The organism is Tindallia californiensis, from assembly GCF_900107405.1.
GTDB classification, from domain to species: Bacteria; Bacillota; Clostridia; order Peptostreptococcales; family Tindalliaceae; genus Tindallia; species Tindallia californiensis.
The window spans coordinates 57672-115342 of sequence record NZ_FNPV01000005.1; the positions used below are offsets into that span (position 1 = coordinate 57672).

55 protein-coding genes and 1 other RNA gene (2 of these 56 cut by a window edge) are annotated in these 57671 nt (G+C 37.8%); 55 read left to right on the plus strand and 1 reads right to left on the minus strand.

Going from position 1 to position 57671, the window contains the following annotated elements; genetic code table 11:
• The 31 genes from ruvA to BLV55_RS07995 all read left to right on the plus strand — a co-directional run.
• Positions 1-23, plus strand: partial view of a Holliday junction branch migration protein RuvA gene (gene ruvA, locus BLV55_RS07845; RefSeq protein ID WP_093313087.1) — the 3' end only. The gene continues 568 nt to the left of window position 1, outside the view; the window shows 23 of its 591 coding nt (coding positions 569-591); its start codon lies off the left edge, out of view; it ends in the stop codon at positions 21-23.
• 33 nt (positions 24-56) lie between these two features.
• On the plus strand, positions 57-1058 hold the full coding sequence (ruvB, locus tag BLV55_RS07850; RefSeq protein WP_093313611.1) for a Holliday junction branch migration DNA helicase RuvB: 1002 nt from the start codon (positions 57-59) through the stop codon (positions 1056-1058).
• A gap of 20 nt (positions 1059-1078) precedes the next feature.
• The gene (locus BLV55_RS15005; protein ID WP_408645581.1) at positions 1079-1270 is read left to right on the plus strand and encodes a DUF2905 family protein; all 192 of its coding nucleotides are present in this window, start codon (positions 1079-1081) and stop codon (positions 1268-1270) included.
• A 45-nt stretch (positions 1271-1315) separates the two neighbouring features.
• Positions 1316-2347, plus strand: coding sequence for a tRNA preQ1(34) S-adenosylmethionine ribosyltransferase-isomerase QueA (gene queA, locus BLV55_RS07860; RefSeq protein ID WP_093313091.1), 1032 nt, complete (start codon positions 1316-1318; stop codon positions 2345-2347).
• Between the two features lie 24 nt (positions 2348-2371).
• On the plus strand, positions 2372-3511 hold the full coding sequence (gene tgt / locus BLV55_RS07865; protein WP_093313093.1) for a tRNA guanosine(34) transglycosylase Tgt: 1140 nt from the start codon (positions 2372-2374) through the stop codon (positions 3509-3511).
• Between the two features lie 66 nt (positions 3512-3577).
• Positions 3578-3868 carry a preprotein translocase subunit YajC gene (gene yajC / locus BLV55_RS07870; protein WP_093313095.1) on the plus strand — a complete coding sequence of 97 codons (291 nt, stop codon included), beginning with the start codon at positions 3578-3580 and terminating at the stop codon, positions 3866-3868.
• A 152-nt stretch (positions 3869-4020) separates the two neighbouring features.
• Positions 4021-4164, plus strand: a complete 144-nt coding sequence (scfA, locus tag BLV55_RS07875) for a six-cysteine ranthipeptide SCIFF (RefSeq protein WP_093313097.1) — start codon at positions 4021-4023, stop codon at positions 4162-4164.
• Between the two features lie 84 nt (positions 4165-4248).
• Entirely contained in the window at positions 4249-5598 is a 1350-nt protein-coding gene (gene scfB / locus BLV55_RS07880; protein WP_093313099.1) for a thioether cross-link-forming SCIFF peptide maturase, read from the plus strand.
• 2 nt (positions 5599-5600) lie between these two features.
• Positions 5601-6110: a gamma carbonic anhydrase family protein gene (locus BLV55_RS07885; protein ID WP_093313101.1), complete on the plus strand. Its 510-nt coding sequence runs from the start codon at positions 5601-5603 to the stop codon at positions 6108-6110.
• Between the two features lie 38 nt (positions 6111-6148).
• Positions 6149-7387: a protein translocase subunit SecD gene (gene secD, locus BLV55_RS07890; RefSeq protein WP_093313103.1), complete on the plus strand. Its 1239-nt coding sequence runs from the start codon at positions 6149-6151 to the stop codon at positions 7385-7387.
• Positions 7388-7399: 12 nt separating this feature from the next.
• Entirely contained in the window at positions 7400-8284 is an 885-nt protein-coding gene (gene secF / locus BLV55_RS07895; RefSeq protein ID WP_093313105.1) for a protein translocase subunit SecF, read from the plus strand.
• Positions 8285-8446: 162 nt separating this feature from the next.
• Positions 8447-8965 carry an adenine phosphoribosyltransferase gene (locus BLV55_RS07900; RefSeq protein ID WP_093313107.1) on the plus strand — a complete coding sequence of 173 codons (519 nt, stop codon included), beginning with the start codon at positions 8447-8449 and terminating at the stop codon, positions 8963-8965.
• A gap of 38 nt (positions 8966-9003) precedes the next feature.
• The gene (locus tag BLV55_RS07905) at positions 9004-11184 is read left to right on the plus strand and encodes a RelA/SpoT family protein (protein ID WP_093313109.1); all 2181 of its coding nucleotides are present in this window, start codon (positions 9004-9006) and stop codon (positions 11182-11184) included.
• A 19-nt stretch (positions 11185-11203) separates the two neighbouring features.
• Positions 11204-11653, plus strand: a complete 450-nt coding sequence (gene dtd / locus BLV55_RS07910; protein WP_093313110.1) for a D-aminoacyl-tRNA deacylase — start codon at positions 11204-11206, stop codon at positions 11651-11653.
• Positions 11654-11684: 31 nt separating this feature from the next.
• Positions 11685-12305: an MBL fold metallo-hydrolase gene (locus BLV55_RS07915; protein WP_093313112.1), complete on the plus strand. Its 621-nt coding sequence runs from the start codon at positions 11685-11687 to the stop codon at positions 12303-12305.
• A gap of 41 nt (positions 12306-12346) precedes the next feature.
• On the plus strand, positions 12347-13834 hold the full coding sequence (gene hemZ, locus BLV55_RS07920; RefSeq protein ID WP_093313114.1) for a coproporphyrinogen dehydrogenase HemZ: 1488 nt from the start codon (positions 12347-12349) through the stop codon (positions 13832-13834).
• A gap of 14 nt (positions 13835-13848) precedes the next feature.
• Positions 13849-15639 carry an aspartate--tRNA ligase gene (aspS, locus tag BLV55_RS07925; protein ID WP_093313116.1) on the plus strand — a complete coding sequence of 597 codons (1791 nt, stop codon included), beginning with the start codon at positions 13849-13851 and terminating at the stop codon, positions 15637-15639.
• Positions 15640-15710: 71 nt separating this feature from the next.
• A complete protein-coding gene (locus tag BLV55_RS07930) occupies positions 15711-16916 on the plus strand; it encodes a M20 family metallopeptidase (protein WP_093313118.1) in 1206 nt (401 codons plus the stop codon).
• 76 nt (positions 16917-16992) lie between these two features.
• Positions 16993-17168, plus strand: a non-coding RNA gene (gene ssrS / locus BLV55_RS07935) — 6S RNA.
• Positions 17169-17285: 117 nt separating this feature from the next.
• Positions 17286-17762, plus strand: a complete 477-nt coding sequence (locus BLV55_RS07940; protein ID WP_093313120.1) for a SoxR reducing system RseC family protein — start codon at positions 17286-17288, stop codon at positions 17760-17762.
• Between the two features lie 30 nt (positions 17763-17792).
• Complete coding sequence (gene glyA / locus BLV55_RS07945; protein ID WP_093313122.1) at positions 17793-19037, plus strand: serine hydroxymethyltransferase; 1245 nt, start codon at positions 17793-17795, stop codon at positions 19035-19037.
• 34 nt (positions 19038-19071) lie between these two features.
• Positions 19072-20487: a sigma-54 interaction domain-containing protein gene (locus tag BLV55_RS07950; RefSeq protein ID WP_093313124.1), complete on the plus strand. Its 1416-nt coding sequence runs from the start codon at positions 19072-19074 to the stop codon at positions 20485-20487.
• A 73-nt stretch (positions 20488-20560) separates the two neighbouring features.
• Positions 20561-21607 carry a 2,4-diaminopentanoate dehydrogenase gene (gene ord, locus BLV55_RS07955; RefSeq protein WP_093313126.1) on the plus strand — a complete coding sequence of 349 codons (1047 nt, stop codon included), beginning with the start codon at positions 20561-20563 and terminating at the stop codon, positions 21605-21607.
• Between the two features lie 10 nt (positions 21608-21617).
• On the plus strand, positions 21618-21923 hold the full coding sequence (ortA, locus tag BLV55_RS07960; RefSeq protein ID WP_093313128.1) for a 2-amino-4-oxopentanoate thiolase subunit OrtA: 306 nt from the start codon (positions 21618-21620) through the stop codon (positions 21921-21923).
• Entirely contained in the window at positions 21916-23331 is a 1416-nt protein-coding gene (ortB, locus tag BLV55_RS07965) for a 2-amino-4-oxopentanoate thiolase subunit OrtB (protein ID WP_093313130.1), read from the plus strand. The genes ortA and ortB overlap by 8 nt, the downstream gene beginning before the upstream one ends.
• A 70-nt stretch (positions 23332-23401) precedes the next feature.
• On the plus strand, positions 23402-23764 hold the full coding sequence (locus BLV55_RS07970) for an ornithine aminomutase subunit alpha (protein ID WP_093313132.1): 363 nt from the start codon (positions 23402-23404) through the stop codon (positions 23762-23764).
• Positions 23764-25974, plus strand: coding sequence for a D-ornithine 4,5-aminomutase subunit OraE (gene oraE / locus BLV55_RS07975; protein WP_093313134.1), 2211 nt, complete (start codon positions 23764-23766; stop codon positions 25972-25974). Before BLV55_RS07970 ends, oraE begins: the two co-directional genes overlap by 1 nt.
• On the plus strand, positions 25964-27349 hold the full coding sequence (locus BLV55_RS07980) for a GlmL-related ornithine degradation protein (protein ID WP_093313136.1): 1386 nt from the start codon (positions 25964-25966) through the stop codon (positions 27347-27349). Before oraE ends, BLV55_RS07980 begins: the two co-directional genes overlap by 11 nt.
• Positions 27333-28409 carry an ornithine racemase Orr gene (gene orr, locus BLV55_RS07985; RefSeq protein WP_242870073.1) on the plus strand — a complete coding sequence of 359 codons (1077 nt, stop codon included), beginning with the start codon at positions 27333-27335 and terminating at the stop codon, positions 28407-28409. The genes BLV55_RS07980 and orr overlap by 17 nt, the downstream gene beginning before the upstream one ends.
• A 14-nt stretch (positions 28410-28423) precedes the next feature.
• A complete protein-coding gene (gene ltaE / locus BLV55_RS07990; RefSeq protein ID WP_093313140.1) occupies positions 28424-29458 on the plus strand; it encodes a low-specificity L-threonine aldolase in 1035 nt (344 codons plus the stop codon).
• An 11-nt stretch (positions 29459-29469) separates the two neighbouring features.
• Positions 29470-30795, plus strand: a complete 1326-nt coding sequence (locus tag BLV55_RS07995) for a replication-associated recombination protein A (RefSeq protein ID WP_093313142.1) — start codon at positions 29470-29472, stop codon at positions 30793-30795.
• A 42-nt stretch (positions 30796-30837) separates the two neighbouring features.
• Here BLV55_RS07995 and BLV55_RS08000 read toward each other — a convergent pair whose 3' ends face one another.
• Positions 30838-32466 (minus strand): amidohydrolase, encoded by a 1629-nt coding sequence (locus BLV55_RS08000; RefSeq protein WP_093313144.1) that lies wholly within the window; start codon positions 32464-32466, stop codon positions 30838-30840.
• Between the two features lie 191 nt (positions 32467-32657).
• Here BLV55_RS08000 and BLV55_RS08005 point away from each other — a divergent pair, with 191 nt between their 5' ends.
• From BLV55_RS08005 to BLV55_RS08125, 24 genes are all read left to right on the plus strand, one after another.
• Positions 32658-34310 carry a M20/M25/M40 family metallo-hydrolase gene (locus BLV55_RS08005; protein ID WP_093313146.1) on the plus strand — a complete coding sequence of 551 codons (1653 nt, stop codon included), beginning with the start codon at positions 32658-32660 and terminating at the stop codon, positions 34308-34310.
• 343 nt (positions 34311-34653) lie between these two features.
• Positions 34654-36333, plus strand: a complete 1680-nt coding sequence (locus BLV55_RS08010; RefSeq protein WP_093313148.1) for a M20/M25/M40 family metallo-hydrolase — start codon at positions 34654-34656, stop codon at positions 36331-36333.
• Positions 36334-36352: 19 nt separating this feature from the next.
• Positions 36353-37507: an aminotransferase class I/II-fold pyridoxal phosphate-dependent enzyme gene (locus BLV55_RS08015; protein ID WP_093313150.1), complete on the plus strand. Its 1155-nt coding sequence runs from the start codon at positions 36353-36355 to the stop codon at positions 37505-37507.
• A gap of 229 nt (positions 37508-37736) precedes the next feature.
• Complete coding sequence (locus tag BLV55_RS08020; protein ID WP_093313152.1) at positions 37737-38210, plus strand: RrF2 family transcriptional regulator; 474 nt, start codon at positions 37737-37739, stop codon at positions 38208-38210.
• On the plus strand, positions 38207-39382 hold the full coding sequence (gene nifS / locus BLV55_RS08025; protein ID WP_093313154.1) for a cysteine desulfurase NifS: 1176 nt from the start codon (positions 38207-38209) through the stop codon (positions 39380-39382). The genes BLV55_RS08020 and nifS overlap by 4 nt, the downstream gene beginning before the upstream one ends.
• Before the next feature lies 1 nt (position 39383).
• Entirely contained in the window at positions 39384-39821 is a 438-nt protein-coding gene (gene nifU, locus BLV55_RS08030) for a Fe-S cluster assembly scaffold protein NifU (protein ID WP_093313156.1), read from the plus strand.
• A 12-nt stretch (positions 39822-39833) separates the two neighbouring features.
• On the plus strand, positions 39834-40922 hold the full coding sequence (gene mnmA, locus BLV55_RS08035) for a tRNA 2-thiouridine(34) synthase MnmA (protein WP_330386589.1): 1089 nt from the start codon (positions 39834-39836) through the stop codon (positions 40920-40922).
• Between the two features lie 110 nt (positions 40923-41032).
• A complete protein-coding gene (alaS, locus tag BLV55_RS08040; protein ID WP_093313160.1) occupies positions 41033-43690 on the plus strand; it encodes an alanine--tRNA ligase in 2658 nt (885 codons plus the stop codon).
• 78 nt (positions 43691-43768) lie between these two features.
• The gene (locus tag BLV55_RS08045) at positions 43769-44029 is read left to right on the plus strand and encodes an IreB family regulatory phosphoprotein (protein WP_093313162.1); all 261 of its coding nucleotides are present in this window, start codon (positions 43769-43771) and stop codon (positions 44027-44029) included.
• Positions 44030-44064: 35 nt separating this feature from the next.
• Positions 44065-44496, plus strand: a complete 432-nt coding sequence (ruvX, locus tag BLV55_RS08050; protein WP_093313164.1) for a Holliday junction resolvase RuvX — start codon at positions 44065-44067, stop codon at positions 44494-44496.
• A gap of 23 nt (positions 44497-44519) precedes the next feature.
• Positions 44520-44792: a DUF1292 domain-containing protein gene (locus BLV55_RS08055; protein WP_093313166.1), complete on the plus strand. Its 273-nt coding sequence runs from the start codon at positions 44520-44522 to the stop codon at positions 44790-44792.
• A 224-nt stretch (positions 44793-45016) separates the two neighbouring features.
• Positions 45017-45448, plus strand: a complete 432-nt coding sequence (locus tag BLV55_RS08060; protein WP_093313168.1) for a Fur family transcriptional regulator — start codon at positions 45017-45019, stop codon at positions 45446-45448.
• A 31-nt stretch (positions 45449-45479) separates the two neighbouring features.
• Positions 45480-47183 (plus strand): ribonuclease J, encoded by a 1704-nt coding sequence (locus BLV55_RS08065; RefSeq protein WP_093313170.1) that lies wholly within the window; start codon positions 45480-45482, stop codon positions 47181-47183.
• 32 nt (positions 47184-47215) lie between these two features.
• A complete protein-coding gene (locus BLV55_RS08070) occupies positions 47216-47911 on the plus strand; it encodes an O-methyltransferase (RefSeq protein WP_093313172.1) in 696 nt (231 codons plus the stop codon).
• A complete protein-coding gene (locus BLV55_RS08075; protein ID WP_093313174.1) occupies positions 47908-49140 on the plus strand; it encodes a peptidase U32 family protein in 1233 nt (410 codons plus the stop codon). The genes BLV55_RS08070 and BLV55_RS08075 overlap by 4 nt, the downstream gene beginning before the upstream one ends.
• A gap of 1 nt (position 49141) precedes the next feature.
• Positions 49142-49636 (plus strand): YqeG family HAD IIIA-type phosphatase, encoded by a 495-nt coding sequence (locus BLV55_RS08080; protein ID WP_093313176.1) that lies wholly within the window; start codon positions 49142-49144, stop codon positions 49634-49636.
• 184 nt (positions 49637-49820) lie between these two features.
• Positions 49821-51503 carry a GspE/PulE family protein gene (locus tag BLV55_RS08085; RefSeq protein ID WP_093313178.1) on the plus strand — a complete coding sequence of 561 codons (1683 nt, stop codon included), beginning with the start codon at positions 49821-49823 and terminating at the stop codon, positions 51501-51503.
• A gap of 10 nt (positions 51504-51513) precedes the next feature.
• Positions 51514-52575 (plus strand): type IV pilus twitching motility protein PilT, encoded by a 1062-nt coding sequence (locus tag BLV55_RS08090; protein ID WP_093313180.1) that lies wholly within the window; start codon positions 51514-51516, stop codon positions 52573-52575.
• Positions 52576-52592: 17 nt separating this feature from the next.
• The gene (locus BLV55_RS08095; RefSeq protein WP_093313182.1) at positions 52593-53795 is read left to right on the plus strand and encodes a type II secretion system F family protein; all 1203 of its coding nucleotides are present in this window, start codon (positions 52593-52595) and stop codon (positions 53793-53795) included.
• A gap of 94 nt (positions 53796-53889) precedes the next feature.
• Positions 53890-54252, plus strand: coding sequence for a type II secretion system protein (locus tag BLV55_RS08100; RefSeq protein ID WP_207646053.1), 363 nt, complete (start codon positions 53890-53892; stop codon positions 54250-54252).
• Positions 54253-54553: 301 nt separating this feature from the next.
• Positions 54554-55285 carry a transposase gene (locus BLV55_RS08105; RefSeq protein ID WP_093313183.1) on the plus strand — a complete coding sequence of 244 codons (732 nt, stop codon included), beginning with the start codon at positions 54554-54556 and terminating at the stop codon, positions 55283-55285.
• A gap of 168 nt (positions 55286-55453) precedes the next feature.
• On the plus strand, positions 55454-55768 hold the full coding sequence (locus BLV55_RS08110) for a nucleotidyltransferase domain-containing protein (protein WP_207646054.1): 315 nt from the start codon (positions 55454-55456) through the stop codon (positions 55766-55768).
• A gap of 119 nt (positions 55769-55887) precedes the next feature.
• Positions 55888-55986, plus strand: a complete 99-nt coding sequence (locus BLV55_RS15010) for a hypothetical protein (protein WP_242870074.1) — start codon at positions 55888-55890, stop codon at positions 55984-55986.
• Between the two features lie 1151 nt (positions 55987-57137).
• Positions 57138-57671, plus strand: partial view of a type II secretion system protein gene (locus tag BLV55_RS08125; protein WP_093313187.1) — the 5' portion only. 1068 nt of this gene lie beyond the right edge of the window; the window shows 534 of its 1602 coding nt (coding positions 1-534); the start codon lies at positions 57138-57140; its stop codon lies beyond the right edge, outside the window.

Here is a 57671-nt window from a genome sequence, read left to right on the forward strand (position 1 = left end):
CATTGGCCTGGTTACTTCGATAATGTGGAGGGAAATCTGTGAGTATTGAAGAAAGAATGATAACCACTGAGTTAAAAGAAGAAGATGTAGCGATCGAAACTGGTCTTCGCCCTAAAAGCCTTAATGATTATATAGGGCAGGATAAAACCAAAGAAAAGTTTCGAATTTTTATAGAAGCAGCAAAAAATCGAAAAGAATCTCTGGATCATGTTCTGCTATATGGACCTCCAGGATTAGGGAAAACGACACTATCCAGCATTATTGCTAATGAAATGAATGTAAACATAAGAATTACTAGTGGACCTGCCATCGAAAGACCTGGAGATCTAGCCGCCATTCTAACTAATTTATCTGAAAATGACGTGCTTTTTATTGACGAAATACATAGATTAAATCGTTCTGTTGAAGAAATTCTATACCCTGCAATGGAAGATTATGCCTTAGATATTATTATTGGAAAGGGACCGAGTGCCCGTTCCGTAAGACTTGATTTAAATAGATTCACTTTAATTGGTGCAACTACCAGAGCTGGTCTTTTAACCTCTCCCTTAAGAGATCGATTTGGTGTGATTAGTCGGCTGGAGCTTTATAATACTAATCAGTTAACAAAAATCATTAAACGGTCAGCTAAGATTCTTCAAATACCCATTGAAGAAACAGCTGCCGTTGAAATTGCATCACGGTCGCGAGGAACACCACGAATTGCTAACCGGCTATTAAAACGCATCAGAGATTATGCTCAGGTTAGAGCCGATGGTATTATAGATTCTAATACAGTGTCGGAAGCTTTGCATTTATTTGAAATAGATGCATTAGGTTTAGATAATGTAGATAAAAAAATGATCCTGTCAATGATAGAAAACTTTAATGGAGGGCCAGTTGGTTTAGATACTTTGTCAGCATCCACCGGTGAAGAAAGGAACACGATCGAAGATGTTTACGAACCATACTTGATGCAAATTGGCTTTATCAGTAGAACTCCTAGAGGCAGAGTAGTTATGAAAAAAGCATACGAACATTTTCATCTGCCTTATCAGGATCAAAGCGAGGAATCGTGATGGAGCAAATGGCTAAAACGATGATATCTTTAGGCACTCTTTTTTTATTGGTGGGTTTCTTCCTATTGCTTATGGACAGAATAGGACTAGATTCTTTGCCAGGTAATTTCTTGTTTCAAAAAGGAAGAGTGACATTCTTTTTTCCATTAACAGCCAGTATTATTATTAGTCTTTTATTAACTTTTGTTTTTAATATTTTATTAAGGAAGTAAGTATGAATAGAGAGAAAATAAACAAAATGTGAAAGAGAGAGGATTATGAAAACCAGTGATTTTTACTACAAACTTCCGGAAGAGCTAATTGCTCAAAAACCTTTAGAGATACGTGATCAGTCAAGGCTGATGATAGTGAATAAATCTGAGCAAAGCATACAACATAAAAAATTCTGTGATGTTGTTTCGAAATTAAATCCTGGCGATGGATTGGTTATCAATACATCCAGGGTAATACCTGCCAGATTGACCGGTAGAAAACGATTCACCAATGGAAAAACAGAACTGTTGTTACTGAAGCAAGAAGTCCCCAATACTTGGGAAGTGATGGTTAAACCAGCAAAAAGAATACGAAAAGATACTCAGATAATTTTCGGGAAGAATGAGTTGAAGGCAACGGTTCTTGAAGAACGCAACGATGGTCTTCGATTAGTTAAGTTCCAGAGTGAAAGTGATCAGTCCGTAGATCTTTTAATTCATAAGTTGGGAGAAATGCCACTTCCACCCTATATTCACGAGAAGCTGGAGGACAAAGAAAGATATCAGACAGTATACAGCGAAGCACCTGGTTCGGCGGCAGCTCCAACAGCTGGACTTCACTTTACAGAAGAAATTCTATCAACGATTAAAAGAAAAGGCATTCATATTATTCCGATCACCTTACATGTAGGATTAGGCACTTTTAGACCAGTACAGTCAGATAATCTGGATGAACATAAAATGCATGAGGAATTCTTTGAAATTTCTCAGGAAAGTGCTGCAACAATGAACAAAATTAAGGAAAAGGGTGGCCGCATCGTTGCTGTTGGAACCACTAGCTGTCGGGCATTAGAGTCATCGGTTGGTTTGGACGGACAGATCATAGCCGCTAAAAAGTGGACAAATATTTTTATTAAACCTGGATATGAATTTAGGTTTATAGATATACTGGTTACCAATTTTCACTTACCGGAATCAACACTCCTGATGTTAGTCAGTGCTTTGGCAGGGAAAGAATTTATGCTTAGAGCTTATGAAGAAGCCGTGAATGAGAAATATCGCTTCTTTAGCTTTGGTGATGCTATGTGGATTGAGTAAAGCAAATGAAGGAGTAGATTGATAATGAAAAAAATATTTACTAAAACCGGTTCTTCCAGCGAATCTCTTGCTCGAACCGGTATGGTAGAAACGTATCATGGTAAATTTGAAACACCGATATTTATGCCTGTTGGAACACAGGCAACTGTTAAAACAATGACGCCTGAAGAGTTGCGAGAGTGTGAAGCACAAATTATTTTAAGCAATACATATCACTTATACATGAGACCAGGTTCTGATTTAGTTGAAAAAGCAGGCGGACTCCATCGTTTTATGAACTGGAAGCATCCGATACTAACTGACAGTGGAGGATTTCAGGTATTTAGCTTAGGTCATCTAAATAAAATCACAGAAGAAGGTGTGACTTTTCAGTCTCATATTGACGGATCACGACATTTTATTTCTCCTGAAAAAGCAGTGGAAATTCAAAATCAGCTGGGTGCAGATATTATGATGGTGTTTGATGAATGTGTTCCTTACCCCTCTGACCATGAATATGTACGAAATTCCGTTGACCGGACAACAAGATGGGCAAAACGTTGTATGGATGCTCATCGCAATCAAGATAAGCAACACTTGTTTGGAATTGTGCAGGGAGGTATGTACCATGATTTACGAAAACGAAGTGCCGAGGCACTTATTGACTTGGATTTTCCTGGATATGGAATCGGTGGGCTGAGCGTAGGAGAACCTAAAAAAATAATGTACGATGTCTTAGATCACTTAATGCCCATAATGCCACCGGATAAACCTCGGTATTTAATGGGAGTAGGAAGTCCTGATGCATTGATTCATGGAGTGTTAAGAGGCGTAGACATGTTTGATTGTGTCCTGCCAACTCGTATAGCAAGAAATGGTACAGCAATGACTAGTGAAGGACCTGTTATTATTAAAAATGCAAAACATTTTGAATCTTGGGCACCGCTGGACTCTGATTGTCAATGCTATTGTTGTCGAAACTATTCGAGGGCTTATTTACGCCACTTATTCAAATCGAATGAAATTTTAGGGCTAAGACTACTATCAATACACAATATTTCATTTTTGTTAGAGTTAATGAAAGGAATCAGAAAGGCTATAAAAAATGATTGTCTTATAGATTATTGCCAAGCATTTTACCGTCGTTATTATCAGGAAGAACTTGTATTTAATTTCATTCCATAAATTGACAAGACGCGATGAATATAGTTTAATAGGTAACGAGACATAAAATCTGGGAGGAGATAAGACATGCAATTTTCAGGATTGATCATTCCTTTGGGTTTTTTAGCCATCTTTTATTTTTTGATTATTAAACCCCAAAAGGCCAAGGAAAAAAAGATTAAACTTATGCGGGAAAACTTGAAAGTTGGAGATGAAGTCGTTACTATAGGCGGAATCTTTGGGAAAGTTGCAAAAGTAAAAGAAGACATGATAACCATTGAAGTTGGAGCTGATAAAACTAAGTTGACAATGGCAAAGTGGTCTGTTGGTAACTTGGTGAATGAAAATGATGAAGAAAGCTCGGGAAAATCGGAATAAATTGTAAAGATTAGAATAAAAAAACAGCGGAAATGCGCCGCTGTTTTTTTACTGACTATATAAACAAATGATATTTGTAATGCTACATTGTTTTTTGAGCATTGCTTATGATATAATGCTATGGACATTAAATATCCGAAAGGAGTAATATGATGACAAAGAAACGTATTAAAACATTAAATGCAAATAACTTACCTTCTAAAGGTGCAGACACTGGTTGTGGAGAATGTCAGACATCCTGTCAATCTGCTTGTAAGACTTCTTGTACCGTAGGCAATCAAATTTGTGAAAAATAGAGACGATAGCGATTGCATAGGCAGGAGTGCAAACTCTCTGCTTTTTCTTTTGTCAAATATTATTTGGAAAGTAGGTATTATCAAATGGTTCACACGTTTAAAAGAAATGGCGTCGTAATGGCAGTTGATGTGAATTCTGGCGCTGTTCATGTGATAGATGAACTGGTATATCAATTACTGGGGAGCGAAAAGGTAGTTGATGATAAGCAGCATATCCACCACTTAAATAACATTTATGGCTTCGATACCGTTCAGGAAGCCATAAAAGAAATAGAAGAGCTTCGTCAGGCAGGACTACTTTATTCCGAGACTGATACAGATGCTAATGCCATGAAACATCAGCCATCAGTTATTAAGGCGATGTGCTTACACGTAGCTCATGATTGTAATTTATCCTGCGAATATTGCTTTGCAGCCGAAGGGACTTTTCATGGCAACAGAGGAATGATGTCTTTAGAAACTGGTAAAAAGGCACTTGTTTTCTTAGCTGAAAACTCAGGGAACCGAAAGCACTTAGAAGTGGATTTTTTTGGTGGAGAACCATTATTGAATTTTTCACTGATCCGGGAATTAATTGATTTTGGAAGGGGTTTAGAGAAAAAAACAGGAAAGGTTTTTCGATTTACATTAACTACGAATGCGCTTGCCCTTACGGAAGATAAAATGGATTATATTAATGAGCATATGGACAATATTGTTTTAAGTATCGATGGACGAAAAGAAGTTAACGATAACCTTAGAAAAACATTATCAGGTAGCGGGTCCTATGATTTGATTAAACCTAACATAAGTAAAATGGTTCAAAAAAGAGGGGATAAAGCCTATTTTGTTCGTGGCACCTTTACAGCAAAACACCTTGATTTTTCTTCGGATGTGGTGCATCTGGCAGATTTAGGTTATGATCAAATATCTGTGGAACCGGTAGTTGGACCTGCAGAAATGGAAACAACACTGAAGGAAGCGCACCTTCCTATCATAGAAAAAGAGTATGAAAAATTATCAGAAGAATACTTGAAACGAAAAAACACTAAAAATAAATTTCGATTCTTTCACTTTATATTAGACTTGCAGCAAGGGCCATGTATGAAAAAAAGATCTTCTGGATGTGGTGCTGGCACAGAGTATGTGGCGGTAACTCCTGAAGGTGAACTGTATCCCTGTCATCAATTTGTTGGTCAACATGAATTTTCTCTAGGAAATCTTGATACTGGTATCACAAACAAATGCCAACAACGTAAGTTTGTTAATGCAACTGTTTATGATAAGTTGGACTGTGTTCAATGCTGGGCAAAATATTATTGCAGTGGTGGATGTCATGCAAATGCTTACTTTATGAACAATGATTTGAATAAACCCTATCAGATGGGATGTCAGATGGAGAAGATAAGGCTGGAGACTGCATTAACTATCATTGCAAGAGAAAGCGAGGAATAAGAATGGTTAAGGACTGTAATGGAAGGAATCCGGAATTTCACAATTCATGTTTTGTAGCTGAGACAGCTAGTGTCATTGGCAAGGTGGTCATGAAAGAAAATGCCAGTCTTTGGTATGGTGTCATTGCCAGAGGAGATTATAATGATATTTATATTGGAAAAGGTACAAACATACAAGATGGCTCCGTCATACATATTGCCTTTAATCATCCTACGGTGATAGGAGATTATGTTACTGTTGGTCATAATGCAGTTATTCATGGTTGTCATATTGAGGATGAAGCTTTGATAGGTATGGGCGCCATTATCTTAAATGGTGCAACTATTGGAAGTAAAAGCATCATTGCTGCTGGAAGCCTGGTGCCGGAAGGAAAAGAAATTCCGCCGGGAGTATTGGCAATGGGATCTCCTGCTAAAGTAGTAAGAAACTTGACGGAAGATGAAAAGAAAAATATTCGTCTCTCCGCTGAAGATTATATAGGGTTTGCAAAAGAGCATAAGAAAGAAATATAGATTTTTTTCTAAGAGAGTAAATTAAGGAGGTTTTTTACATGAAAGCAAAATATATCCTGATTTTTCTCATGATCATGTTTATTGCCATTGCTGGAGTTTTTACAGCTATTAATGGATTAAGCATAGGAGAACGACAAATCAGTCCCGTGTCTGAAAGCATTAACCAAGGATTAGACTTAAGAGGTGGCGTGTTTGTTATATATGAAGCAGATACAGATGCTTCTGGTGAAGAATTGGATAAAATAATAGAACAAACGATCAGTGTATTTAGAATGCGTGTTGATGGAATGGGTCTTACAGAACCAGTTATTGTACGAGAAGGTGAAAACAGAATAAGGGTTGAACTTCCTGGAGTGGAAGAAGTGCAAGAAGCTTTAGATATGATTGGAAGAACAGCTCAACTAGAATTTTTGACGCCAAATGAGCAAATTGTTCTTACTGGTGGCAATGTGACCGGTGCCAATGCAACTTATGTTGACGGAGAGGCAAATCCTGTTGTTAGGTTAGAATTAGACAATGAAGGAGCAAAAAGTTTTGCAGATGCAACGGGGACCTATATAGGCGAACCAATCTATATTATTTTAGATGATGAGATTATTTCGGCGCCTGTTGTTCGTTCAAGAATTCCAGACGGTGTAGCGACTATTAGTGGCAACTTTACCATTGAAGAAGCTTCTAATCTGGCCGCTTTAATTAGAGCGGGTTCACTGCCTGTCAATTTAAATGAGGTTCAAACTTCAACCATTACAGCTACATTAGGAGTCGATGCACTGAACAGAAGTATCGATGCGGCTAAAATAGGTATAGCCCTTGTACTGCTTTTTATGCTGGTTGTATATCGTTTACCTGGCTTTGTTGCCAATATTGCTTTGACTATCTATATATTATTAGTACTGGGTATTTTCATATCATTGAATGCAACCTTGACCTTACCTGGGATTGCGGCATTGATACTGTCCATCGGTATGGCTGTGGATGCAAATGTTATTATCTTTGAGAGAGTAAAAGAAGAAATAGCGAATGGTAAAACCATTCGTGTATCAATTGACTCCGGGTTTAAGCGTGCATTTACAACCATACTAGATGCTAATATAACAACGCTAATTGCCGGAATCACTTTATATCAGTTTGGGACCGGACCAATTCGAGGATTTGCTGTCATGCTCATGATTGGACTGGCGGTTAGCATGTTTACGGCAATGGTTGTTACAAGAGTCCTACTCAAATCTCTTGTAGCTACGAATCTGTTTAAAAATCCAAAATATTTTGGGGCGTAAGGAGGGAAAGCAATGGAAATAATTCATAGAAAAAAAATCTGGTTTTCTATATCAGCCATGATCATGCTGGTAGCTATTTTATTTATCTCTTTTACTGGAGTCAACACAGGGATAGATTTTACCGGTGGAACGATTATGGAGTTTGATTTTAAGCAGCAGGTAGAAGTCAATGATATTCGTCAGATAACAGATACTTTTGATACGGATGCAAGTATTAATTTTATAGGATCAGGACAGGAACAAGTCCAGATACGAACCATCATCGATATGAACCATCAGGAAAGAATGAAGGTTTTTAGTATGTTGCAAGAAACCTATGATATTATCGAAGACGATTTTATAAGGGCAGAACAATTTGGTCCATCAATTGGCAAAGAAATTCAGAATAGAGCATACTTATCAATACTAATTGCCTCTATTGGAATGCTAATTTATATAACTCTTCGGTTTGAGTTGAGTTTTGGACTGGCAGCCATTGCAGCACTGCTACATGACATATTAATAGTGGTTGCCATATTTATCATTTTTCAAATACCCATTAACAGCCCTTTTGTAGCGGCGATGTTGACGGTACTAGGATATTCTATCAACGACACAATTGTTGTTTTTGACCGTATACGTGAAAACCGAAAGATAATGAAGAAATATGATTATGTAAGCTTGACGACAGACAGTATTCGACAGACCGTTCGACGTTCCTTATACACTTCTGCAACTACGCTTATAACTATTATAGCGCTATACATTCTGGGAGTACCTATGATCAAAGACTTTGCTTTGCCTTTAATAGCAGGCATTATCAGCGGTACCTATTCCTCCATTTTTATAGCAAGTCCTATTTGGGTTATGTTGAAGGAACGATCAAAAGACCCTAGTAAAAGTTTTTCTAAAGCTTAAGATAGAAACAGCGATCCTTTAAGGATGGCTGTTTCTATTATCAATGAAATTTACTTTTAAAGAAATAGTTTCGATAAAACAACTATTCAATATTGAATAAATTGTCTCAAATCGATATAATTATAGTATTATCCAATTTAACAAAAATAAGGGAGGTACACTATGCAACTCCAAAATAAGATTCGCGAGATTCAGGATTTTCCTCAAAAAGGCATTAACTTTAAGGATATTACGACTTTGTTAAAAGATTCAAATGCATTAAAACAAATGATCGACGATTTATGTGAACCATTAAAAGATCAAAAAATTGATTTAGTCGTAGGTCCTGAGTCAAGAGGATTTATTGTCGGAGTACCGATAGCATACCTCTTAAACGCAGGTTTTGTTCCGGTGCGCAAACCAGGAAAACTTCCGGCACCTATAAGAAAATACGAATATGAATTAGAGTATGGGACAGATTCTTTAGAAATTCATGAAGATGCTATTACGCCGGGTCAACGAGTTGTCATTGTTGACGATTTACTGGCCACAGGGGGGACTATGAAAGCAACAGCAAAGCTAATTGAAGAACTTGGTGGAGAAGTGGTATCGATGCAATTTTTGATGGAGTTAACATTTCTAAATGGACGTGACAATCTAAAAGGATATCATATAAAAAGTCTTATTTCCTATGATGAGTAAGCGTCAACATTTTTCTTGAAAGGTAGGTGAAGTACATCATGCTCGAAAATTTAATTACGATGATTGAAGAACATAACCCTAACTGTGATGTTGAATTGATTATACGTGCCTATCAATTTGCTGAAAGTGCCCATGAAGGGCAGTACAGAAAATCTGGTGATCGCTACTTTTCTCACCCTGTAGAAGTAGCAAAAATATTAATCCAGCTGCAGATGGACAGTAGTACCATTGCAGCAGGACTATTGCATGATGTACTGGAAGATACGCCGAACAGTTATGAAGCAATGAAGCTAGAGTTTGGTGAAGAAATCGCAGAGTTAGTTGAAGGTGTAACAAAATTAACAAAAATGAATTTTGAGTCAAAAGAAGAAAAACAAGCTGAAAATTTACGTAAAATGTTCGTAGCAATGGCAAAAGATATTCGCGTTGTATTAATAAAGCTTGCTGATAGACTTCATAACATGAGAACACTTAAGTTTCAAAGTGATGATAAAAAGAAAGAAAAAGCAAGAGAAACTCTGGAAATTTTTGCACCGATAGCACACCGGCTAGGAATGTCTAAAATCAAATGGGAGCTAGAAGACCTAAGCCTCCTTTATATTGATCCACAAGGATATTATGATCTGGTAGATAAAGTGGCTAAAAAAAGAGAAGAAAGAGAAGCTTTTATTAATTCTATTATTAAAGACTTACACATAAAACTAACTGACTTCAGTATTGATAGCGAAATATTTGGAAGACCAAAACATTTTTATAGTATATACAAGAAAATGGTTAATCAAGGGAAAGCTTTTGAAGAAATATTTGACTTTCTGGCCATTAGAATATTAGTAGATAATATAAAGGATTGTTATGGTGTGTTAGGCGTTGTTCATACAATCTGGAAGCCAATTCCAGGACGATTTAAGGATTATATAGCCATGCCTAAACCCAACATGTACCAATCTTTACACACTACGGTTATTGGCCCTAAAGGAGAGCCTTTTGAAATTCAAATAAGAACTTATGAAATGAATAATATTGCCGAGTTTGGAATAGCTGCACATTGGAAATATAAAGAAGGACAAAGTGGAGAAGATGAAGGAACCAATATAGATGAAAAACTTACCTGGTTAAGTCAAATGATGGAATGGGAAAAAGAGACAAAAGATCCGGCGGAATTCATGGAATCTTTGCGGATTGATTTATTTACCAATGAAGTATTTGTATTTACACCCAAAGGTAAAGTAATTGATTTGCCGGCAGGTTCAACACCGATTGATTTTGCCTATAAAATTCATAGCGACATAGGAAACAAATGCGTAGGAGCGAAAGTTGACGGTAGGATTGTACCTCTTAATTACAAATTAAAGAATGGTAACATTATTGAAGTATTGACTTCTACAAATAGTAATGGCCCTAGTCGAGACTGGCTTAAAATTGTTCAAAGTTCTCAAGCAAAGACAAAAATAAAACAATGGTTTAAAAAAGAACGGCGTGATGAAAATATATCTAAAGGAAAAGATATGTTGGAGCGAGAAGTGAAAAGAATGAATGTTCCCGTAGCCTTAGCCTTAAAAGAAAAACCACTTACCGCCATTGCTAATCGAATGAGTTTGCATGGTGCGGAAGATCTTTACGCTGCCATTGGTTATGGTGGCATCACATTGGCTCAGGTGACACCCAAAATCAGAGAGTATATAAAAAACCAGGTTCCAGCAGAAGAGTTAGAAAAATACATTCCGATTTCTCCTAAAAAAGAAGTTGAAAAGAAAAAAACTGGAACAAAAAGTTCCGGTGTGAGTATTAGAGGGGTAGATAATTTAATGATACGTTTTTCTAAATGCTGTAATCCAGTTCCTGGCGATGATATCGTTGGTTATATAACTAGAGGAAGAGGCGTATCAGTTCATCGAAAAGATTGTCCAAGTTTAATGGAGAGTCCTGAAAAAGACCAAAGAACCATAGAAGTTGATTGGGACTCGGACACTGAAATAGAGTTTCAGGCAGAGATTCAGGTAAATGCAACTGACCGTAAAGGTTTATTAAGAGAAATAACACAAATTTTAACCGATGATAAGATTGCTGTGAACTCTCTGAATGCAAGAACAAATAATAAGGAACATACAGCAACTATGAATTTGGTGGTAGAAATTAACAGTACAGAAGAATTAGAAAAACTCCGCAAGACACTAAAAAGCTTGGAAGGTGTTAAAGACGTTTTTCGGGTTAAAACATAGATAATAGGGAGGAGCACTAATGAGAGCAGTTGTACAACGAGTAAAATCAAGTTGTGTATCCGTTGATGATAAAGTAGTAGGTGCTATTTCGCATGGCCTTTTAGTATATGTAGGGGTCGGAAAAGAAGATTCAGAGAAAGATATTGACTACATGGCTGAGAAAATAGTAAATCTTCGAATTTTCGAGGACGAAGAAGGAAAAATGAATCAGTCTCTTATAGATATTCAAGGTGAAATTTTATGTATATCACAGTTTACATTATGGGGAGATTGTCGTAAGGGTAGAAGGCCAAGTTTTACAGATGCTCAAGAGCCTAAAGAAGCAGATCGATTTTATAAAAAGTTTGTTGAAACTTGTCGTGAAAAAGGCGTGAAGGTTGAAACGGGAGTATTTCAGGCTCACATGGAAGTTTCGTCGGTTAATGATGGTCCCGTAACCATGCTAATTGACAGTGCGAAAAACTTTTAACAAAAAAATTTGAAAAGGAGGAAAGAACTACATGTTCTCTTATGAAAAGATAATTACAGGCCCTTTACAAGTAAATACCTATCTCATTGTGGATAATAAAACTGGTGAATGTATGGTTATTGATCCGGGGGGAGAGGCTACAGAAATCATGGCAGTAGCAAATAAAAATGGTTGGAAGATAAGCAAAATAGTTTTGACTCATGGACATGGCGATCATATTGGAGGACTTAATCAATTAAAAAAAGAATTAAAAGTTCCTATCTATATTCATGAAAAAGATGCCTCTATGATCGAAGATGGACAACGAAATTTCACAGCGATGATGGGCGATGTGGTCGAAATTTCGGCAGATCACTTTCTGGCTGATGGAGATATTATTGAGCTTGGAAACTCAGCTGTTAATGTTATTCATACTCCTGGGCACACACAAGGTGGCATTTGCTTGTTAGCCGATAAGATGCTTTTTTCAGGAGACACTTTGTTTATGCATTCTATTGGACGTACTGATTTAGAAGGAGGAAACCTCTTCCAGCTTCTAGGATCAATCAAAAATAAGTTGCTAGTCTTAGATGAAACAACAAGAGTATTTCCTGGGCATGGACCTGATACTACGATAAAATTAGAAAAAACAAGAAATCCTCATCTGCAGTAACAGAAAGAAATATGCTTTTTTTCTAAAGGACGGAACGGCTAATGAAGCTATTAATTATTGTAGAAAAAACATCAGAAGTACATGAATTGCGAGAAATGACTCGACTATTTCTTTCGGATCAAGACTTTAAAGTGATTCAAAAATCAGAAGAAAAGGAAAAGGTCTTTTCTGCTGAAATAAAGGTGTGCATACGCACACGATATGATGAAAACAACACAAAAATAATGATTGAGATAACAGGAAAAGCAAAAGAGAATAAAACAATCACCTTCAAAACAGAAACCGATCTGATAAAACAGAAAAAAAATGAAAAAAACAAGCTCAAGAGAATGATATATGACCGTTTACAATTATGGTTTCCAACAAATTTATCCTGGGGAATGTTGACAGGCGTCAGACCAGTAAAAATTGCACATGAAAAATTACGTCGATTTACAAGTAAAGAATATGCCATAAAGATGATTATGGAAGAAACAATGATGAAAAAAGAAAAAGCAACATTAATTACTGAAATGGCCACTCTTCAAAATGAATACGTATTACCCGTAAAAGAAGATAATATCAGCCTTTACATCAATTTTCCAATCTGTCCGAGCAAGTGCAGTTACTGTTCATTTGCATCACAATCACTAAAGTCGAAAGAGGATCCAATAGTAGATAAATATTTAGAAGGATTATTTAAGGAAATGGAAATCCTTTTGATGGGGCTTAAGCAAAGAAACAAAGAAATTCAGAGTTTGTATATTGGTGGAGGAACACCTTCTGTTCTATCTTGTAGTCAATTAGAAGGTTTTTTGAATAAGCTTAATACTTTGTGGGACTTAAAGAAGATCAATGAAATCACCTTTGAGGGAGGTAGGCCAGATACACTAGATGATGATAAACTTAAACTCTTGGCTGATTATCCAATTCATCGAATTAGCATCAACCCACAAACACTTCATGATCAAACCCTGCAAAGAATAAACCGTCATCACTCCGTGCAGGATTTTTTTAATGTATATGAATCGGCGATTCGTTTTGGTCATCAGAACATTAATGTTGATGTTATTATGGGCCTACCCGGAGAAACACCGGATAAATTTCTTGATACATTATATTTATTGAAACCATTGGAGTTAGAAAGTTTAACCGTTCATGCCCTAGCGATGAAAAAAAATGCAGGCTTAAGACAACGAAACTATCAATTTGAATGGGTGGATGAAGCAGCAAGAAACGTGATGGAGCAGGTATATCATTTTGCAGTAATAGAAAAACTGGAACCTTATTATTTATATCGACAGAAACAAATGTTAGCAAACATGGAGAATGTTGGGTTTGCAAAAAAAGGAAAAGCTTCAATATATAATATTTTAATGATGGAAGAAATTCAGACGGTATTAGGAATTGGAGCAGGTGCCGTTTCAAAATTGATATTTCCAAAAGAAAACAGAGTACAAAGAGTTCCTGGAATAAAAGACATTCTAGTGTACTTAAATCGACTCCATTTGCAACGAGAAAAATGGGAACAAATACTAGATCAATTATAAAGGAGTGAAGATGCATGGCAATAGAAAAATATCATAATAGGAGTCATATGTGTGGCGTTCTTCGTGAATCAGATATTGGCTCAACGGTAACTTTGTATGGGTGGGTACAAAAGCGTCGAGATCTTGGAGGCCTTATATTTATTGACCTTAGAGATCGAACTGGAATTATTCAAATCATTTGTGACCAGGATATTTCCAGACAGGCATTCATGGAAGCTGAAAAAATAGGTTCAGAATATGTTGTCACAGTTCGTGGAAAAGTAGAAAGAAGAACATCTGAAAATCCTAATATGCCAACGGGAACTATCGAAGTTTATGCTGAAACATTAGATATTATCAACGAAGCACAAACACCACCTATTTACATTAAAGATGACGATGAAGTTTCAGAAAGTTTAAGGTTGAAATATCGATACTTAGATTTAAGAAAACCATCGATGCAAGCCAATCTTTTATTAAGACAAAAAATTTCTAATTTTGTTAGATTCTTTTTATCAAATGAAGCTTTTATAGAGGTGGAAACCCCCGTTCTTACAAAACCAACACCGGAAGGTGCTAGAGATTACCTTGTTCCCAGCAGAGTAAATGCTGGTAAATTTTATGCGCTGCCACAATCTCCCCAATTATTTAAGCAATTGTTAATGGTTTCCGGCTTGGATCGTTACTTTCAGATTGTTAAATGTTTTCGTGACGAAGATTTACGGGCGGATCGCCAACCGGAATTTACTCAAATTGATTGCGAAATGTCTTTTGTAAATCAGGAAGATGTTATTGAACTAAACAGTCGTATGCTAAAGAAAATGATTAGTGAAATTAAAGGTGTGGAACTATCCTTGCCTTTTCCAAGGCTTACATATAAGGAGTCGATGGAAAAGTACGGTTCTGATAAGCCGGACCTCCGATTTGAAATGGAACTAATAGACCTTTCTGATCTTATGGCAAACTGTGGATTCAAGGTATTTTCTGACACAGTGAATAATGGAGGACAGGTGAAGTGCATCAAAGTAGATGGTAAGGCAGAGAACCTTAGCCGAAAAGATATTGGCAAACTTGAAGACATCGCAAAAACATATGGGGCAAAAGGATTAGCCTGGATGAAAGTAGAAATAGATAACGATGTCAATGCACCAATAAAAAAATTCTTCAGCAGTGATGAAATCCAATCTATTCTTCAAAAGACAGAAGCAGAAAATGGTGATATCTTACTATTCGTTGCTGACAAACCCTCGGTAGTTGCAGCAGCTTTAGGTCATCTGCGTGTAGACATAGCAAATAAATTTAATCTTTACGATAAAAATACGTACCAATTTGTTTGGATTACAGATTTTCCTTTATTAGAGTATGATGAAGAAACAAAACGTTATGTAGCAATGCATCATCCTTTTACATCACCGGTAGTAGAAGATATTGAAAAATTAACATCAGACCCTGCAAATGTAAAAGCTCAGGCCTATGATATTGTGCTGAATGGTTATGAAATTGGAGGAGGAAGCATCAGAATTCACTCTTCCGATTTACAATCAGATATGTTTAAGGCTTTAGGCTTTACAGAAGAAGAGACAAGAGAAAAATTTGGATTCTTATTGGATGCATTTCAATACGGAACTCCACCGCATGGTGGAATAGCCTTTGGTCTGGATCGGCTTGCAATGATTTTAGCAGGCGAAGAAAATATCAGACAAGTCATCGCTTTTCCAAAAACTCAAAACGCAACCTGCCCACTAACAGATGCACCTTCTACAGCTGACCAAAGGCAATTGCAAGAACTTTATATTAAAACAGATTTACCTTCTATCGACAATTGACAGATAATGAGGGTCTGTTACAATGAAAGTATAAAAAGATAAGCTCAGCGGGAAAGGGGATGAGAATAGAAATGAAAAAAGAAGTTGGTCAATATATCCATCTTGAACGCGCAACAGAAATTCTTAAAGATATGGTGAAAATATATAGCCCATATTTTCAAGAAAAACAAATTATGGAATATGTACACGATTGGTTAAAGCAACGTGGAATGGATGCTATGTATCATCGGTATCATGAAAAAAAGGTAACCAATTTTCGAGGTATCAATGTCGTTGGCAGAATGAAAGGTCAAGATGAAGGGCCACATGTATTACTTAATGGACATTTAGATAGCGTGGAAATTTGTGAAGGCTGGACAAAAGATCCTTTAGGTGCTGAAGTAGAAAACGGAAAACTATATGGAGTTGGATCAGTAGATATGAAAGCTGGCTGTGTTGCCATTATGATGGCAGTGGAAGCCTTTGTTAATACGGTCGAAAATTTCAACGGTGAAATTCTTTATACTTTTGTTTCTGATGAAGAAGGCCCTTATGGCTTGGGAACAGATGCCTTGCTTTTGGACGGTATTACAGATTACGCAGATGTGGCAATAATAACAGAACCCAGCGGAACTTTTTCTGGAAATCCATTCCCATGCCTTTGTTTAGGTGCACGGGGTGGATGGGTGTATACGGTTACCACCTACGGAAAAAGTGCTCATGCAGCAACACCTGAAAGAGGCATTGATGCTGTTGAAGAGGCAGCGAAGCTAATGATGGCGTTAAAAGAAACGGAGTTAAAAGAAGATCCCAAACTGGGAAAAGGCTCAATAGCTGTTATTGATTTTAATGGTGGAGGAGCAGCTTGCAGTATTGCAGACAAAGCAAGCTTTACCGTGTTTAGACATACCGTAACAGGCGAAGATCTTAGTTATTTACGAAATGAAGTCGATAAAGCTGCTAAAAAAGCAGGTTTGAAAGGAACCTATTCGATGAAATTCAGAGATGCTCCTCATCCTGAAAACGGAGGATTTCATCCTTATACTGTGTCTGAGAGCAACCCATATACGAGAACGATTAAAGAGAGTATTCGTGAAGTTACAGGCACTGAACCGATTATCGATTACTTTCCTAGCATAGGAGATTTTAACTATCTGGGAAGTCGGGCAAAATTACCTACCTATGTTTTTGGCCCGGAAGGTGGCAATTTTCACACCTCTGACGAATATGTTGACTTAGAAAGTGTTGTGAAGACGTCAGAAGTTATCTATGATTATCTAAAGAAAATTCTAACGTAATAAAACCTAAAGGTATAGGTATAACTAACCGCTTATTGTTGTCAAATAACGGCAATTATGATAACATAATAGCAAAGATAGCCTGCTGTGTGCGTAGCTTCGGCTTAGTTTTGAGCCAACACTAATACATCGGGAACTTGGCGTTCTGTGGTGGAATATATGCCTCAACAGAGGACTTAAGAAACTTCAGACAGAGTACCCACCTGCGAAAGCAGGGTCAAAACGGTCGACATACGGCATGGCGGGTGATATCTAATAATCCCTTTTTGAGGGTTTTTTTTTATCCTAAACAGGATATTGATAGACAATAAGGGAATGTTTTGCCTTAATACAGTTAAATGGTTAGATGGCTGAAAGGAGAAACAAAAAATGAAACAATGCGGTCAAATCATTCAATTAATGGATGACACAGCCAAAGTAAAGATGCAACGTCATTCCAGTTGTGCTGGCTGCAATGCTTGTAAAATGGGTGCTACAGAGAAACCTATTGAACTGGAGGCACTAAATCCTTTGATGGCTAAAGAAGGTGACTGGGTTGAAGTTGAAATGGATAATCAACATGTTCTATCGGCTGCATTTATGATGTATATGATACCTCTGTTATTTTTGATTTTTGGGGTGTTGGTGGGTCATGTTTTTCTTGAAGCCATAGGTATTGGGGAATTTCAAGAACTATTAACAGCTATCATAGCCTTTTTGTTCACGGCATTAGCCTATTTGATATTAAATCGTAGTGAGAAAAAAAAGAGCTTCAAAGAAAAGATGCTACCACAGATTGTTGATATTGTTGATACTCCTGAAGAAATAGCTGCAGCTCTTATGGATGAAAATGAAACAAACAAATAAAAACTAAGAAATAGTGAAAGGGGAATGAGAATGATTATTGAATGCCTGAAGGACAAAGACAGAGAGATTTATGAGGTAATTCAAAAAGAGACGAATAGACAAAAAAATAATATTGAATTAATTGCATCTGAAAATTTTGTTTCCATTGCTGTAATGGAAGCTATGGGAAGCCAACTTACTAATAAATATGCAGAAGGCTATCCTGCTCAGCGTTATTATGGAGGATGCGAAGAAGTAGATGTTGCAGAAAATCTGGCACGAGATCGAATGAAACAGCTTTTTAATGCAGAACATGCTAATGTACAACCGCATTCCGGTTCAGGCGCAAACTTTGGTGTTTACTTTGCTATCTTAAAACCAGGAGATAAAGTGCTGGGGATGAATCTTTCTCATGGAGGCCATCTAACTCACGGAAGTCCTGTGAATATGTCAGGAAGCTATTACGAGTTTGTTGATTATGGAGTGGACGAAGAAACTCAGCGTATAGATTATGATCAAGTCCTTGAAATTGCAAAAAAAGAGAAACCGAAATTAATAGTGGCAGGTACCAGTGCCTATCCGAGAGAAATTGACTTTAAAAAATTTCGTGATATTGCTGATAAGGTAGGAGCCTATTTAATGGTAGATATGGCACATATAGCTGGTGTGGTTGCAGCCGGGTTTCATCAAAATCCTTGCCTCTATGCCGACTTTGTCACTACGACAACTCATAAAACCCTCAGAGGACCTAGAGGTGGAGCGATCCTATGCAAAAAAGAATATGCAAAAATGATTGATAAATCAATCTTCCCGGGTATTCAGGGTGGTCCTCTGATGCATGTTATTGCAGCTAAAGCAGTGGCTTTCAAAGAAGCCTTGGCTCCAGAATTCAAAGAATATCAACAGCAAACATTAGCAAATGCTAAACACTTGGGTGAATCACTTCAAAAACATGGTTTTAGACTGGTTTCAGATGGAACAGACACTCACTTATTATTAGTAGATTTACGGAATAAAAACATTACTGGAAAAGAAGCAGAGAAGCTTCTGGATGAAGTTCATATCACCTGCAACAAGAATACGATTCCCTTCGATCCGGAAAGTCCTTTTGTTACGAGCGGTATCCGCCTGGGAACACCTGCCGTTACAACGAGAGGTATGAAGGAAGATGCAATGGAAGTAATTGCGGAATGCATCGCTCAGATTATTGATAACCCTGACCAAAAAGAATCCGTTCAAAAGAAAGTTGCTGAACTCAGTAATCAATATAGCCTTTATGAATCTTCAACGTGTTGATTTCTAATGATTGAATCGTCAAGGGAGGGATGTCATGGTAACGAAAAATGTGCTGATGACAATTCTGCATAAGATTCTTGAATCGATTGATGAAGGCGTTCATGTCATAGACGGTAATGGTTTTACAATATTATATAATAAAGCGATGGCGGAGCTAGAGGGAATGACGATAGAAGAAGTAATGGGTCAAAAATTCCTTAATATGTTTCCGGATCTGGATAGTGAAAGTAGTACTCTGCTAAATGTACTGAAAACAGAAAAACCTATCCTTAACCAGAGTCAGGTATATCTTAATAAACAGAAAAAAAGGATTACAACCATTAATTCTACGATACCCTTATACTATGACGATGAAATTATTGGTGCGGTAGAGATTGCTAGAAACATTACTAAAATAAAAGAATTGTCTGACGAAATAATGCGTTTACAACAAAGTCTGACCAATCCAGTTTCAACACAGAAAAAAAATAAAATTACTTTTTATACCTTTGAAAGCCTGAAAGGCAGTAGTCCTAATTTCTTGAAAGCTTTAAGAATGGCTCAAAAGGCTGCGAAATCTTCATCCAGTGTTCTGGTTTTTGGAGAAACAGGGACAGGAAAAGAACTTTTTGTTCAAGGGATTCATTATGATAGTGAAAGAAAGAGTCAGCCTTTTATTGCACAAAATTGTGCCGCCTTTCCAGAATCTCTACTAGAAGGCATTCTTTTTGGAACATCAAAAGGTAGTTTTACAGGAGCAATTGATCGACCGGGAATTTTTGAACAAGCAAATGGTGGGACGATCTTATTGGATGAAATAAACTCTATGGGAAAAAACCTGCAGGCAAAATTGCTCCGAGTGTTGCAGGAAGGCTATGTAAGAAGAGTTGGCGGTTTGAAAGATATACCAGTTGATGTAAGAATAATAGCCACAACTAATGAAGCGCCAGAAGATTTGCTCTATCATAACATCATTCGGAAAGATCTTTTTTATCGACTAAATGTCATTAATATTGTTATTCCACCCTTAAGGGAAAGAAAAGAAGACATCGAATTGCTGGCCAATTACTTCATTGAGAAACACAATTCTATTCTAAACAAATGCATTCAACGCATTGAAAAAGGATGCATGGAAGCTTTTTTACAGTATGGTTGGCCTGGGAATATACGAGAATTGGAAAATGCTATTGAAGGGGCTATGAATCTAACCTTGTCAGAAGATGAACTAAGTAAAGAAGATTTCCCGGAATACTTATTTCGTGAGACTGAGAAAAATTTTGCGGAAAAGCAAAATAGTTTGCACTTTGATGTTGGCGAAGGGATGCCCTTAAATGAGTTAGTGGAAAAAATTGAATTTACGTATATTAAGAAAGCTCTAGCGACAACCAACGGAAATATAAGTCAAGCAGCCAAGAAACTTGGGATTAAAAGACAAACACTGCAACATAAAATTAAAAAAATAAGAGTATAATACCATAAAACCTCCTTCTTGGCATGAAAGTTGCATTATAAATAAGCAACAAAACAAATAAGGAGGTTTTATGATGGAAAATATTAAAGTGATTATTTGGGGTTTTGGTGCAATGGGTAGTGGGATGGCAAAAATGTTATTAAACAAACGTGGTGTTGATATCGTCGGTGTATGTCGTAGAAATCCAAGCTTTGTAGGTAAAGATGTTTATGACGTTTTAGACCTGCAACGTGGTGATAGAGCACCAATTTATATCACAGATGATATTGAGTCAATTGTTAAAGAAAAAAGTGCTGATGTTGTTTTGATTGCAACTGACTCTCATACAAAAGACACGATGGACAAAATTCGTTTAGTAGCAAAAAATAAAATTAATATCATCTCTATTGCAGAAGAAATGGCTTATCCACAAGCTCAGGAACCTGAGTTAGCAAAAGAAATGGATAAACTAGCGAAAGAAAATGATATTACAATACTTGGTACTGGCATTAACCCTGGATTTGTTCTTGACTTGCTGGTGTTAGCCCTAACTGGAACCTGTGAAGAAGTTGACTTTATTAAAGCTTCACGTGTCAATGATTTATCGCCATTTGGTGGAACGGTAATGAAAGGACAGGGGGTTGGTCTTACAGAAGAAGTATTTACAAAAGGCGTATCAGACGGAACTGTCGTTGGTCACGTAGGATTTCCAGAAAGTATTCGAATGGTTGGAGATGGTTTAGGATTCAAAATCGATAAAATCGAGGAAACTCGAGAGCCAATCATTAGCAATGTGGAAAGAGAAACGGATCATGTTAAAGTAGAGTCAGGAAATGTTGCCGGATGCCGTCATTGTGCAACTGGAGAAGAAGATGGCGTAATTAAAATCGATATGGAGCATCCACAACAAATTCATCCTCATCTTGAAGGACAGGAAACGGGAGACTATATCTGGGTTCGTGGAAATCCTGATATCAATATGTCTATTCAGCCAGAAATACCAGGAGGTACTGGAACCATTGCAATGGCAGTGAATATGATTCCTCATGTTATCAATAGTCGTGCAGGACTTAAAACGATGTTAGATCTACCTGTTCCACGTGCAATCATGGGAGATATGAGAGATTTGATCGAAAAATAGGAGGGATATTGTGATTAAAAAAGGGACCTGGGTTAAAATTCAGGATACAATACTAGAGTCTGGACATCGAGCGCCGCAACTCCCTGAAGACACAAAAAAAGTGCCGTTGATCATGTGGGCCAAAGGCTATCTGCAGGAAGATGCTAAAATCAATGAGATTGCTACGATTAAAACGCTGACTGGTCGATTGGTAAAAGGAACGGTGATGGAAGTAGAACCTTGCTATAACCATGATTTTGGTGCGTTTGTACCAGAACTCTTAGAAATAGGGAAAATGGGAAGACAAGAACTGTGGGGAGGTGAAGATCATGAGTAAGGATTTTAGCTATGAAGCTGTCATGAATCGAAAACCTCAAATCATGAAAGATTCTGTAGGCATAGACTATGCTACGTTTGAATCAGAAGGCGTAGGCTTTGATTATGAAAGAATGATGAAAGAGACAGGTTATACCTTATCAGAAATGCAAGAAATACAAGGTCAATCAGGCGTAGGGAATACTCCTTTACTAGAAATGAAAAACCTTACAGCATTAGCAAGAAAGTATGCACCTACTGGTAAAGGCGCTAGGATCTTTATCAAAGACGAAGCCTCCAATCCTTCTGGAAGCTTCAAGGCCCGTCGTGCGGCAAATGCGGTTTATCATGCTAAAAAACTGGGGTACAAAGGTGTTATTGCAGCTACCAGTGGCAATTATGGTGCAGCCGTAGCAAGTCAGGCGTCTATGCATGGTCTTAAATGTATTATTGTACAAGAATGCTATGATAGTCAATATGTAGGACAACCAGAAATTATTGAAAAAGCAAGAAAATGTGAAGCATACGGTGCGGAAGTTGTACAGACATCTGTCGGCCCAGAGCTATTTTACGTTTTCTTGAAACTATTAGAAGAGACAGGATATTTCAATGCTTCATTATATACGCCATTTGGCATCGCAGGTGTCGAAACATTAGGGTATGAAATATCCATGCAGTTCCGAGAGCGTGAAGGACGTGATCCAGATGCGGTTATTTGTACAAATGCAGGTGGTGGAAACTTAACGGGAACAGCAAGAGGCCTAATGAAAGCCGGGGCTGAAAACACAAAAATCATTGCCGCCAGCGTAGATTTAACAGGCCTTCATATGGCTAGCGATGATCAGTTTAACCGTAAATCCTTTACTACAGGGCATACGGGTTTTGGAATGCCATTTGCAACCAATCCGGACCGCTCCGATGTACCTCGTTCTGCCGCTCGACCTCTTCGTTATATGGATCGATATGTTTTAGTGAATCAAGGCGAAGTTTTTTTAATGACAGAACTATTGGCACAAATGGAAGGACTGGAAAGAGGGCCGGCGGGAAATACGGCTTTAGCAGCGGCCTTTAGTGTCGCTCAGGAAATGGATGAAGATCAGACCATCGTTGTTCAGGAAACGGAGTATACAGGAGCAGGAAAACACATTAATGCTCAGTTGACTTTCGCCAGAGAAAACGGAATTAAGATCTTTTTCGGGGATCCTAAGCAAGAAGAAAAAGGAAAAAATATTATATTACCAGAAAAATTATCCTTATTAAAAGCACAAGAGGTGGATATGGACAAATTAAGACGTTCATTAATAAAAAATGCCGTATCCAATACCGAATTTGTAACACAGGATGATATAGAGTATTTGGTAACAGAAACAAATTCAAATCACCAATTTGTAGAAAAGCATTTAGAGGATTTGGGAATCAAGGTAAAATAATGATATAATACAAGTAAAATAAGGGGCGGCGACAAGCCGCCTCGATTAATAATGAAAATGAGGTGAACTGATGAAACGTGCTGACGATTTTGAACAAAGACGTAAACACTTAAAAGATTTATCAGATGAAGAATTAGAGCTGAGATTTTGGCAGTTAGCCGAAAAAATTGTTGACCCTATGATTAATCTAGCAGAGAAAAACACATCCCCATCTATCGAAAGATCAGTTCTTTTGAGAATGGGTTTTTCTAGCATGGAAGCAAAATCAATCGTTGAAGGTGTTATGGATCGTGGTCTTATGGGAAAAGGAGCCGGTCACATAGTGTTTAAGGTAGCGAAAGAAAAAAAGATGGATATTCGAGAAGTAGGATTGCAATTGGCAGAAGGAAATCTTTGGGAAGATGCCATATCCTTGTTTAAGGAGGGGAAATAATGGATTTAAAGCCAAATGAACATTTAGATATCCAACATCTATTAGAAGACCTGGAAAATTACAGACCAAAACGTAGAGGATGGACCTGGCGAGAGAAAAAGAAAGATCTTGAGATGGGGCCTTTTACGTATCAAGACAGTTCTACACCTTTAGAAAACAGCGTGCCACTTCCCTCTTCAAAATACTTTGGTGACATTGATCCGCAACCTGATTGCGTAATTACAACAGAGATAGCTTCTGGTAGATTTGAAGATGATATACGACGAATGAGGATGGCTGCATGGCACGGTGCTGATCATTTAATGGTTATTAGAACAGCTGGTCAAAGTCATTTTGACGGATTGATTGAAGGCACACCTCAAGGTATTGGTGGAATTCCCATCACACGTAAACAAGTTAGGGCACAACGTAAAGCTTTGGATTACATCGAAGAAGAAGTAGGTCGTCCTTTGAACTACCATTCTTATATTAGTGGTGTTGCCGGACCGGAAATATCTGTTATGTTTGCAGAAGAAGGCGTTAACGGAGCTCACCAGGATCCACAGTACAATGTGTTATATCGTAATATCAACATGGTAAGGTCTTTTGTTGATGCAGCAGAAGCAAAAAAAGTAATGGTTTGGGCAGATATTGCACAGATTGATGGAGCTCATAATGCCAATGCAACGGCTAGGGAAGCTTGGAAGGTAATGCCTGAATTATTAGTGCAACATGCATTGAACTCTATGTATTCTGTTAAAGTAGGTATGAAAAAAGAAAATATCTGCCTATCGACAGTACCTCCCACGGCACCACCTGCACCAAGCATGAAACTGGATCTTCCTTATGCAGTTGCCTTAAGACAGTTATTTAAGGAATATAAAATGAGGGCTCAAATGAATACGAAATACATTGAATCCTCCACTCGTGAAGCCACTGTAACACATACACTTAACCTTCTGATATCAAGGCTTACCCGTGCCGATATTCAATCTACAATTACTCCGGACGAAGGCCGGAATGTCCCATGGCATATTTACAATATCGAAGCCTGTGATACGGCAAAACAAGCTTTTGTAGGAATGGATGATTTAATGAGCATGATTCAGCTCAAAGAAGACGGCTACTTACATGACAGAAGCCGTGAAATCAAAGAAAGAGCCGTGCTTTTCATGGAAGAAGTGCTGGAAGCTGGTGGCTACTTCCAAGCAGTGCAAGAAGGGTTTTTTGTTGATTCAGGTCATTATCCTGAACGTAACGGTGATGGCATTGCAAGAAAAATGGATGGCGGTGTAGGCTACGGTACGGTCTACGAGAGAGACGAAGACTATTTAGCTCCTGTTACAGCTCATTTTGGTTATAATAATATTGCTCAGTATGATTCCTCATTAGTGAATAATCCCTCTGAACTCATCAATGGATGCACCTTAGAAAAACCGGAAAAAATTATATTTATTGATGAGTTAGATGAAAGTGATAATGTGCATGTTCGTTTAGAAGAAAAGAAAGATCTGATCAATACATCAAAAATAAAGCCTGAAATGGAATGGCTTGGTGACGGCATTGTTATGCTGAACATGTTTATTCCAAAATCAAAACGTGTTGCTGAGTATGCGGCTATTGAATTTGCAAAAAAGATGAATTTGAAAGAAGTAGAAGTAATCCATCGGGAAATGATGCATCCATCGGAAGGAACCCGTGTTGAACTAAAAGGAAAAGTAGACTTTACTATTGATGAAAATGACTTGGTAATTCCGCCAGAGCCGGAAATTATGTCAGAAGATCAAATACGTGAAGCAGTGGAGAAAAATCCGTTGAGAATTGTTGCTGGCACCGTTGGTGAAGATGAGCATTCAGTCGGACTAAGAGAAATTATCGATATTAAACATGGTGGTATCGAAGCCTATGGTATCGATACTCATTATCTCGGTACTTCTGTACCAATCGAAAAACTAGTAGACGCAGCGATCGAATTAAATGCCAATGCGATTTTAGCTTCTACGATCATCAGTCATGATGAAATACATTATAAAAATATGAAAAAACTACATGAAACATGCATTGAAAAAGGGATTCGGGATAAAGTGATTTTGGTAGCCGGAGGAACGCAGGTAACACCTGAAATTGCTGTAAAACAAGGTGTAGACGCTGGATTTGGACGTGGAAGCAAAGGAATCCATGTTGCGACGTTCCTGGTTAAAAGAATGGAAGAGATGAAAAATGAAGATTGATGTTTTAGTTGCCGAAATTGGAAGTACTACGACAGTAGTAAATGCCTTTAATAAAATTGATAGCAGTACACCTTCCTTTCTTGGGCAAGGACAAGCACCAACAAGCGTGCTGGAGGGCGATGTTCGCATCGGCCTTCAGGGCGCTATTGATGATTTAGCCCAAAACCTGAATGAAAAATCCATTGATTATGTGGAAATGCTTGCTACCAGCAGCGCGGCAGGTGGATTAAAGATGACTGTTCATGGGTTGGTTTATGATATGACTGTTCGGGCTGCAAAAGAAGCAGCTCTGGGAGCGGGAGCAAACCTTCATCAGATTACGGCTGGAAAAATGCGTCGCAGTGATCTTAAAAAGCTCCAGGAAATAAAACCTAATATTATTTTAATCGCTGGTGGCGTTGATTATGGTGAGAAGGATACAGCCATTGAAAATGCAGAAAAAATTGCTGATTTAAATCTTAATGTTCCCATTATTTATGCTGGAAACATCGAAAATCAAGAAGAAGTACGACTTATTTTTGAAGATACGAATAGTCGGCTATATATTGCTGAAAACGTTTATCCTCAAATTGACAATCTTAACATTGAACCAACAAGAAAAATTATTCAGGATGTATTTGAAGAACATATTATCCATGCTCCCGGAATGAAACAGGTAAGAGATATGGTGAATGGACCGATTATTCCAACACCTGGAGCTGTTATGGAAGCGGCCAAATTACTAAAAGAAAAAATGGGAGATTTAATTGCCTTTGACGTTGGAGGTGCAACAACTGACCTTCATTCAGTTACAGAAGGAAGTGAAGAAATTAATAGAATTCTTCTTAGTCCGGAACCAGTGGCAAAACGAACAGTTGAGGGAGACTTAGGCGTATACATTAATATGCAGAACATTCTTGATCTGATCGGAAAAGAAGAACTTCAAAAAGAAATGGATTTTGATATTGAACAAATGGTAGAAAGTCATGTTCCAATTCCAAGAACTGATAAAGAAATTCGTTTTGCAGAACGATTAGCTCAGGAAGCTGTTAAAATATCGGTTCAACGTCATGCAGGCCACATTCGTAACCTCTATGGCCCCGGTGGTAAAACAACGGTGGCGGAGGGGAAAGATTTATCTGGAATTCGTTATGTAATTGGAACCGGTGGTGCACTAACTCGCTTACCCCATGGGAAAAAGATGCTAAAAAGCATTTTGTATTCCAATCAAAAGAATAAGATGATGCCAACAGAAGAGGCAACCGTATTGCTAGATCATCATTATATTATGGCTTCTTTGGGAGTTCTGTCAAAAAAATATCCAGAAGCTGCTTACCATCTTATGAAAGAGAGCATGGACTGGAATGGAGCTGAAAAAAGTGAATCCAAGAATTGAGATACACACAGATAAGTTAACTCACAATGCAAAACAAATAAGTAAAATGACACAGGGATATGGGATTACTCCAGCAGCAGTTACCAAAGGATTTTGCGCCATTCCTCAGGTAGCGGCAGCTATTGTTGAAGGAGGCATTGGTATTCTGGCAGATTCTCGAATCGAAAATCTAAAAAAACTACGGACATTAAATGCTCGAACGATGCTTCTTAGACTACCGATGATCAGCCAAGCAGAAACTGTTGTTAAGTACGCAAATATCAGCCTGAATTCAGAAATAAAAACCTTAAAAGCATTAAATGAAGCCGCAAACATCCAAGGACGTACCCATCAGGTGATTTTAATGATAGACTTAGGTGATCTTAGGGAAGGTATTATGGATGATTTTGAATTGATGGCAATGATTCGCCAGATAAAGTCGCTAAAAAACATATCTCTTGTAGGACTAGGAACTAACTTAACGTGTTTTGGAGCGGTTATTCCTGATGAAAAGAATTTAGGGCGGCTAATTGATTTAGCCCAAAAAATCGAAAAAGATATGGGACAATCCCTAGAATTCATCAGTGGTGGCAATAGTAGTAGTGTTTATTTAATGATGGAAAAAAGAATGCCAAAAGGAATTACCAACTTAAGAATTGGGGAATCAATTCTTATGGGTACAGAAAGTGCTTATGGAAAAAAAATACCAGATATGCATTATGATGCTTTTCAGTTAGTGGCAGAGATTGTAGAAATCAGAGAAAAGCCTACGGTGCCCATAGGACAAATTGGAATGGATGCCTTTGGAGGAAAGCCCATTTTTGAAGATAAAGGAATGCGTAAACGCGCCATTGTAGCCGTTGGGAAGCAGGATTTTGCTACTCATCCAGTGAAATGCATAGAACCAGGAGTTGATATTTTAGGAAGTAGCAGCGATCATATGATTTTGGATATTACAGATGCGGAAAAAAAATATTTCATTGGCTCAGAGCTTAAATTTACGTTAAGTTATGGCGCTATGTTAGCATTAACAACTAGTCCATATATAAGCACTCAGTTAGTGAGCGGAGGTCTTGGGTAGGAGGAGACGGAACAATGAAAACAATCGATTTAAGAAGCGACACCGTAACGAAGCCAACTCCAGAAATGCTGGTGGCCATGTCGTCAGCTCCTTTAGGCGATGATGTATACGGAGACGATCCAACAGTGAATGAACTGGAGAAATTAGCGGCGGATAAACTTGGAAAAGAAGCGGCTTTGCTGGTTCCGACAGGAACAATGGGCAACCTTATTGCGGTAATGGCTCATACCAGTCCGGGACAGGAAATCATTTTGGAAGCAAATTCTCATATTTATCTTTATGAAGTGGCGGGAATAGCAAGAATTGCAGGAGTTCAAGCAAGAACTATTCATGGGAATAGAGGCGAAATGCTTGCAACAGATATCGAAAAATCAATACGCTCTGACAATATACATTTTCCTGAAACAGGACTAATATGCCTTGAAAACACACATAATATGGCGGGTGGACGAGTGATCTCCCTTGAAAACATGCAAGAGGTACAGACTATTGGTCAAAAACATGGTTTACCATTACATTTGGACGGAGCAAGAATCTTTAATGCCGCCATATCCTTAAATAAAGATGTGCGAAAAATTGCAGAGTCTGTTGATTCGGTCATGTTTTGCTTATCGAAAGGACTTTCATCGCCTGTGGGAAGTATGTTAGTTGGAAGCAGTGGGTTTATTAAGAAATCCCGTAAGCTTAGAAAAATGCTGGGTGGAGGCATGCGTCAGGCAGGAATCATTGCAGCTTGTGGAATTATATCATTAAATGAAATGACAGAACAGCTTAAAATAGATCATCGAAATGCAGCCGTTTTAGTAGAATCTCTTTATGAAACTGGTCATTTTGATGTAAGTATCGATAACACGCATACAAATATTGTTAATGCACGTATCGCAGTAGAAGGATGGACAGCATTTGAACTTGTTGATGCCATGGAAAAAAAGGGCGTATTAACAAATGCTCGAAACGAAGAAATGATACGCTTTGTAACACATAAAGATGTGTCAATGGAAGAGATAGAAGAAGCGGTTATACGGATAAGTCAAATACTAAAAAGCTAGAAGGTGGTACTATGGATTTGCTGGATATCGTAAATCATCAAAAGAAAAAAGAACAAGCACCTTTAGCGGATCGAATGAGACCCGATTCCATCAAGGATCTTATTGGGCAAGATCATCTTCTTAGCAGAGAAAAATTTTTAGCTCGTTGTATCAAAGCCAAAAGAATTCCTTCGCTTATTTTATATGGTCCACCCGGAACGGGAAAAACAACCCTGGCAAGACTATTGGCAAAGGAATCTGGAAGTGAGTATTTTCAGTTAAGTGCTGTCATGGCAGGAGTTAAAGATATTCGTCAAGTAATAGAAGAGGCGAATAACCTTTTGAAACATTCACATAAAAAAAGTATCTTATTTATTGATGAAATTCATCGATTTTCTAAAAATCAACAAGATGCTCTTTTACCACATGTTGAAAGAGGTTTAGTTACGTTAATAGGAGCTACTACGGAAAACCCATATTTTGAAGTGAATAGTGCGCTTTTATCAAGAACTACGGTTTTGAAATTAGAACCACTTACTGCTAAAGAGATAGCATGTTTGCTTAAAAGAAGTCTTGTGGAAAAAGAGAAAGGATTAGGTCGGATAAAAACAGTGATTGAAGATGATGTAGTCATGTTTTTAGCCGATATGGCTGGCGGCGATGCCCGTAGAGCATTAAATGCTTTAGAAATTGCCGCATTAAGCGCAACGCCTCACAGTGATGGTTCTATTACCATCTCCCTGGAAGACGCTGAAGAATCAGTGCAAAAGCGCGCCGTTCAGTATGATAAAGATGGCGATCAACATTATGATGTGATATCAGCTTTTATTAAAAGTATCCGAGGTAGTGATCCGGATGCGGCATTGCATTATTTAGCAAAAATGATAACAGCTGGTGAAGATCCGGAGTTTATTGCAAGAAGGGTAATGATAGCCGCTGCTGAAGATATAGGCAATGCCGATTCAAACGGATTAACGATTGCGACAGCAGCCCACTATGCTGTTAAACATATCGGTATGCCAGAAGCTCGTATCATTTTAGCACAAGCCGTAACATACCTTGCAACAGCACCAAAAAGCAATGCTGCTTATTTAGCCATTAATAAAGCAATGACAGATGTCAATAACGTCACTACTGATGTGCCCAAACACCTTAGAGATAGTCACTACCAAAATGCTTCTAAACTGGGCCATGGAAATGGATATTTATATGCCCATAGTTATCCAAATCATTATGTAAAACAGCAATACATGCCAGACGCACTTACAGGTGCTGTCTATTATGAGATGACGGATCAAGGAGAAGAAAAGAAACATAAGGAATATATGGACAAGTTAAAAAAGAAATCCCATCAATAAAGAGGCAGCTAAGTCGATAAGCTGCCTCTTTATGCATATACTTTAAGATTCGTAGGTTTTCTCACCTCGAAAGTAAGTGGCAATAGGCATAAAATCTTTTAGTTCCTCCGGTCGAACTACAAAAGGATCCTTTTGTAGAACTAAAAAATTTGCCCAGTAACCCTCTTTAAGCTTTCCGCTTTGATGAGATTCGCCGGATAACAAAGGAGGTTTAGTTGTGAACAGTTCAAAAGCTTCTTTGCGAGTCAATGCCTCTTCTGGAATCCATCCATCCTGAGGATTACCCATTAAATCTTTCCTGGCAATAGCTGTATAAATATTCCAAAATGGATTAAAGCTTTCGACAGGTGCATCAGAGCTTCCAACGGTTGGAATTTCCATCTCTAAATAGGTTTTCCAGCAATAACTATGCTTTAAACGATCTGAACCGATCCTAGCTTCGGCGATATGAAGGTCGGAATGAGTGAAAATTGGTTGAATGTTCGCGATAACCTGAAGCTCTCTGTACTTCCTTAAAATAGACTCACTTCCTATTTGGCTATGAATAATAGAAGGACGTAAGTGTTTCGATTGATACAAAGCTTCATGCTTAGCATAGATATCTAAAAGTGTTTCGATTGTTTTATCTCCAATTCCATGAGCTGCAACATCAAAATCATTCTCAAAAGCCAGCTTAATCATAGTCTCTAATCGTTTTTCAGACATCAACATAAAACCGGAGGTTTCAGCATCATCAGAATATGGTTTATACAGAGCTGCTGTGCGTGAACCCAAAGAACCATCAGCTAAGATTTTTATGGGTCCGGGGATCAATCGATCCATAGACTTCCATGATTGTAGCTGGTTATCAATGTAGAACCTAATATCTTCAGGTTTGTAAATAATCATTTGAAGAACAATTTGAAGAGGTAACTTTTTCGCTTCATTCAACTCTTTATAGGCATCTAATAAAGCTTGACGATCTCCGACAAACCCAAAATCATCTGTATGGACACAGGTAAAACCATGCTTTACCAAATCATCACAGGCTGAAAGAATTAAGTTTTTCATTTCTTCTTTATTTTCAATAGGAGGAATTACTCTGTTTATAAGCTCCATAGCAGTTTCTCGAAGAACTCCTGTCGGATTTCCGTGGCTGTCCCGATCAATTTTTCCTCCCTCTGGATCTGGTGTATGTTTAGTGATTCCAGCTAACTCCAGAGCTTTGCTATTGACAGAGCAAATATGATAACACATGCGCAGAAGCTTAATGGGATGCTTTCGAGAAATGCTGTCTAAATCCTGTCGATCCGGTATTTTACGATCAGAAAATAAATCCTGATTCCAGCCAGAACCATTGACCCAATCACCTATAGGAATCGATTTTCGATCGATATGTTGTGTAACGGCTTTCTTTAAGGCATCGATAGAAGGAATTTCTTTTAGACTTACTACTTGTTCTTTGGTAGAACCATAGGCAAGTAAGTGCATATGAGAATCCGTAAAACCAGGGATGACTGTTTTTTGTTGTAAGTTGATGCGTATATCCTCATCCTTTAAAAGCGGTAGTAAATCATTAGAGTCACCTATTTTTGTAATCATACCATTTTCTGTAATAAAAGCATTATCCGTTGATAAATCCGTAAAGTTACTTAAGTTGGCATTATAGAACATTGTTCTTGGTGTACTCATCACGTCACTCCTTGATCGGCTCCGTATCGTTTGAAGCTTTAGAAATTTTAATCAATACAAATATTATACCACACTGCTTTCGAAAAAAAGAAGCTTTGATCTTACTTTATCAAAAAGGAATTAAAAACACAGCTTATTTGGTATAAAGCTTGCATCTATAAATTATTAGATCATTTACTAGGAGGGGTTTCATGTTAACCGTTAATAGAGAATTGCTGGAGAGTAATTTTTTTGAACTGGTCAAGGCACCCAGCACATCAGGAACAGCCGATGAGAATCTTTCAACAGCCACTATTGTCAAGCAATTTGAAGCGATGCCGTATTTCCAAAAAAATCCGGAGCTTCTTCAATGTCATTTAATACCAGACGATGGCTTTGATCGCAAAGTAATCACCGCTTTGGTTAAAGGTAACGGAAAAAGCAACAAAACGATTATTCTTATGGGACATACAGATGTGGTGGATGTAAGCGATTACGGAAAAAATCAGGACGTCGCTTATGAACCAGAAAAACTAATGAAAAGACTTGATCCAAGTTCAATGAACGCCGACGCCAGAAATGATTTTGAATCTGGTGAGTGGATTTTTGGTCGTGGTGTTATGGATATGAAATGTGGCGTATCTGTTTCAATAGCCATGTTAGAAGCGGCATCACGAAATCAAGAAGAACTGAGTGGAAACTTACTTTTTGTCGGCGTACCAGATGAAGAAAACAATTCTTTAGGAATGATTGCTGCCACGGAGAATTTACTGGAACTTTCTCAAACTCATGACTTGGATTATGTTGTTTGCATTGATGGAGAATCACAATTTCCATATTATCCGGGAGATAGCAATAAATATATTTACCAAGGAACACTTGGCAAGTTTGTTTTGATGGCCTATGCGGTTGGAAAAGAAACACATGGTGGTGACTCTTTAACAGGGCTTAATGCAAATCTTATTATATCTGAACTGACACGAAGAATAGAATTAAATATGGATCTTTCTGATTCTTATGAGGAAGAAGTTTTTTCACCGCCAACATCCTTAAAACAAACCGATACAAAGCAACATTATAATGTAAAGACACCTGAATCCGCCTATGCCTATTATAATTTTTTAACCGCAAACCAGTCACCAAAATATTTTTTTGATAAAGTTAAAGAATTAGCGATTCAGGCAATGACAGATTCTCTTGATAAGCAAAGACGTGAAACAGAAAAGTTTTTTGAAATGAGTAATTCAAAAGGATCTTTCTACGACTGGACTCCAAACGTTTTTTCTTATAGTGATTTGGTTGAAATGGCAAAGGAACATGGAGGACAAGCATTCGAAGAACATATGAAAGGTTGTATGGACGAGTGGCGCAAACAACCAGAAATGGATCAGAGAATTTTAGCTGTAAAAATGATGGAAGAGGTATATTCTTTCTGTCCTGATAAAGATCCTAAAATAATTCTATTTTATGTGCCGCCATACTATCCACACATTAAGCCAACAACAGAAACACCCGAAAAAGCAAAAGCAAATAAAGTGGTGGAAATGGTTTCTGAATATGCGAAAAAAGAATTTAATGAAGATGTCGGTGTCGAAAGATTTTTTACAGGATTATGTGATCTAAGCTTTGTTTCCTTACAAAATGCTGAGGATGTCATATCAAATATTATGCCCAACATGCCAAATTGGGGTTTTCGGTATGAATTACCAGTAGAAACCATCAAAAAACTGGACTTGCCTGTAATGAACATAGGACCCTACGGAAAAGATGCTCATAAAAATACAGAAAGATTGCATAAAGATTATTCCTTTAGAATTTACCCACAGTTATTGGCTTTTGCGATTAAAGAGATGCTAAAAGCTTAAACAGAAAATATATTTGCAGATTAGTGCCAATATATTTTCAGGTAAGATAAAAAATGAGAATGATGAATAATAATACAATTCTCAAAATGCATTAAATATAACAAACGATTTATCATGCTGATTTATTGTCAGAAGAATACACGATTTCTGATAAAGGCATGTATATTTATTCTTTGTTTTGATTATTGTAAAAGCGAACCTTGGAGATAAAGTGCCAATATATTTTCATATCTGTTTGTTCAGCAGCTAAAAAATGATCACTTAAAATAATTATTGATGAGATAATAAAAAGTATCAATAAGGGTAAAATAATTATAAATTATAGGTAAATAGGGAGGGTATCATGTTGGAACAAAAAAATTGCAATCTGTCCCATCTGGAGGAAATAAAGCAAAATACAGAAAAATACACGATTGAATTGACAAAAATACCAAGTGCGGTCGAAACGAGTGGTGAATTGGATATCGCCTGGCATCTTTATAATACGTTAAAAGAAGAACCTTACTTTATTGATCACCCAGACCAGTTGTATTTTCAAAAATGCGACGGTGAGGATGAAAGACACAATGTAGTAGCCTACGTGAAAGGAGGTAAAGGAGAATATAAGAATACGGTGGTTCTCTTAGGTCATATCGATACTGTAGGCATTGAAGATTATCGTGACCTTAAACATATTGCTACAGATCCAATGGCATTAGCCGAAGCCTTAAAAGAAATGAGCATACCGGAGGAAGCGAAAAAAGATTTAGATTCTGGTGAATGGCTCTTTGGACGGGGTATATTTGATATGAAATGTGGCGTAGCCGCTAATTTATCCCATACGTTACAAGCAGCTAGAAACCCAGAACTTTTCAAAGGTAATATTATTTTTTTAGGCGTACCGGATGAAGAAGGTAATTCTGCTGGCATGTTAAGTGCGCTTAAATTGTTGAACAAAATAAAAGATCAGGATAAGTTAGTTTATAATGCGGTTCTTGATACGGACTATATGACTTCCAGGTATGAAGGAGACGAAAATCGTTATATTTACGTTGGAACAATAGGAAAACTATTACCTTCTTTCTATATTGTCGGGAAAGAATCTCATGTAGGCCAGAGTTTTGACGGATTAGACCCTAATGAACTTTCGGCTGAGTTGGTCCGAGAGATAAACTTAAGCCACGATCTATGCGATGTTGCTGATGGAGAAGTAACGGTTCCTCCAATAACCCTAAAACAAAGAGACCTAAAGGTAGATTACTCTGTTCAAATTGCAAAATCAGCTCACTTATATTTTAATTACGCTACTCATGGAAGTGAACCGGATGAAGTAATGTCAAAACTAGTTTCAAAGGCAGAAAAAGCTTTTGATACGGTGGTTGAACGGCTTAATAATCATTACAAGCACTATTGTGAGATGAGTGAAATTCCACACACACCTTTACCGTGGAAAACGAAAGTATATACCTTTGATGCTTTATACAGAAAAGTAGCTGAAGAACTAGGATATAAATTACATCAACGGATAGCGGCGCTTCAAAGACGACTAGATCCAAATACAATGGATGATCGAGCGTATAGCTTGGCAATTGTAGAAGAAGTATGTAAAATGAATCCAGATCCCGACCCAATGATTGTCGTGTTTTTTGCACCTCCCTATTATCCACATATGTACATTAATGGAAAAAATGATCAGGAGCAAAAATTATTAGATGCATTGAACCATAGTGCTGAATTAGTACAACCTAAAATTCAAGAGCCTTTAAAACTTAGAAAGTTTTATCCATACATTTCAGATTTGAGTTTTTGTAGCGTAACAGAAAACCAAGCCATTATTGATAAACTTATTACCAATATGCCTGCTTGGCCGGAAAAATATGAGTTACCAATTGATGAGATGAGAGAATTTAACGTACCAGTAGCAAACATTGGACCCTTTGGAAAAGATGCCCATCAATTTACAGAAAGGCTGCATCGGCCATTTTCTTTCGATGTAATGCCAGAACTGCTTTTTGAGACAATTAAATACCTATTAGAAAAATAAATGTATCAGGAGGGTGAATATGAAAAATAAATTTGTCGCAAAACGTTACTGGAAAGACCATACAACTCCAATGGGAGCTGTAGATCAACGTTCAAAATTATATACCAATGTGATAGATCTTAGTCTTGGAGATCCTGATCTCAATACAGATGAAGGAATCATAAAAGCTGCTTTTCAGGATGCGATGGATGGACACACTCACTATACTGATTTTAGGGGAGATCCGGAACTGAGGCAAGAAATATGTCATTATTATAGGGATGAGTTTCGGGCATTGGTAGATGATTCAGAAGTAATGGTGACAGCAAGTGCTTGCCTAGGAATGTACTTAGTATTAGAAGCCGTTCTGGATCCGGGGGACGAAGTGGTTCTTCCAGCGCCCTACTTCACGCCATACTATCAGCAGGTTCAAATGGCAGGCGGTGTTCCGGTGGAGCTAGAAACCTACGAAGAAGAAAACTTCCAGATCGATGTAAAACGATTAGAAGAAAGTATCAATGAACGAACAAGAGCTATTATTGTTAACTCACCAAGAAATCCAACCGGTGCTGTTTATAGTGAAGAAACCTTGCAGGTAATAGCGGATATTGCCATTAAAAGAGATCTCTTAATTATTGCGGATGAAGTGAATGGTGCCCTCGTATTTAACGGCAAGTTTCAATCAATGATGACCATTGGCGATATAAGAGATCGACTGGTAGTCATTAACACTTTTTCAAAAGATTATATTATGACTGGTTGGAGAGTTGGTAACATTATCGCACCCCGTGACATCATCCAAATTTGTCAGCAAATCAATGAAAACCTTGTGTTTACAGCACCTTCTATTTCACAAAGAGCCGCTATTTATGCACTAAGAAATCGAAAAGATATTTTACCTGCCACATTTGATAAATATAAAGAAAGGGTTTTTTATGCAGCAGAAAGGATTAACCAGATTTCATGGATGAGTGTGGTGGAACCGCAAGGGACTTTTCATTTATTTATTAACATTAAAAAAAGCGGACTAAGCTCAGAAAAAGCCAGTGAAATGATACTGGATCAAGCAAAAGTTCTTACTATTCCTGGAAATTCTTTTGGTCGCTGCGGCGAAGGGTACTTGAGAATAGCATGCACAGTAGGTAAAAGCAAGTTGAAAGAAGCTTTTGATAGAATTGAAAAAATTCAGATTTAGTGAGGAAAGTGGAAAGTAAAAAGAAAAAACAAAAAGCGTACTAATTCCGGTGCGCTTTTTTCTGTCCCAATAAGACATTGAGTAATCATCTCGCATCTCTACGGAGCCTTCAGTTCACACCGCATACCTATCCCCTATAACCTATACACCTATAACCTGACTTTCTAATGTTGACAAAATCACTAGGGTATTCTATAATGATGATATTGCAATAGAATGGAGGATAAGTATGATTCTGTCTACTAAAGGACGTTATGGTCTTAAGGCGATGTTTGAACTAGGACTACATCATGGTAGTGGTCCGGTTCCATTAAAAGTGATTGCTGAAAAACAACGCATACCAGAAAACTATCTGGAACAGCTAATTGCGATTCTTCGTAAAGCCGGCCTGGTGAAAAGCGTTCGGGGTGCTCAGGGAGGATATATGTTAATGAAACAACCTGAGCACATAAGCGTTGCTGATGTTTTGCTTACATTAGAAGGTCCTTTAGCACCATCGGAATGTGTGTTAGATTCTGATAATAGCTCCTGCGACAATGCAGAAAAATGCATTACAAGAACTGTCTGGGAGAAAATCCTCATTAGCATTCACGATGTAATCGATACGATGACATTACAGCATATGATCGAAGATCATCAGAAAATGAATAGCCTTACCGGTAATAACAGCAAAGAAGAACTGGAACAGGAGATGATAAAATGAAGGTATATTTAGATTACAGCGCAACAACACCTGTAAAGCCAGAAGTGTTCAACGCTATGACTCCATATCTTAGAGACTACTATGGTAATCCGTCTAGTCTTCATAGTTATGGAAGAGAAAATAAAAAAGCCATTGATACAGCAAGAGATCAGATTGCACAGACATTAAAAGCAAAACCCGAAGAAATTTTTTTCACCGGCGGGGGTTCCGAAGCTGATAACTGGGCCATCAAAGGAACTGCCGAAGCCCTTAAAAATAAAGGGCGTCATATTATTACGACGAGCATAGAACATCATGCTGTGCTCCATACCTGCCAACATTTGGAAAAGCAAGGTTATGAAGTGACCTATTTGCCGGTAAATGAAGAAGGGATTATTTCCGTTGAAGAACTTAAAAGCCACTTGAGGGAAGATACGATTTTAATAACCATAATGTATGCCAATAATGAGATAGGGACGATACAACCAATCCAAGAAATAGCCGCTATTGCAAAAGAGCATAAAGTTCTTTTTCATACAGATGCCGTACAAGCTTATGGTCATCTGGAAATAAATACTCAGGATCTACCGGTTGACATGATTTCGATATCAGCTCATAAACTTTATGGACCTAAGGGTGTAGGAGCTTTATATATACGAAAAGGTACTCGGATTCACAACCTGATTCATGGGGGAGCTCAAGAACGAAAAAAAAGAGCTGGAACGGAAAACATAGCTGGCATTGTCGGATTTGGTAAAGCGGCTGAATTAGCCTATGGTCAATTAACAGAACATGTCAATCATTTAACCGAACTAAGGGATTATCTTTTGGAAGGTATTCAACAGAAAATACCATATACCCGACTAAATGGACATAGACAAAAAAGACTTCCCAACAATGTAAATGTCAGCTTTGAGTTTATAGAAGGAGAATCGATGCTATTAAGCCTTGATATGGTAGGAATTGCCGCATCAAGTGGATCGGCCTGCACTTCCGGTTCCTTAGATCCGTCCCATGTCTTGCTATCTTTAGGCTTATCTCACGAAATGGCGCATGGCTCCTTAAGGCTGACGCTGGGAGATCAAAACACGAAAGAAGAAATAGACTATGTATTAGAACAATTACCACCCATTGTACAAAGGTTAAGAGATATGTCGCCTTTGTATGAAAATCTGAAAGAAGGAGCTCGATAATATGTATAGCGAAATAGTAATGGACCACTTTACCAATCCCAGAAATGTAGGAGAAATATCTGATGCCGACGCAGTGGGACAAGTTGGGAATCCTAAGTGCGGAGACATTATGAAAATGTATTTTAAGATACAGGACAATATTATTGTAGATGTTAAGTTCAAAACTTTTGGTTGTGGTTCAGCCATTGCCTCTTCCAGTATGGCAACAGAAATGGTGAAGGGGAAAACGGTGGAAGAGGCACTGGAACTGTCTAATTATGAAGTAGCGAAGGAACTGGATGGTTTGCCTCCAGCAAAAATGCACTGCTCACTTTTGGCGGAACAGGCAATTAAAAGTGCTATTTTTGATTATGCAAAAAAGAATAACCTATACTATAAAGAATTAGAAGGCTTCGATCCTGATGCCGAAGAAGATCATCACAGTCATGATGAAGAATAAGGTGAAATAATGATGGAAAAAAAAGTGTTACTGGGAATGAGTGGAGGCGTAGACAGTTCGGTTGCCGCGCACCTCCTGAAACAAGAAGGTTATCAGGTTATTGGAGTAACCATGCAAATATGGCCGGAAGAAAAAGAAGAAACCAATCAGCCTGATAATAGCTGTTGTTCTCTTAGTGCCGTAGAAGATGCTCGGAGGGTGGCCAATCATTTGGACATCCCTTTTTACGTGATGAATTTTAAGGATTATTTTCAGGAAAAAGTTATTGATTACTTTGTTGATGAATACCGGAATGGTCGGACACCTAACCCTTGCATAGCCTGTAATCGATATGTAAAATTCGAAGAATTGCTTCGTAAAGCACTTCAGCTTAACTGTGACTATGTGGCAACGGGGCATTATGCAACGATAGAAAAAGAGGAAAAAACAGGTAGGTATGTATTGAAAAAATCCGTTACAGAAACCAAGGATCAAACTTACGCTTTATATAATATGACTCAGTTTCAACTCCAACACACGTTGATGCCTTTGGGGAAATACCATAAAGAAGATATCCGTGAACTGGCGAAAACATTACAGTTACCTGTAGCAGACAAAGCTGAAAGTCAAGAAATATGTTTTGTCTCTGATAATAATTACGGAAGGTTTATTGAAGAGTATCAGCAACAAAAATCAGAGGAAGGATCCTTTATAGATCATCACGGTAAGGTGGTCGGAACTCATAAAGGGATTATTCATTATACTATTGGGCAGCGACGTGGACTGCACTTAGCCCTTGGGTATCCGGCATATGTTACAAAAATAAATCCAACTACCAACACGGTACATGTAGGCCCTTTAGAAAAGTTGTTTTCTAAAGGACTCATTGCGAAAGACTTAAACTTTATTCCTTTTGAAACGTTAAGAGAGGATATGAATGCCACTGTAAAAATTAGATATAACGCAAAAGATGTGCCAGCTACTCTTTATAGAATTCAACCAGATAAAGTGAAAGTAATTTTTGAAACACCACAAAGAGCTGTAACAGCTGGTCAGTCCGTCGTTTTTTACGATAATCAAGTAGTTGTTGGTGGAGGAATGATCATGCATCCAATTGATTAAAAAGAATAGGCAGACAAAAAACGATAAATGGATTGATAAATAAGAGGAATTACAACTGTACGATCAAAAACACCCATGGTATAATAGTGGCATTCAAAAGGAGGATCTAAATGAAGAATAAAGGAATTAATGAAATAAGAAAAGTCTTTCTGGATTTTTTTGAGTCCAAAGATCACTTGGTACGTCCAAGTTTCTCCCTCATACCTCAAGATGATAACTCTCTATTATTAATCAACTCTGGGATGGCTCCGCTAAAACCATTTTTTTCCGGAACCAGAACACCTCCTCAGAAACGAATGGCTACCAGTCAAAAGTGTATTCGTACAGGAGATATAGAGAATGTTGGAAAAACATCCCGTCATGCTACTTTTTTTGAGATGATGGGCAATTTTTCCTTTGGAGATTACTTCAAAAAAGAAGCCATCCGGTGGAGTTGGGAGTTTTCAAAGGATCACTTGCAGATGCAAGAAGATAAAATATGGGCATCTGTATATTTTGAAGATGATGAAGCTTATGATATATGGAAAAACGATATTGGATTACCAGAAGAACGGATTGTTCGCTTAGGAAAAGAAGATAACTTTTGGGAAATAGGGGTTGGTCCTTGTGGTCCCTGTTCAGAATTATATTATGACAGAGGCATTCAATTTGGATGTGATGATCCTAAATGTCAGCCTGGTTGCGATTGTGATCGCTTCGTTGAATACTGGAATTTAGTGTTTACTCAATTCAATAAAAATGAAGAAGGAGAATATACTCCTCTGCCAAATCCTAATATTGATACAGGGATGGGACTAGAGAGAGTAGCTTGTATTTTGCAAGACGTAAACTCCATTTTTGAAATAGATGGTATGAAAATGATATTAGATGAAGTCTGTCGTATAACCGGTGTTTCCTATGGAGCTGATTCGGAACAAGATGTTTCTCTAAGAATTATTACAGATCACATCAGATCGGTTACCTTTATGATAACAGATGGGATACTTCCGAGTAATGAAGGAAGAGGCTATGTTCTTAGAAGATTATTACGACGTGCTTCCCGCCATGGCAAATTATTAGGCATAGAAAAAACCTTTCTCTATGAATTAATGGAAATAGTAGTGAATAAATTTCACTACGGGTATCCAGAACTTGAAGAGAAAAAAGACATGATTAAAAAAGTTATCTTGTTAGAAGAACAAAAATTTGGAGAAACCATCCATCAAGGCACTGAAATTCTGAACAGTATGATCGAAGGTCTAAAGAATGAAAATAAAAAAGAACTTTCAGGTCTTCAAGCGTTTAGACTCTATGATACCTATGGTTTTCCTTTGGACTTAACAAAAGAAATTCTTGAAGAAAAAGGATTAACGATCAACGAAGACCATTTCAAAGAGCAAATGAACTTACAAAAAGAACGTGCTCGTGCGGCTCGTAGTCAAAATGATGTAGCAGGATGGAAAGAAGATCCGTTGGCGGCACTTGAAGAAATACCTGAAACTTCTTTTATTGGTTATGAAACCCTTGAGTGCGAAAGTAAAATACTTGCACTTATTGAAAATGAAGCGATAGTGACAGAAGTTTCATCCGATAGTAATACTGATTTTATTGCTATTTTAGATCAAACGCCTTTTTACTCCGAAGGCGGTGGACAAGTAGGAGATCAAGGAGTTATTAGAGTTGGTGACTTTATAGGTCGTGTAATAGATACACAATTAAGCCGTGATGAAGTTATTTATCATATTGTTCAGGGCGAAAGAGGCCATATTAAAACAGGAGAAGTGGTTTCGGCTATTGTCACCTCTCATCGTAGAAATCATACGGCTAGAAATCATACAGCTACCCATTTATTACACCGTGCCCTTCGTAATGTTCTTGGTGAACATGTTCACCAAGCTGGCTCCTTAGTCACACCGGATCGGCTAAGATTTGATTTCAACCATTTTCAGCCAGTAACGCCGGAAGAACTGGAAACAATACAAAATGTTGTGAATGAACAGATACAAAAAGCTCAAAAGGTACACGTGTTGGAAACTAGCATGCAAGAAGCAAAAGATATGGGTGCGGAAGCCCTTTTTAATGAGAAATATGCGGAAAAAGTGAGAGTGGTCAAAACCGGTGACTTCAGCCTGGAACTTTGTGGAGGAACACATGTAAACAATAGTGCTGAAATTGGTGTATTCCTTATGATATCTGAAAGCGGAATTGCTTCTGGTGTCCGGAGGATAGAAGCGGTTACCGGAGCTGGAGCCTATCAGCAAATCATGAAGCAAAAAGAAATCATCAAAGAATCGGAATCTTTACTGAAAGTGAAGCAGGATACGATTCCTTCTAAAATTGAAGGAATGATCAAAGAGATCAAAGAACAGGAAAAAACGATTCAGCAAATCAGAAAAGAACAACAGAAAGACAAACAAGGCGATTTGTTACAGAAAGCAGAAACGATCCAAGGAACAAAAGTAGTTCTGGAAACAGTAGAAGGAATGAATATGGATGAAATGAGACAGTTAGGGGATCAGTTGCGAGATAGTGGAAAATCGGCTGTTGTTTTGTTAGCGACGATAGCAGAAGAAGAGAAAGTTCAATTTATGGTGACGGTATCCAAAGACTTAAATAAATTAGGCCTACATGCAGGAAAGCTAGCTAAAGAAGCAGCAACTATCACCGGTGGTGGTGGCGGTGGTAGACCGGATATGGCGCAGGCTGGAGGGAAGAATCCTTCAAAATTACCAGAAGCGATGAAAACTGTAAGGGTCATTATTCAGAATACCTTAGAATCAAATTCATAATTATAGCTGAAGTTTTTATTTAGATATGTTACAATGGCTATGAATCATTATTGAGTCGTCAACAAAGGAGGATAACCAATGACAGATAAAATGAACTCAACCATGAAATTTAAAATCGAACAAGAAAAAGACGAAAAAGCAAGAGAGATTATTATTCAGGTGTATAAAGCCTTGGAAAAAAAAGGATATAACCCGGTTAACCAATTTGTTGGTTACATTCTGTCTGGCGATCCATCCTATATTACCAGTCATGAAGGAGCTCGCAGCCTGATTCGAAAAATCGAACGGGATGAAATGTTGGAAGAGTTAGTAAAGGATTTCATTAAAAATAATCGATAAGAGATGGCAAAATGGCCATTAAAGGTGAGTGAAGCATGATTAAACCAAGAATACTAGGCTTGGATATAGGCGATAGAACGATCGGTGTAGCTGTGAGCGATCCTTTTGGATGGACAGCTCAAGGAGTTACAACAATTAAAAGATCTGATTTACCAAAAGATTTGGAAGAACTAGGAAAGATAGTAGAAGAATACAAGGTAACTAAAATGGTTGTAGGTATTCCTAAGAATATGAATGGCACTTTTGGACCTCAGGCTGAAAAGGTAAGAGAACTTGTTAAAGAAATAGTAAAGCAAATAACGATAGAGACGGTAGAATGGGATGAAAGACTTTCTACTAAAATGGCTGAAAGAAGTCTGATAGAAGGCGATATGCGACGAAACAAACGAAAAAAAGTAATCGATACCGTCGCCGCCGTATGCATACTTCAGGGGTACCTGGATTATCAACAGCATCATAGAGAATAAGATTGTAGAGAGGAGTTTTACTGATGGAAGAAAATGAAAATGTCGTAACGCTGATAGACGAAGATGGTCAGGAACAGGATTTTGAAATTATTATGACGATGGAAATGGGCGAAGAGGAATATGCAATTCTTTTACCCTTAGATGCAGAAGAAGAGGATGAAGCCTATATTTTCCGCATGGAGCCAACAGAAGATAATGAAGTAATGCTAGTAGCCGTTGAGGATGATGAAGAGTTTGATCAGGTTGCAGCCGCTTATGAAGCAATGATGGACGAAATGGATGAGGAAGAACATTAGTAAATGCAAATAAGAGGATAGCATAACGATAACAAAGAACTGTTAGAAAAGTATCGAAGTGAGGGCGTGAGGTTTTTCTCTCTAGGTTAGAGAAAATAAACTCCGTCCTCTATTAGTTTTGTCAACTAATATTTTGACATATTAGTTGAAACCATGTATAATCAAATAAGGTATATGTGAAAAGCGTTATTAAATGAGAATAGAGACTTAAAGAAGGTGACTTTTTGGAAAATGTACAAGAGTTAAAAGTGTTATTAAAAGAAAAAGGATATAAACTGACCCCACAGCGTAGGGCAGTTTTAAATATGATCATGGATAATCCTGGGAAGCATTTGACTACTGAGGAAATATATGATCTGGTAAAGGTTCAATGCCCGGATATAGGATTGGCGACAGTGTACCGGACACTTCAAATCCTAAATGAAATGGACCTTATTCTCAAGATCAACCTTGATGATGGATGTAGTCGTTATGAATACAATATACATCAGGATGACCATGAACACCATCACTTGATCTGTACTGACTGCGGAAGAATTGTAGAGGTTAACGAAGATCTTCTGGATAGTATTGAACGACAGATTGAAAAAGACTATGATTTTTCTATTACAGATCATAAAGTTAAATTTTTCGGATTATGCTCCAAATGCAGGTAGTCCAGAAGTTAGGGACTACCTCTATTTACGTATGAAGAAAGTGTTGAAAATTAAAGGAGTGAATTTATTGGCAAAGAATCAATCAAAAATAAAGATTATCCCGTTAGGTGGATTAAGAGAAATCGGAAAAAATCTCACTTTGGTAGAATACAAAAATGAGATACTGATTATCGATTGCGGGTTAAGCTTTCCTGATGATGAAATGCTGGGAATCGACATTGTCCTCCCAGATACTACCTATTTAGAAAAAAACAAAGACAGAATTAAAGGCGTTGTATTAACTCACGGCCATGAAGATCATATTGGAGCGCTGCCTTATCTCTTAAAAAAAATAAACCTACCGATATATGGAACTCGCTTAACCTTAGGCTTATTAGAAGCTAAACTGAAAGAACATAAACTAGAGCAAAAAGTCCACTTACAACGAGTAAAAGCAGGGGACATGTTTCAATTAGGTGCATTTAATGTTGAGTTTATACGCTCTAGTCACAGCATTCCAGACGCTTGCGCTATTGCTGTTCACACATCTGAGGGAATCATCCTTCACACTGGCGACTTCCGGATCGACTATTCCACTGTAGATGGCGAAATGATAGACCTTCATCGCTTAGGTGAACTAGGCAAGCAGGGAGTATTGGTAATGCTAGCCGACAGTACTAATGCTGAAAGACCTGGAACTACCATGTCTGAAAGTAAAATCGGAGTAGCTCTCGAAAACGCTTTTATGAACACTAAAAGTAGAATTATTGTGGCTACTTTTGCATCACATATTCATCGGCTACAACAGATTATCAATACAGCCGAAAAATTTAACCGAAAAATCGTTATTTCCGGTAGAAGCATGATTAACGTTTTTGAAGTTGGTGCCGAATTAGGAGCACTTCATGTGCCTAAAGACATTCTTATTGACATTAGGGAAATGGATGATTATCAGGATGATCAGTTACTACTTTTAACAACGGGGAGTCAGGGAGAACCGATGGCGGCTCTTTCACGTATGGCTTCTAATGACCATAGAAAACTAGATATCCAAAAAGGAGATTTAGTCATTTTCTCAGCATCACCCATTCCGGGCAATGAAAAAATGGTTAGCCGGGTGATCAATCAATTGTTTGAAAAAGGTGCTGATGTGATTTATGATCCAATGGCAGAAGTTCATACTTCTGGTCATGCTTGTCAGGAAGAGTTAAAGCTTATTCATCGGCTGGTAAATCCCAAGTACTTTATCCCTGTACATGGTGAATACCGTCATTTGAAACAACATGCAAATTTAGCCGCAAGAATGGGTGTGCCAGAAGAAAACATATTTACCATGGAAAACGGACAAGTACTGGAGATGAACCAAAAACAAGCAAAAATAACGGGAAAAGTGCAGGCTGGTCCTGTGTTGGTAGATGGTTTAGGCGTCGGCGATGTAGGAAGTATTGTGCTTCGTGACCGTAAACACCTGGCAGAAGACGGACTCATGGTAGTAGTAGTAACCCTTGACAAAAAAGAAGCAAAAGTAGTAGCTGGTCCGGATATTATTTCCAGAGGGTTTGTTTATGTCAGAGAATCTGAAGATCTGCTAGGTGAAGCCAGGGCAGAAGTACAGAAATCCTTGGAACAATGCGAACAAAAAGGCATACGAGAATGGTCTCAGCTAAAAAACGCTATTCGTGACAGTCTGAAAGATTTTCTGTATCAAAAAACCCAAAGACGTCCGATGATTTTACCTATTATAATGGAAGTATAAAAGTATAGAAAATAAGTCTGGATGATGCGCTGATGCTTAGAAAACCAATAAAAGGTATCGTGGACCCACCAGGTACCATTACACGAGAATATGTAGAAGACTATATTCGAGAAATTCTGCCAGAAGAACAGGGAATCCTAAAAATATTAATGCAACAAGCCCAAGAAAGACATATTCCTGTTATCGAACCGGAAGTAGCCGCGCTACTGAAAAATATTATTAAAATGTCCGGCAGCAAAAAAATACTGGAAATTGGAACAGCGATAGGCTTTTCAGCCATATTATTTGCAACAGCTGCCGGAAAAGATGCAAGCATTGTAACCATTGAAAGAGATCCGGACTATACCCAAGAGGCTCTAAAAAATATTCAGGAAGCAAAACTTGAAAAGACGATTAAAGTAATTCCTGGTGATGCTTTAGAAGTACTACCCCGTCTTGAAAATATCTTTGATATGGTATTTTTAGACGGGGCAAAAGGACATTATGGAGAAATGCTGGAACAAAGCATAACACTTCTTAAACCCGGAGGTCTTCTGATTTCTGATAACATTCTTTTTCGTGGTATGGTGGCCAATGATGAACTGGTAAGACGTCGTAAAAAAACAATTGTGATGCGAATGAGAAAATACCTGAAAACAATTACCACTCATCCACAATTAGAAACCAGCATTCTACCGGTTGGAGATGGTCTGGCAATTAGCTTGAAAAACCAGGAGGAAGAAATATGAAGAAAATAGAATTATTAGCTCCTGCTGGCGATTTAGAAAGATTAAAAATTGCCGTTTTATATGGAGCGGATGCGGTATATATTGGCGGTCAGGTCTTTGGTTTAAGAGCTGCCGCCAAAAACTTTTCTATAGATGATATGCAGGAAGGGGTAGCTTTTGCTCATAAGCATGGAGTAGCCGTTTACTTAACCCTGAACATTATCCCTCATAATGAAGATATGGATCAATTACCAGACTATTTAACGTCATTGAAAGATATAAATTTAGATGGTGTTATTGTTTCCGATCCGGGAACCTTTGATTTAGTACAACAATATGCACCTCATCTGCCAATTCACATTAGTACACAGGCAAACAGCACCAATATCCATACTGTCAACTTTTGGCATCGGCAGGGTGCTACTCGGGTGGTCATGGCAAGAGAGTTAAGCCTTAAGGAAATAAAAGAAATCCATCAACAAAAATCGCCGGAGGTAGAGCTGGAAAGTTTTATTCACGGAGCTATGTGTATATCCTATTCTGGCAGATGCTTACTAAGTAACTACATGATCGGAAGGGACGCTAATAAAGGTGGATGCGCTCATCCTTGCCGTTGGAGGTATTCTATGGTGGAAGAGCAACGTCCTGGAGAATATATGCCCGTCTATGAAGACGAAACAGGAACATATATCTTTCATTCTAAGGACTTATGTATGATCAGGCATATCCCTCAACTTATTGATGCAGGAATCACCAGTCTTAAAATAGAAGGACGGATGAAAACCATTTATTATGTTGCGACCGTTCTTCGTGTCTATCGTCAAGCGATCGATGCTTATATAGCCGATCCTCTAAATTGGACCTTTCAGCCAGAGTGGATGGAAGAATTGAAAAAAGCTAGTCATCGCCCCTTCACCACAGGCTTTTACTTTGGAAAACCAACAGAAGAAGATCAGATATATGATGAAACTTATGGGAAAAGAAGTTATGATTTTATAGGATTAGTAAAAAAGTGGGATTCAGAGACAAATAGTGCTACGATTCAACAACGAAATCGTTTTTTTAATGGCGATGAAGTGGAATTAATTGGCCCAAATCGTGATAAAGCATTACATTTTACGATTAATGACCTTAAAAACGAGGATGGTGAGGCCATAGAAAGCGCACCTCATCCTCAACAATTGGTTACCTGCAAGGTGCCTTTCCCGCTATATCCTAATGAAATACTAAGATCGATGACGAGGTGCTGATATGAAATTATTAAAACCAAGACTTTGGGTTGATGATCTTAGTCATATACCGTTAAAAGAGCTTAAAACCGTAGGGATAAAAGGCTTAATGATTGATATCGACAATACATTAGTGGCCTGGGATTCAGCGGAACCACCAGAAACCTCTATTCGCTGGATGGAAGCCGCAAAAAAAGAATCCTTCAATATTATTTTGGTATCAAACAATAAGCCCCAGCGAGTACACCAAATGCAAGCCTACTTTCATTGCAAAGGATTAGCCAGTGCTAAAAAACCTACTAAATCCGGCTTAACCAAAGCGCTTCGGGCAATGAAACAAGAACCGGGAGAAACCGCAATAATAGGAGATCAGATTTTTACAGATGTATTGGGTGGAAATCGCCTTGGTTTATATACCATTTTAGTATCTCCCATCAAAAGCAAAGAATTTTGGTGGACAAGTATCATGCGAAACTTTGAAAAATATGTCCTTAAAAATCTACAGAAATTTCGCTAATCAGACGTTGATTTAAATTAATATTTACAGAAGGCGATAAAATGGGTATAATACTATTATAACAATTTAACAGCGGAGAAGAACTACAGTTATAGATGGACGCTTACGCTGTAGGGATCCAGTGGCGTAACCGGCTGAATATTATATATTCGTCGGTTTATTTTTTTACATCGGAGGTAAATTCATGAAAACACCGAAGAATAAACGATTGGGAGATTTACTGGTTGAAGTTGGCGTTATCTCAGAAGATCAATTACTACAAGCTTTAAAAAAACAAAAAGATACAAATAAAAAAATTGGAGAAATTTTAGTAGATGAGGGTATGATAACTAATAAGCAAATTGTTGAAGTTCTTGAATTTCAATTAGGAATCCCTCACATGGATCTGGAAAAAGCTTATATTTCTCCAGAAGTTCCAAGACTTTTACCTGAAAAATTGGCAAGAAGGCATACACTAATCCCCATAAAAAGAGTAGGGAATGTACTGACTGTAGCTATGGCTGATCCGCTTAACATCTTCGCCATTGATGATGTTAAGCTAGCTACTGGGTTGGATGTAGAACCTGTAATATCAACTATTTCTGAAATCATGAATACCATCAGTCTTTTTTATGAAAAAGAAACCGCCGAAAAAGCCTTGGAAGCTTTTGATCAATCCTATATGACAGAAGCCTTGGAAGAAATAGATGAAGAGGAGCTGGCGAATATAGAAAAAGCGCCAGTGGTTCAACTTCTTAATTCTATTTTTCGGCAGGCTATTAAAATGAAAGCTAGTGATATTCACATCGAACCAACAGAAAAAGATATCCGAGTTCGTTTTCGTCTGGATGGTGAATTACAGGAGATTATGCGACCTAATAAAGGTAGTCACAGTGCGGTTGTTACCAGGATAAAAATTATGGGAAAAATGAATATCGCCGAAAAAAGAGTCCCTCAGGATGGACGGGTAGAAATGGAATTTGATGGTAGAGATGTGGATTTGCGAATTGCGATTATGCCTACTGTCCATGGTGAAAAAGTGGTTATCAGATTGTTGGATCGAAGCAGTGTAATGCTTAGTAAAAAAGAATTAGGCTTTAGTGAAGAAAACTTAAAAACCTTCGATTCCATTATTCAACACCCCAATGGCATTATTTTAGTAACCGGTCCTACTGGAAGTGGAAAAACTACCACTCTTTACACTGTATTACAAGAGTTAAACCAAGTAAATAAAAATATTATTACGGTAGAAGATCCAGTAGAATATCGCATCAATGGAATTAACCAATCGCAGGTTAATGTTAAAGCAGGATTAACCTTTGCCAGTGGTCTCAGATCTATTTTACGGCAGGATCCGGACATTATTATGATTGGAGAAATTCGTGATGCTGAAACTGCACAGATTGCTGTAAGAGCAGCTATTACCGGCCATTTAGTACTTTCTACCCTTCATACAAACGATACGGTTTCTACGATCGGTCGATTGGCAGACATGGGAATAGAGCCATATCTATTATCTAGTTCTATCGTAGGAATCATGGCACAGCGTTTAGTAAAAAAACTATGCACCAATTGTCGTAAGAGTTACACCTCATCCGAGAAAGAACAGAAACTTCTTAAATTAGAAGCACCTATAACCCTTTATGAAGAGGTAGGATGCAATTCGTGTAACAATAATGGCTACAAAGGAAGAGCAGGCATCCATGAAATACTACCAATTTATGGAGAAATAAAGAAAATGATAGAATCTCAAAGTCCATCTAATCAGATAAAAGAAAAAGCCATGGAAAAAGGGATGATTACCCTTCGAGATAGTTGTCGTGATCTTGTGCTTAATGGAGTAACTTCTGTCAACGAATTAATTCGAATCACATACTCACTAGAATAGGAGGAATTTCATGAATATACGTGACATCCTAACAAAAGCACTTGAAACCAAAGCATCAGATGTTCATATAACGGTTATGAATCCTCCTATCATTAGGGTGGACGGATCACTTCAACCAATGGATCATTCTGTATTAAAACCAGATGACACTAAATATCTGGTATATGAAGTATTAACTGAATACCAACAAAATTGCTTAAAAGAAAATGGAGAAATAGATGTGTCTTTTGCTATTCCTCAGATAGGTAGATTTCGAGTGAATGCCTACTTACAACGAGGAACCTATGGGATGGCTCTCAGAGTGGTTAATATAAGAATTCCTACCATAGAAGAACTAGGAATACCTTCTCATATTGCGGCGCTTACTCATAAACAAAGAGGCCTTATACTGGTTACAGGTCCTACCGGATCTGGTAAATCAACCACTTTGGCAGCGATGATCGACTTGATCAATAAAGAACGCAAATGTCATGTGTTAACCTTGGAAGACCCTATTGAATATCTTCATAAACATCAACAAAGCATTGTAAATCAACGGGAAGTGGGGTTGGATACAAAGTCTTTTGCAAATGGTCTTCGGTCAGCTTTACGTCAAGATCCTGATGTTATCCTTGTCGGAGAGATGCGAGATCTTGAAACCATGGCTATAGCCATCACTGCTGCCGAGACGGGACATTTGGTTTTGAGTACTTTGCATACCATCGGGGCGGCTAAGACTGTCGATAGAATATTGGATGTTTTTCCTCCGCATCAGCAACAACAAGTAAGAATTCAACTTTCTTCTGTCATAGAGGGTATTATATCTCAACAGATTATGCCCAAAAAAGAAGGTTCTGGCCGAGTGGCAGCCTTTGAAATCATGACAGCTACACCGGCTATTAGAAACTTGGTTAGAGAAGGAAAGACACATCAAATACAAACATCAGTTCAAACTGGATCAAAATATGGAATGATCACGATGGATGATGCATTAATAAACCTCGTGAAAAAAGGTGTCATATCGAAAGAAACCTGTGCCACCTTTGCTCAGGACAGCGATTTTGTTCAACGAAATCTAAAAAACATGCTGTAAAGAGAGGGGGAAGGTAAATGCCACAATTTCGATATGAATCTATTAGTCCCAGCGGTGAAGTCATATCAGGAAAAGAAACAGCCGACAGCCGGGAAGAAATCATAAGGAAGCTTAGAGAGCAACAGCAATACCCTACGACGGTAGAAGAAATAACTGAAAAAGACATAAGGGATATTCAATTTACTACTCGTATTAACATCAAATATATAGCCGTCTTTTGCAGACAATTTTATACCATGCAAAATGCAGGAGTAACCATTGTAAATGCTTTGGATATTATGCGACAACAAATGCCTCATAAAGGATTCAGAAAGATTATTAGCGAAGTTTATGAAGATGTACAGAAAGGGTTTACTTTTTCTGAAGCATTATCGAAACATCCCAAAACGTTTCCAGAACTAATGACCTATATGGTAGCGGCTGGAGAGGTATCCGGTAACTTAGATGTGGTGATGCTGCGGATGGCAACTCATTATGAAAAAGAATATAAAATAAACAGCAAAATCAAAAGCGCTATGGTGTATCCAATGATACTAAGTGTTGTAGCCATTGCAGTTGTCGTATTTTTGCTTACGGTAGTTATGCCTACCTTTATAGGCATGTTCGAAGGTAGTGGAGTTCCTTTGCCAGCACCTACCAGAATCCTTCTTGCCATTAGTAGTTTCCTTCAAAGTAGTTGGTATATCGTAGCAGGAATGCTTCTTATTCTCTTTGTTTTATTTCGATACATAACTTCAAAACCAGCTGGAAAAAGAAGCATTGATAATATAAAATTTTATATGCCGATTATTCGTGATTTAACTACTAAAGTGGCCGCTGCTAGGTTCACAAGAACCCTTTCAACCTTATTAAATAGTGGTATTCCATTGCTTCAGGCGCTGGAAAGTGTAGCTGGAGCAGTTGGCAATAAAGTGGTGGCTGATGGAATTATGGCTGCCCGAGAAGATATACGAAAAGGGGTAGCCCTTTCCACCCCAATTCGTAATCTTAGACTCTTTCCTCCAATGGTACACAATATGATTAAAATTGGAGAAGAGTCAGGAACGCTGGACGAAATACTGGAAAAGACAGCAAATATTTTTGATGAGGAGGTGGAAACGGAAATTCAACGTCTGCTAACCTTTGTAGAGCCCATGATGATTTTAGTCATGGGACTGGTCATTGGATTTATCGTGATCAGTATGGTATTGCCAATGTTTGACATGATGCAGACGATTTAAGGAAATGGAAAGTGGTAAAAGGAAAGAAAAAACCGTTAAAAGTAAAGATGAAGTTACAGTAAAAGCATGCATATGATAAAAAGGAGGAATTATAATGATTCAATGGTTTAATAAGAAATTAAAAAACAGAAAAGGCTTCACGTTGATTGAACTGATTGTGGTAGTTGCGATTTTGGGGGTTTTGGCTCTGATAGCTGTTCCAAGATTAGGAGGATTAACTTCTGATGCCGAAGAAACAGCACATAAAGCAACGGCTAGAACGATTGCTAGTGCTGTAACTATGGCAGAAGCTCAAGGAGATTTAGGTGAAGATGCTATTAATAAACACTTAGATGGAATAACTGTTGAGATTGGTACTAGTAATGATAATGACAATTGGGTTATTGAATTAGATGATGACGATCAAATAGAGAATATGTGGCCACCTGGTAGTGAAAATATTTGGCCAATAGAATAAAGTGAATCAAGTGAATGAATCAAGCAAGTGAATGGTGCGGCAGCAACTGATTAGTGCCAGGCACTTAACTTATTAACTTATCTGATAGGCTCGATGGGGACGGAGGCAACTCGTCCTTTTGAACCACCCCACAGCACCACCACGAGAGCCAGCCTTCGGGCTGGCTCTTCTTTATGCGAATTAGAAGGAAACTGAGTATTTGTGTCGAATATAATAATTGACACAATATTAGCATTCTATAAAGCGTTAAGGAGCTGATCAACATAGACGCAAACTAAGCCGAACTGATATTTACCATGTGATGATTAGGGGAAATGGAGGACAGTCTCTGTTTGAACATGATGAGGATCAAATAAAGTTTTTAGAAATTCTGGCAGAAACAAAAGAGAAAACTAAGTATGAAATTGATTTATATGCGTATTGCCTGATGGGAAATCATGTGCACTTACTGATCAAAGAAAACAACATGGATCTTGGAGATTTTATGCGCAGAGCAACTGCACAATATGCCCTATGGATGAATTATAAGTATGAACGAAAAGGTCACGTTTTCCAGGATCGATTTAAAAGTGAACCAGCGGAAGATGACAGGTATTTATTAACCGTCTTCAGATACATATTACAAAATCCTACGAAAGCTGGATTATCCAAGGGAGTATTTGATTATAAATGGAGCAGCTGGAAATCGTATGAACATAACCATGAATACCCGGTAGGTTTGACGGACGTTACCTATATCATCAACATTTTTGGTAAAACAAGAAAAGAAGCCATCGAACGAATGAAGCGTTTTGTACAGAAAAAGAATAATGACAGTTGTATGGATATTGAAACAGGAATCCGCCTCACAGATAATGAACTTCGAGACCGAATAAAAAGAGAATTTCCTGAAATTAAGTATCAGTCTTTGAATCAATTACCCAAAGAAGATCGGAACGAAGCCTTAAGGAAAATAAAATCCATTGAAGGAGCAGCAAAACTACAAATTGCTCGAATAACCGGTCTTGGTGCTAAAGTTGTTCAAAATGCGTAGGATAGAGGACGGAGGCAACCCGTACTTTGAAGAGCGCTTGCAAAAATAAAAATAACGTTGTTGATAACACCGAAACATGATACGATAAACATGATGTCAGTATCTCAAGCATAGACTTGTTTATTGTGGCAACTCAACAATATATTATATGTGTAGGAGATGATTTTAATGTTTCAAAAACCTGAGTTAGAACAGATCATTCGTCAAATTATAGAAAAATACAATCCCCAGGATATATACGTATTTGGATCATACGCCAAAGGCGTGGTTCACCGGTACAGCGATATTGACCTGTGCTTAATTGTAGATGTGCAAAATAAGCGAGCTTTCAAGCGTCGACTACATCTTGAAATTGACTATGATGTGGATTTGGATATTGTAGTCTACACACCGGAACAGTGGCAAAAGTACAACGATGATCCAGCGCGTTTTGCCAATATCATTGATAGGGAAGGGGAGAGTCTCATTGGTCGATTCCACTAAGTACACAGACTGGTTAAAAATGGGAGACCAAGATTTAAGGAGTACCAAGATTCTATTGGGAACATGACGGAGACTATGGTATAATTTATTTTCACTGCCAGCAAGCTATTGAAAAATATTTGAAAGGTTATATGATCTTTAAAACTGGATTTCTTCATCAAGGACATAGCTTAATAAAACTGTGCAAAAAAGCTGGTGAAGAAGATTTGCAATCATAGATATTGAAGAGTATGAAAAAAATCAAGCTACTATAAAATTATTGTCGAAGCTCATGAAAGCTGAAAATCGGATCAAAACAGATGAAGATTGGATGACAGAGGAATAAGTGAAAGAAAAGTTTGGGGTTTGATTTAGTGCATAAGATCAAAGTAAACCTCCATGGCAACAGAAAATTTGATCGAGATTCAAGACTATATTCAAAAAGAACTAGACAATCCAACAGCTGTGGTAAATGTTGTAAATAAGGTAATCCCTAAGTACGAGGGGTTAAAACAATTCCCGCTGATGTAAGTAGAGTTATCTACAAAGATAAATGTGCAAGCTGATTTTAGATATGTGATGCCGGGAAGCTATCTCGCAATTTATCGTGCTGATCATGAATTATAAAATGAAATTTTAAATTAGAAGGCACTTCAAATGAGGTGTCTTTTTTATGCCTGGAAGGAGGTGAGACGAGATGACAGATTTTGGTTTTAAGATCGGTGTGGAAGGGGAAAGCGATAAACGGACGAAAGTCTAGCAGATTCAGCTGAACAATGCCAATGCGGACCTTAACAAGATGGAACGGCAGCTGAAGATGAAATTGATAAAGCCGGTCAGCGAATAGGTCTTTCTAAGGAGGATTGAAAATTATTTGCCTTAAAAAATCACGAAGTGAATTATTGTATGTCTCTACATGTGCGTTTATCCTCAGGTACCTTTGATAAATAATGACTAGAGAAAACAGCGGACAATCAATTTTCAAACATGATAAGGGCTTCAAAAAAATATTGAAATATTATATGAAACGAAAGAAAAAACAAAGTGCAAATTTTTACTCATCAGCTAAAGTGAATAGTGTATTCATTATGTATATTCTATGATATAATATAGACATATACCTAGTCTTGTTTAATATACTTTTAACAGAAGAAATGATCTGCAGCTAGAGATGGACGCCTTACGCTGTAGTGATCTAGTGGCGTAACCGGCTGAAGATCAGTCGGTTTTTAGTTTTTTGATATTTTGAGAAGAAAGCTAACTAATGAACACAGCGACTAATATTCTTGAAAATAAAAAAAGGAATTGCTCTTATTTTAAAATTTCCCAAAAGATATAGCAATCTATATACTTTGGAAAGTTTTAAAATTTGTAGAAAAAGGTGATGAAAATGGAAAAGTGCTTTTTATCCAATAAAAAAGCTATTACCTTAATTGAGATCATTCTTTCCATTGCATTGTTGGGTATTATTTCTATTATGCTTTTACCGATAATTGCCTTTACCCTGAATGCTTCAAATTACAATCAAAATCAAGAAACCGCAAGGCAAATTGCAGCCAATCAAATCAACTGGCTAAGAAGCCTGGACTATCATGATGAACTTGGGCTGGATCTGGAAAATTATTCACCAAAGGGAATAGTGGATACAAATTTATACATGAATAGAGAGGAAACCAGTCCTTATGTAATCAATGGGGTAAACTACTATATCACAACGAGGGTGTATTGGGATGATACGGAAAATGTGGATGGTATCATAGTTCCCGATGCCAGTAAAAAAGTGGATGTAATTGTTGAATCAAACAATCCTTTTACAAAAGAAGTGGCGCAGGTATCGGTTCTAGGAACCCTGATATCCTTTGAAGGAGAAAGGCTGCCATCCAATCCCGGGGTGATGATTAAAACCTATTGGAGAAACTATAAC

Bases quoted from the DNA above. Each gene is read 5' to 3' on its own strand.
- ruvB (WP_093313611.1), top strand. From the start codon at position 57: ATGATAACCACTGAGTTAAAAGAAGAAGATGTAGCGATCGAAACTGGT.
- BLV55_RS15005 (WP_408645581.1), top strand. From the start codon at position 1,079: ATGATATCTTTAGGCACTCTTTTTTTATTGGTGGGTTTCTTCCTATTG.
- queA (WP_093313091.1), top strand. From the start codon at position 1,316: ATGAAAACCAGTGATTTTTACTACAAACTTCCGGAAGAGCTAATTGCT.
- tgt (WP_093313093.1), top strand. From the start codon at position 2,372: ATGAAAAAAATATTTACTAAAACCGGTTCTTCCAGCGAATCTCTTGCT.
- yajC (WP_093313095.1), top strand. From the start codon at position 3,578: ATGCAATTTTCAGGATTGATCATTCCTTTGGGTTTTTTAGCCATCTTT.
- scfA (WP_093313097.1), top strand. From the start codon at position 4,021: ATGACAAAGAAACGTATTAAAACATTAAATGCAAATAACTTACCTTCT.
- scfB (WP_093313099.1), top strand. From the start codon at position 4,249: ATGGTTCACACGTTTAAAAGAAATGGCGTCGTAATGGCAGTTGATGTG.
- BLV55_RS07885 (WP_093313101.1), top strand. From the start codon at position 5,601: ATGGTTAAGGACTGTAATGGAAGGAATCCGGAATTTCACAATTCATGT.
- secD (WP_093313103.1), top strand. From the start codon at position 6,149: ATGAAAGCAAAATATATCCTGATTTTTCTCATGATCATGTTTATTGCC.
- secF (WP_093313105.1), top strand. From the start codon at position 7,400: ATGGAAATAATTCATAGAAAAAAAATCTGGTTTTCTATATCAGCCATG.
- BLV55_RS07900 (WP_093313107.1), top strand. From the start codon at position 8,447: ATGCAACTCCAAAATAAGATTCGCGAGATTCAGGATTTTCCTCAAAAA.
- BLV55_RS07905 (WP_093313109.1), top strand. From the start codon at position 9,004: ATGCTCGAAAATTTAATTACGATGATTGAAGAACATAACCCTAACTGT.
- dtd (WP_093313110.1), top strand. From the start codon at position 11,204: ATGAGAGCAGTTGTACAACGAGTAAAATCAAGTTGTGTATCCGTTGAT.
- BLV55_RS07915 (WP_093313112.1), top strand. From the start codon at position 11,685: ATGTTCTCTTATGAAAAGATAATTACAGGCCCTTTACAAGTAAATACC.
- hemZ (WP_093313114.1), top strand. From the start codon at position 12,347: ATGAAGCTATTAATTATTGTAGAAAAAACATCAGAAGTACATGAATTG.
- aspS (WP_093313116.1), top strand. From the start codon at position 13,849: ATGGCAATAGAAAAATATCATAATAGGAGTCATATGTGTGGCGTTCTT.
- BLV55_RS07930 (WP_093313118.1), top strand. From the start codon at position 15,711: ATGAAAAAAGAAGTTGGTCAATATATCCATCTTGAACGCGCAACAGAA.
- BLV55_RS07940 (WP_093313120.1), top strand. From the start codon at position 17,286: ATGAAACAATGCGGTCAAATCATTCAATTAATGGATGACACAGCCAAA.
- glyA (WP_093313122.1), top strand. From the start codon at position 17,793: ATGATTATTGAATGCCTGAAGGACAAAGACAGAGAGATTTATGAGGTA.
- BLV55_RS07950 (WP_093313124.1), top strand. From the start codon at position 19,072: ATGGTAACGAAAAATGTGCTGATGACAATTCTGCATAAGATTCTTGAA.
- ord (WP_093313126.1), top strand. From the start codon at position 20,561: ATGGAAAATATTAAAGTGATTATTTGGGGTTTTGGTGCAATGGGTAGT.
- ortB (WP_093313130.1), top strand. From the start codon at position 21,916: ATGAGTAAGGATTTTAGCTATGAAGCTGTCATGAATCGAAAACCTCAA.
- BLV55_RS07970 (WP_093313132.1), top strand. From the start codon at position 23,402: ATGAAACGTGCTGACGATTTTGAACAAAGACGTAAACACTTAAAAGAT.
- oraE (WP_093313134.1), top strand. From the start codon at position 23,764: ATGGATTTAAAGCCAAATGAACATTTAGATATCCAACATCTATTAGAA.
- BLV55_RS07980 (WP_093313136.1), top strand. From the start codon at position 25,964: ATGAAGATTGATGTTTTAGTTGCCGAAATTGGAAGTACTACGACAGTA.
- ltaE (WP_093313140.1), top strand. From the start codon at position 28,424: ATGAAAACAATCGATTTAAGAAGCGACACCGTAACGAAGCCAACTCCA.
- BLV55_RS07995 (WP_093313142.1), top strand. From the start codon at position 29,470: ATGGATTTGCTGGATATCGTAAATCATCAAAAGAAAAAAGAACAAGCA.
- BLV55_RS08000 (WP_093313144.1), bottom strand. From the start codon at position 32,466: ATGAGTACACCAAGAACAATGTTCTATAATGCCAACTTAAGTAACTTT.
- BLV55_RS08005 (WP_093313146.1), top strand. From the start codon at position 32,658: ATGTTAACCGTTAATAGAGAATTGCTGGAGAGTAATTTTTTTGAACTG.
- BLV55_RS08010 (WP_093313148.1), top strand. From the start codon at position 34,654: ATGTTGGAACAAAAAAATTGCAATCTGTCCCATCTGGAGGAAATAAAG.
- BLV55_RS08015 (WP_093313150.1), top strand. From the start codon at position 36,353: ATGAAAAATAAATTTGTCGCAAAACGTTACTGGAAAGACCATACAACT.
- BLV55_RS08020 (WP_093313152.1), top strand. From the start codon at position 37,737: ATGATTCTGTCTACTAAAGGACGTTATGGTCTTAAGGCGATGTTTGAA.
- nifS (WP_093313154.1), top strand. From the start codon at position 38,207: ATGAAGGTATATTTAGATTACAGCGCAACAACACCTGTAAAGCCAGAA.
- nifU (WP_093313156.1), top strand. From the start codon at position 39,384: ATGTATAGCGAAATAGTAATGGACCACTTTACCAATCCCAGAAATGTA.
- mnmA (WP_330386589.1), top strand. From the start codon at position 39,834: ATGGAAAAAAAAGTGTTACTGGGAATGAGTGGAGGCGTAGACAGTTCG.
- alaS (WP_093313160.1), top strand. From the start codon at position 41,033: ATGAAGAATAAAGGAATTAATGAAATAAGAAAAGTCTTTCTGGATTTT.
- BLV55_RS08045 (WP_093313162.1), top strand. From the start codon at position 43,769: ATGACAGATAAAATGAACTCAACCATGAAATTTAAAATCGAACAAGAA.
- ruvX (WP_093313164.1), top strand. From the start codon at position 44,065: ATGATTAAACCAAGAATACTAGGCTTGGATATAGGCGATAGAACGATC.
- BLV55_RS08055 (WP_093313166.1), top strand. From the start codon at position 44,520: ATGGAAGAAAATGAAAATGTCGTAACGCTGATAGACGAAGATGGTCAG.
- BLV55_RS08065 (WP_093313170.1), top strand. From the start codon at position 45,480: ATGAAGAAAGTGTTGAAAATTAAAGGAGTGAATTTATTGGCAAAGAAT.
- BLV55_RS08070 (WP_093313172.1), top strand. From the start codon at position 47,216: ATGCTTAGAAAACCAATAAAAGGTATCGTGGACCCACCAGGTACCATT.
- BLV55_RS08075 (WP_093313174.1), top strand. From the start codon at position 47,908: ATGAAGAAAATAGAATTATTAGCTCCTGCTGGCGATTTAGAAAGATTA.
- BLV55_RS08080 (WP_093313176.1), top strand. From the start codon at position 49,142: ATGAAATTATTAAAACCAAGACTTTGGGTTGATGATCTTAGTCATATA.
- BLV55_RS08085 (WP_093313178.1), top strand. From the start codon at position 49,821: ATGAAAACACCGAAGAATAAACGATTGGGAGATTTACTGGTTGAAGTT.
- BLV55_RS08090 (WP_093313180.1), top strand. From the start codon at position 51,514: ATGAATATACGTGACATCCTAACAAAAGCACTTGAAACCAAAGCATCA.
- BLV55_RS08095 (WP_093313182.1), top strand. From the start codon at position 52,593: ATGCCACAATTTCGATATGAATCTATTAGTCCCAGCGGTGAAGTCATA.
- BLV55_RS08100 (WP_207646053.1), top strand. From the start codon at position 53,890: ATGATTCAATGGTTTAATAAGAAATTAAAAAACAGAAAAGGCTTCACG.
- BLV55_RS08105 (WP_093313183.1), top strand. From the start codon at position 54,554: ATGATTAGGGGAAATGGAGGACAGTCTCTGTTTGAACATGATGAGGAT.
- BLV55_RS08110 (WP_207646054.1), top strand. From the start codon at position 55,454: ATGTTTCAAAAACCTGAGTTAGAACAGATCATTCGTCAAATTATAGAA.